This is a genomic window from Armatimonadota bacterium (assembly GCA_013359125.1).
Classification (GTDB): Bacteria; Armatimonadota; Fimbriimonadia; order Fimbriimonadales; family GBS-DC; genus JABWCR01.
The window spans coordinates 170485-226577 of sequence record JABWCR010000001.1; the positions used below are offsets into that span (position 1 = coordinate 170485).

Annotated in this window: 57 protein-coding genes, 1 tRNA gene, 1 other RNA gene and 2 pseudogenes (2 of these 61 only partly in view); 38 read left to right on the forward strand and 23 right to left on the reverse strand. The window is 58.6% G+C overall.

What is annotated here, in order from left to right:
* A protein-coding gene (locus HUU60_00850; protein ID NUL81255.1) for an ABC transporter ATP-binding protein crosses the window boundary here: on the forward strand, positions 1-879 show its 3' portion. It extends 849 nt beyond the left edge of the window; 879 of the gene's 1728 nt are visible here — the last part of the coding sequence; the start codon falls outside the window, past its left edge; the stop codon is at positions 877-879.
* Between the two features lie 2 nt (positions 880-881).
* Here the strand turns inward: HUU60_00850 and HUU60_00855 are convergent.
* A tRNA-Arg gene (locus HUU60_00855) sits at positions 882-956 on the reverse strand.
* Between the two features lie 28 nt (positions 957-984).
* Here HUU60_00855 and ruvC point away from each other — a divergent pair.
* Positions 985-1467 carry a crossover junction endodeoxyribonuclease RuvC gene (gene ruvC, locus HUU60_00860; GenBank protein ID NUL81256.1) on the forward strand — a complete coding sequence of 161 codons (483 nt, stop codon included), beginning with the start codon at positions 985-987 and terminating at the stop codon, positions 1465-1467.
* A gap of 331 nt (positions 1468-1798) precedes the next feature.
* Here ruvC and HUU60_00865 read toward each other — a convergent pair whose 3' ends face one another.
* Positions 1799-2614 (reverse strand): TatD family hydrolase, encoded by an 816-nt coding sequence (locus HUU60_00865; protein NUL81257.1) that lies wholly within the window; start codon positions 2612-2614, stop codon positions 1799-1801.
* Between the two features lie 103 nt (positions 2615-2717).
* Here HUU60_00865 and HUU60_00870 point away from each other — a divergent pair, with 103 nt between their 5' ends.
* From HUU60_00870 to HUU60_00880, 3 genes are all read left to right on the forward strand, one after another.
* Complete coding sequence (locus tag HUU60_00870) at positions 2718-3332, forward strand: sigma-70 family RNA polymerase sigma factor (protein NUL81258.1); 615 nt, start codon at positions 2718-2720, stop codon at positions 3330-3332.
* Entirely contained in the window at positions 3329-3835 is a 507-nt protein-coding gene (locus HUU60_00875; GenBank protein ID NUL81259.1) for a zf-HC2 domain-containing protein, read from the forward strand. The genes HUU60_00870 and HUU60_00875 overlap by 4 nt, the downstream gene beginning before the upstream one ends.
* A 112-nt stretch (positions 3836-3947) precedes the next feature.
* Positions 3948-5456 (forward strand): trypsin-like peptidase domain-containing protein, encoded by a 1509-nt coding sequence (locus HUU60_00880; protein ID NUL81260.1) that lies wholly within the window; start codon positions 3948-3950, stop codon positions 5454-5456.
* Positions 5457-5492: 36 nt separating this feature from the next.
* Here the strand turns inward: HUU60_00880 and HUU60_00885 are convergent, their stop codons facing one another.
* The 3 genes from HUU60_00885 to HUU60_00895 are packed head-to-tail and all read right to left on the reverse strand — an operon-like array spanning position 5493 to position 8820.
* Complete coding sequence (locus HUU60_00885) at positions 5493-6299, reverse strand: ABC transporter permease (protein ID NUL81261.1); 807 nt, start codon at positions 6297-6299, stop codon at positions 5493-5495.
* Positions 6296-7228 (reverse strand): ABC transporter permease, encoded by a 933-nt coding sequence (locus HUU60_00890; protein NUL81262.1) that lies wholly within the window; start codon positions 7226-7228, stop codon positions 6296-6298. The genes HUU60_00885 and HUU60_00890 overlap by 4 nt, the downstream gene beginning before the upstream one ends.
* A complete protein-coding gene (locus HUU60_00895; GenBank protein ID NUL81263.1) occupies positions 7228-8820 on the reverse strand; it encodes a peptide ABC transporter substrate-binding protein in 1593 nt (530 codons plus the stop codon). Before HUU60_00895 ends, HUU60_00890 begins: the two co-directional genes overlap by 1 nt.
* 59 nt (positions 8821-8879) lie before the next feature.
* Between HUU60_00895 and ispH the strand changes: the two genes are divergently transcribed.
* The 4 genes from ispH to HUU60_00915 are packed head-to-tail and all read left to right on the forward strand — an operon-like array spanning position 8880 to position 13423.
* Positions 8880-9815: a 4-hydroxy-3-methylbut-2-enyl diphosphate reductase gene (gene ispH, locus HUU60_00900; GenBank protein NUL81264.1), complete on the forward strand. Its 936-nt coding sequence runs from the start codon at positions 8880-8882 to the stop codon at positions 9813-9815.
* The gene (locus HUU60_00905; GenBank protein ID NUL81265.1) at positions 9787-11499 is read left to right on the forward strand and encodes a family 10 glycosylhydrolase; all 1713 of its coding nucleotides are present in this window, start codon (positions 9787-9789) and stop codon (positions 11497-11499) included. Before ispH ends, HUU60_00905 begins: the two co-directional genes overlap by 29 nt.
* The gene (aroF, locus tag HUU60_00910; protein ID NUL81266.1) at positions 11496-12527 is read left to right on the forward strand and encodes a 3-deoxy-7-phosphoheptulonate synthase; all 1032 of its coding nucleotides are present in this window, start codon (positions 11496-11498) and stop codon (positions 12525-12527) included. The genes HUU60_00905 and aroF overlap by 4 nt, the downstream gene beginning before the upstream one ends.
* Complete coding sequence (locus HUU60_00915; protein ID NUL81267.1) at positions 12527-13423, forward strand: TIGR01777 family protein; 897 nt, start codon at positions 12527-12529, stop codon at positions 13421-13423. Before aroF ends, HUU60_00915 begins: the two co-directional genes overlap by 1 nt.
* Here HUU60_00915 and HUU60_00920 read toward each other — a convergent pair.
* Complete coding sequence (locus HUU60_00920; GenBank protein NUL81268.1) at positions 13398-14522, reverse strand: TIM barrel protein; 1125 nt, start codon at positions 14520-14522, stop codon at positions 13398-13400. The genes HUU60_00915 and HUU60_00920 overlap by 26 nt on opposite strands.
* A complete protein-coding gene (locus HUU60_00925) occupies positions 14509-15117 on the reverse strand; it encodes a riboflavin synthase (GenBank protein NUL81269.1) in 609 nt (202 codons plus the stop codon). Before HUU60_00925 ends, HUU60_00920 begins: the two co-directional genes overlap by 14 nt.
* A gap of 95 nt (positions 15118-15212) precedes the next feature.
* On the opposite strand from HUU60_00925, the gene HUU60_00930 reads away from it, so the two are divergent.
* Positions 15213-16811: a hypothetical protein gene (locus tag HUU60_00930; GenBank protein ID NUL81270.1), complete on the forward strand. Its 1599-nt coding sequence runs from the start codon at positions 15213-15215 to the stop codon at positions 16809-16811.
* Positions 16812-16829: 18 nt separating this feature from the next.
* On the opposite strand, the gene alaS is transcribed toward HUU60_00930, so the two are convergent.
* Positions 16830-19484: an alanine--tRNA ligase gene (alaS, locus tag HUU60_00935; GenBank protein NUL81271.1), complete on the reverse strand. Its 2655-nt coding sequence runs from the start codon at positions 19482-19484 to the stop codon at positions 16830-16832.
* Positions 19485-19589: 105 nt separating this feature from the next.
* On the opposite strand from alaS, the gene HUU60_00940 reads away from it, so the two are divergent.
* From HUU60_00940 to HUU60_00965, 6 genes are read left to right on the forward strand one after another with little or no spacing between them, the layout of a single operon-like run.
* Positions 19590-20576, forward strand: coding sequence for a DNA-directed RNA polymerase subunit alpha (locus HUU60_00940; protein ID NUL81272.1), 987 nt, complete (start codon positions 19590-19592; stop codon positions 20574-20576).
* Entirely contained in the window at positions 20573-20926 is a 354-nt protein-coding gene (gene rplQ, locus HUU60_00945; protein NUL81273.1) for a 50S ribosomal protein L17, read from the forward strand. Before HUU60_00940 ends, rplQ begins: the two co-directional genes overlap by 4 nt.
* Before the next feature lie 12 nt (positions 20927-20938).
* Positions 20939-21667, forward strand: coding sequence for a tRNA pseudouridine(38-40) synthase TruA (gene truA, locus HUU60_00950; protein NUL81274.1), 729 nt, complete (start codon positions 20939-20941; stop codon positions 21665-21667).
* Positions 21668-21681: 14 nt separating this feature from the next.
* Entirely contained in the window at positions 21682-22119 is a 438-nt protein-coding gene (gene rplM / locus HUU60_00955; GenBank protein NUL81275.1) for a 50S ribosomal protein L13, read from the forward strand.
* 13 nt (positions 22120-22132) lie between these two features.
* Complete coding sequence (rpsI, locus tag HUU60_00960) at positions 22133-22525, forward strand: 30S ribosomal protein S9 (protein NUL81276.1); 393 nt, start codon at positions 22133-22135, stop codon at positions 22523-22525.
* A gap of 9 nt (positions 22526-22534) precedes the next feature.
* Positions 22535-23359: a carbohydrate ABC transporter permease gene (locus HUU60_00965; GenBank protein ID NUL81277.1), complete on the forward strand. Its 825-nt coding sequence runs from the start codon at positions 22535-22537 to the stop codon at positions 23357-23359.
* On the opposite strand, the gene HUU60_00970 is transcribed toward HUU60_00965, so the two are convergent.
* The 3 genes and pseudogenes from HUU60_00970 to HUU60_00980 form a co-directional block, all read right to left on the reverse strand.
* A complete protein-coding gene (locus tag HUU60_00970; protein NUL81278.1) occupies positions 23360-24670 on the reverse strand; it encodes a DUF58 domain-containing protein in 1311 nt (436 codons plus the stop codon).
* 781 nt (positions 24671-25451) lie between these two features.
* Positions 25452-25604, reverse strand: a pseudogene (locus tag HUU60_00975) (prepilin-type N-terminal cleavage/methylation domain-containing protein).
* Between the two features lie 96 nt (positions 25605-25700).
* Positions 25701-26504 carry a hypothetical protein gene (locus HUU60_00980; protein ID NUL81279.1) on the reverse strand — a complete coding sequence of 268 codons (804 nt, stop codon included), beginning with the start codon at positions 26502-26504 and terminating at the stop codon, positions 25701-25703.
* A gap of 112 nt (positions 26505-26616) precedes the next feature.
* On the opposite strand from HUU60_00980, the gene HUU60_00985 reads away from it, so the two are divergent.
* The 3 genes and pseudogenes from HUU60_00985 to HUU60_00995 all read left to right on the forward strand — a co-directional run bounded on the left by HUU60_00985 (position 26617) and on the right by HUU60_00995 (position 28420).
* Entirely contained in the window at positions 26617-27081 is a 465-nt protein-coding gene (locus HUU60_00985) for an N-acetyltransferase (protein ID NUL81280.1), read from the forward strand.
* Complete coding sequence (gene kynU, locus HUU60_00990) at positions 27078-28235, forward strand: kynureninase (protein NUL81281.1); 1158 nt, start codon at positions 27078-27080, stop codon at positions 28233-28235. The genes HUU60_00985 and kynU overlap by 4 nt, the downstream gene beginning before the upstream one ends.
* Positions 28232-28420, forward strand: a pseudogene (locus HUU60_00995) (prepilin-type N-terminal cleavage/methylation domain-containing protein). Before kynU ends, HUU60_00995 begins: the two are co-directional and overlap by 4 nt.
* Before the next feature lie 584 nt (positions 28421-29004).
* Here the strand turns inward: HUU60_00995 and HUU60_01000 are convergent.
* Positions 29005-29946, reverse strand: coding sequence for a transketolase family protein (locus tag HUU60_01000; GenBank protein ID NUL81282.1), 942 nt, complete (start codon positions 29944-29946; stop codon positions 29005-29007).
* A 50-nt stretch (positions 29947-29996) separates the two neighbouring features.
* Between HUU60_01000 and HUU60_01005 the strand changes: the two genes are divergently transcribed.
* Complete coding sequence (locus HUU60_01005; protein ID NUL81283.1) at positions 29997-30404, forward strand: DUF2752 domain-containing protein; 408 nt, start codon at positions 29997-29999, stop codon at positions 30402-30404.
* Here HUU60_01005 and HUU60_01010 read toward each other — a convergent pair.
* Complete coding sequence (locus tag HUU60_01010; protein ID NUL81284.1) at positions 30401-30883, reverse strand: hypothetical protein; 483 nt, start codon at positions 30881-30883, stop codon at positions 30401-30403. The two genes, HUU60_01005 and HUU60_01010, sit on opposite strands and share 4 nt — an antisense overlap.
* A gap of 68 nt (positions 30884-30951) precedes the next feature.
* On the opposite strand from HUU60_01010, the gene HUU60_01015 reads away from it, so the two are divergent.
* Complete coding sequence (locus HUU60_01015; GenBank protein NUL81285.1) at positions 30952-31668, forward strand: HAD-IA family hydrolase; 717 nt, start codon at positions 30952-30954, stop codon at positions 31666-31668.
* On the forward strand, positions 31669-32394 hold the full coding sequence (locus tag HUU60_01020) for a class I SAM-dependent methyltransferase (protein NUL81286.1): 726 nt from the start codon (positions 31669-31671) through the stop codon (positions 32392-32394).
* On the opposite strand, the gene HUU60_01025 is transcribed toward HUU60_01020, so the two are convergent.
* The gene (locus HUU60_01025) at positions 32391-33647 is read right to left on the reverse strand and encodes a dihydroorotase (protein NUL81287.1); all 1257 of its coding nucleotides are present in this window, start codon (positions 33645-33647) and stop codon (positions 32391-32393) included. The genes HUU60_01020 and HUU60_01025 overlap by 4 nt on opposite strands.
* Before the next feature lie 44 nt (positions 33648-33691).
* Here HUU60_01025 and prpB point away from each other — a divergent pair, with 44 nt between their 5' ends.
* The 3 genes from prpB (at position 33692) to HUU60_01040 (ending at position 35382) form a co-directional block, all read left to right on the forward strand.
* The gene (prpB, locus tag HUU60_01030) at positions 33692-34591 is read left to right on the forward strand and encodes a methylisocitrate lyase (protein ID NUL81288.1); all 900 of its coding nucleotides are present in this window, start codon (positions 33692-33694) and stop codon (positions 34589-34591) included.
* A 142-nt stretch (positions 34592-34733) separates the two neighbouring features.
* Positions 34734-35144, forward strand: a complete 411-nt coding sequence (locus HUU60_01035) for a hypothetical protein (GenBank protein ID NUL81289.1) — start codon at positions 34734-34736, stop codon at positions 35142-35144.
* Positions 35128-35382 carry a hypothetical protein gene (locus tag HUU60_01040; protein ID NUL81290.1) on the forward strand — a complete coding sequence of 85 codons (255 nt, stop codon included), beginning with the start codon at positions 35128-35130 and terminating at the stop codon, positions 35380-35382. Before HUU60_01035 ends, HUU60_01040 begins: the two co-directional genes overlap by 17 nt.
* Here HUU60_01040 and HUU60_01045 read toward each other — a convergent pair.
* From HUU60_01045 to HUU60_01060, 4 genes are all read right to left on the reverse strand, one after another.
* Positions 35379-36080, reverse strand: a complete 702-nt coding sequence (locus tag HUU60_01045) for a DNA adenine methylase (protein NUL81291.1) — start codon at positions 36078-36080, stop codon at positions 35379-35381. The genes HUU60_01040 and HUU60_01045 overlap by 4 nt on opposite strands.
* 198 nt (positions 36081-36278) lie before the next feature.
* Complete coding sequence (gene rpiB, locus HUU60_01050) at positions 36279-36710, reverse strand: ribose 5-phosphate isomerase B (GenBank protein NUL81292.1); 432 nt, start codon at positions 36708-36710, stop codon at positions 36279-36281.
* 3 nt (positions 36711-36713) lie between these two features.
* Entirely contained in the window at positions 36714-38003 is a 1290-nt protein-coding gene (locus HUU60_01055) for a S41 family peptidase (GenBank protein NUL81293.1), read from the reverse strand.
* Positions 38004-38007: 4 nt separating this feature from the next.
* A complete protein-coding gene (locus tag HUU60_01060) occupies positions 38008-39399 on the reverse strand; it encodes a hypothetical protein (GenBank protein NUL81294.1) in 1392 nt (463 codons plus the stop codon).
* Between the two features lie 81 nt (positions 39400-39480).
* Between HUU60_01060 and alr the strand changes: the two genes are divergently transcribed.
* From alr to HUU60_01090, 6 genes are all read left to right on the forward strand, one after another.
* A complete protein-coding gene (gene alr, locus HUU60_01065; protein NUL81295.1) occupies positions 39481-40545 on the forward strand; it encodes an alanine racemase in 1065 nt (354 codons plus the stop codon).
* 23 nt (positions 40546-40568) lie between these two features.
* Positions 40569-41390: a flagellar hook-length control protein FliK gene (locus HUU60_01070; protein ID NUL81296.1), complete on the forward strand. Its 822-nt coding sequence runs from the start codon at positions 40569-40571 to the stop codon at positions 41388-41390.
* A 74-nt stretch (positions 41391-41464) separates the two neighbouring features.
* Entirely contained in the window at positions 41465-41839 is a 375-nt protein-coding gene (locus HUU60_01075; protein NUL81297.1) for a hypothetical protein, read from the forward strand.
* 25 nt (positions 41840-41864) lie between these two features.
* Positions 41865-43139: a flagellar hook protein FlgE gene (locus tag HUU60_01080; protein NUL81298.1), complete on the forward strand. Its 1275-nt coding sequence runs from the start codon at positions 41865-41867 to the stop codon at positions 43137-43139.
* 131 nt (positions 43140-43270) lie between these two features.
* Positions 43271-44125: a prepilin-type N-terminal cleavage/methylation domain-containing protein gene (locus tag HUU60_01085; GenBank protein NUL81299.1), complete on the forward strand. Its 855-nt coding sequence runs from the start codon at positions 43271-43273 to the stop codon at positions 44123-44125.
* Positions 44126-44129: 4 nt separating this feature from the next.
* A complete protein-coding gene (locus HUU60_01090; protein ID NUL81300.1) occupies positions 44130-44276 on the forward strand; it encodes a hypothetical protein in 147 nt (48 codons plus the stop codon).
* A gap of 1 nt (position 44277) precedes the next feature.
* Here the strand turns inward: HUU60_01090 and rnpB are convergent.
* An RNA gene (rnpB, locus tag HUU60_01095) (RNase P RNA component class A) lies at positions 44278-44625 on the reverse strand.
* A gap of 89 nt (positions 44626-44714) precedes the next feature.
* Here rnpB and HUU60_01100 point away from each other — a divergent pair.
* The gene (locus tag HUU60_01100; protein NUL81301.1) at positions 44715-45047 is read left to right on the forward strand and encodes a hypothetical protein; all 333 of its coding nucleotides are present in this window, start codon (positions 44715-44717) and stop codon (positions 45045-45047) included.
* A gap of 93 nt (positions 45048-45140) precedes the next feature.
* On the forward strand, positions 45141-45611 hold the full coding sequence (greA, locus tag HUU60_01105) for a transcription elongation factor GreA (protein NUL81302.1): 471 nt from the start codon (positions 45141-45143) through the stop codon (positions 45609-45611).
* Here the strand turns inward: greA and HUU60_01110 are convergent.
* Positions 45608-47929: an HD domain-containing protein gene (locus HUU60_01110; protein NUL81303.1), complete on the reverse strand. Its 2322-nt coding sequence runs from the start codon at positions 47927-47929 to the stop codon at positions 45608-45610. The genes greA and HUU60_01110 overlap by 4 nt on opposite strands.
* An 85-nt stretch (positions 47930-48014) precedes the next feature.
* The gene (locus HUU60_01115; GenBank protein ID NUL81304.1) at positions 48015-48980 is read right to left on the reverse strand and encodes a substrate-binding domain-containing protein; all 966 of its coding nucleotides are present in this window, start codon (positions 48978-48980) and stop codon (positions 48015-48017) included.
* Positions 48981-49074: 94 nt separating this feature from the next.
* Here HUU60_01115 and ilvE point away from each other — a divergent pair, with 94 nt between their 5' ends.
* Genes ilvE through HUU60_01135 form a run of 4 tightly spaced genes read left to right on the forward strand, consistent with a single transcriptional unit; the run spans position 49075 to position 52107 of the window.
* Complete coding sequence (gene ilvE, locus HUU60_01120) at positions 49075-49956, forward strand: branched-chain-amino-acid transaminase (GenBank protein NUL81305.1); 882 nt, start codon at positions 49075-49077, stop codon at positions 49954-49956.
* Positions 49953-50198 (forward strand): hypothetical protein, encoded by a 246-nt coding sequence (locus tag HUU60_01125; GenBank protein NUL81306.1) that lies wholly within the window; start codon positions 49953-49955, stop codon positions 50196-50198. The genes ilvE and HUU60_01125 overlap by 4 nt, the downstream gene beginning before the upstream one ends.
* Positions 50195-51085, forward strand: a complete 891-nt coding sequence (locus tag HUU60_01130; GenBank protein NUL81307.1) for a D-cysteine desulfhydrase family protein — start codon at positions 50195-50197, stop codon at positions 51083-51085. Before HUU60_01125 ends, HUU60_01130 begins: the two co-directional genes overlap by 4 nt.
* Positions 51082-52107, forward strand: coding sequence for a M20/M25/M40 family metallo-hydrolase (locus HUU60_01135; GenBank protein ID NUL81308.1), 1026 nt, complete (start codon positions 51082-51084; stop codon positions 52105-52107). Before HUU60_01130 ends, HUU60_01135 begins: the two co-directional genes overlap by 4 nt.
* On the opposite strand, the gene HUU60_01140 is transcribed toward HUU60_01135, so the two are convergent.
* Positions 52093-54351, reverse strand: coding sequence for a hypothetical protein (locus HUU60_01140; protein NUL81309.1), 2259 nt, complete (start codon positions 54349-54351; stop codon positions 52093-52095). The genes HUU60_01135 and HUU60_01140 overlap by 15 nt on opposite strands.
* 39 nt (positions 54352-54390) lie before the next feature.
* Between HUU60_01140 and HUU60_01145 the strand changes: the two genes are divergently transcribed.
* Positions 54391-55176, forward strand: coding sequence for a ribonuclease H-like domain-containing protein (locus tag HUU60_01145; GenBank protein NUL81310.1), 786 nt, complete (start codon positions 54391-54393; stop codon positions 55174-55176).
* On the opposite strand, the gene HUU60_01150 is transcribed toward HUU60_01145, so the two are convergent.
* A protein-coding gene (locus HUU60_01150) for a diguanylate cyclase (protein NUL81311.1) crosses the window boundary here: on the reverse strand, positions 55130-56093 show its 3' portion. Its footprint extends 380 nt past the window's final position; the window shows 964 of its 1344 coding nt (coding positions 381-1344); its start codon lies beyond the right edge, outside the window — the gene reads right to left on this strand; its stop codon occupies positions 55130-55132. The two genes, HUU60_01145 and HUU60_01150, sit on opposite strands and share 47 nt — an antisense overlap.

Genomic DNA, 56093 nt, shown 5'->3' on the forward strand with positions numbered 1-56093 from the left:
GTGGCGCAAGCGGCCAACGGCATAGGCAACATCCATGTAACGCGAAAGCAGGCGCTGTCGGCTGCCGAGCGGATTTTTCGAGAGGCTTTGGACGCGCCGCTCGAAAGGGCGCATCGCGGCGGACTCAAAGTGGACGACCTGCAAGGCCGGATCGAGTTTCAAAACGTCTCTTTCGCTTATCCGGACGGCTCGCTGGCGCTGGACGACGTTTCGTTTGTGGTCGAACCGGGCGAGATTATAGGATTGGTCGGGCGCAGCGGATCGGGCAAAAGCACGCTGGTCGATCTGCTTTTGGGTTTTTACGAGCCGACCGCCGGGCGCATCCTGATCGACGGCAAAGATTTGAAAGAGATCGACATCGAGAGCCTGAGGAGCCGGGCGGGAGTGGCGCCGCAGCACACCGTGCTGTTCGTCGCCTCGGTAGCGGACAACATCGCCTATGGCAAGCCGGGCGCCTCGCGAGAGGAGATCGAAGCCGCCGCCCGCGCCGCCCACGCCCACGAGTTTATCGAAAGATTGCCCGACTCCTATGATTCGCTGCTCGGCGACAAGGGCGCGAGGCTTTCGGGCGGCGAGAATCAGCGCATCGCGATCGCCCGGGCGCTGCTTCGCGACCCCAAGATTTTGATTTTGGACGAGGCGACCTCGGCGCTGGACAGCGTCTCGGAACGGTTGATCCAGCAGGCGATTTTGGAGGGCAAAGGGCGGCGCACTACTATCGTGATCGCGCATCGGCTGTCTACGGTGCAATCGGCAGATCGGCTGCTGGCGCTGGACAGGGGGCGGTTGGTAGAGACGGGCGCGCACGCCGATCTGTTGGCCAAGGAGGGCTACTATGCGCGGCTCTATCGGTCGTCGCTGGTGGAACAGGCCATATAGCATGGCGTCCCCGGCGGGAATCGAACCCACGCGCCTGGCTCCGGAGGCCAGCGCTCTATCCGCTGAGCTACGGGGACGCTTTAAGGCCATTTTACCCAAACGCAGATGATCATTTTAGGCATCGATCCGGGCACGGCGACGGTTGGATTCGGCCTCGTTCGCAAGGAATTGGGTCGGCTCGAGTTGGTCGATTTTGGGGTTGTGCGGACGCCTTCGACGCTATCGGACGAGCGGCGGTTGCAGAGCATTTACGAGGAAGTCGTCGGGCTGATCGAGAAGCATCGGCCCGAGCACATGGCAACCGAGAAACTTCTGTTCGGCGCGAACCGCAAGACGGCCATTCAGGTGGCGCGCTCGATTGGGGTCGTCATGCTGGCCGCCGCGCAGCATCATTTGGAGTGGTTCGAGTACTCGCCCGCCGAGGTGAAGCAGGCAGTAACCGGGTATGGGCAGGCAGAGAAGCATCAGGTGCAGTATATGGTGGCGAAGCTCTTGCGGCTGGACGCGTCGCCGAAGCCTGACGACGCCGCCGATGCTTTGGCAATCTGCCTGTGTCACGAGCGCCTGGCGCGTCTGCCTATCCGTTAGGGGGCGCGTTTCTTGCTCAAAGTTGTGCTACATTTTCGAAGATTCCCGTTCGCGCGAGAAGTTCGGGAGGGCGAGCGTCCCCGCGAGCCGAAGCCGCCAAACGGGAGGGCGAGCGTCCCCGCGAGCCAAAGCCGCCAAACGGGAGGGCGAGCGTCCTCGCGAGCCGAAATCGTCCCTCACGAACGGGATTTTTTCGAAATGTAGCACAATTTTGAGCACGAATCAAGCCAGGAGGGCGATCGTCCCCGTTTCTTCTGCCAGGCAGAAGCCTGGCGTTCCGTTTTAGCGGGAACCTACAGAAATGTAGCACAAATCTGAGTACGAATTGGGGCTATTGGGCGGCGAATCGAGGGAAGCAGGCATGGGCGTTGCGGGTCGTTTGGGCGGCGATGTCGGCCAGGGAAACGTCGCGCTCATGGGCAATTCGGGCGGCGATAATAGGGATGTATTCGGGGCGGTTGGTCTTGCCCCGGTAGGGCACGGGCGCAAGATAGGGCGCGTCCGTCTCCAGCAGAAGTCTATCCGCGGGCGCCCATCGAACGATCTCGCGCAGCTCTTCGGCTTTGGGGAATGTTACAACCCCGCCGATGCCGAGATAGAATCCCGCCGCTATGCCTCGTTGTGCGTGCATTAGGCTGCCCGAGAAGCAGTGCAGCACGCCCGAAAGACCGGGCAGGCGCTCGATCTCGTCCAGCATTTCGTCCCATGCGTCGCGGCAGTGCACGATGATGGGCAAACCCAGGTCGATGGCGAGGGCAGCCTGCGAGCGAAAAGCCGAGAACTGGTCTTCTGCGGGCGATAGGTTGCGATAGAAGTCGAGGCCGATTTCGCCCACCGCAACGACCTTTGTAGACCGGCAAAGACGCTCGATGTCTGCTTTGGAGGCATCGTTCCAAGAATGCGCGTCGTGCGGATGGATGCCGACGGCGGCAAATATCGGGTCAAATCGCTCGGCCAGTTCGACGGCGCGCTCGCTGCTGGCCAGGTCGAATCCAACGACGATGATCTTTTGGACGCCTGCGTTCTGCGCTTTCTGGATGCAGGTCTGGGCGTCATGGTAGAACTCGTCGTGGTTCAGGTGGCAGTGGGTGTCGATCAGCACGACTTTGATTATGGCGAATAGGCGACATGTACGCGCTTTGAACATATCGGCAAAACGTGTACACGATTCGCCCGAATCGCGTACATATCGGGAAATCCTCAAGTCCGGGAACTTCTTTGACGGAATCGGCGTAAAATGGATAGAGGCCATGAAAACAGCCATGGAATTAGAAAGGAGCGCGGCGAGCGCCACAACCTCCCGACAGGCCGAGTTCGAGGAGTTGGTCAGCCGATATTATCGGCAGGCCTACAATCTTGCCTATCGCCTGACGGGCAATGCCGCCGACGCAGAGGATTTGACGCAGGACGCGTTTGTCAAGGCGTATCGATTCTTAGATCGGTACGACCGTTCTTTGCCATTCATGAATTGGTTCAACCGCCTTCTGACCAATCTGTTCATCGACGATTATCGCAAGAAGTCCAAGGCTCGCTATCGATCGTTGGACGAGCCGTTGCGGACCGAAGAATCGCCGGAAGGAGTGTCGATGGAACTGACCGACCCGTCTCCCGGGCCGGAGGAGGCCGCGATTGCCCGTCAGTACGACGCGGTCATTCAAGAAGGATTGGCTCAGTTGCCGGCAGAATTTAGGACCGCCGTGGCCCTGGCGGATTTGGAGGGCTATTCTTACGAAGAGATCGCAGAGATCATGCGATGCTCGATCGGTACCGTGCGCTCTCGAATACATCGAGGTCGAAAGCAGTTGCGCTCATTCCTGGAGCGGCGGTGCCCCGAGCTTAGTGTAGAGCGAGGTGCAACGCAATGAATTGTCGTTTCGTTCAATCTCACCTTTCTGCCTATGTCGATGCGGAGTTGACCGGCGCGCACCAGATGGTCGTGCGCAGGCACCTTCACGATTGTCCCGATTGCCGATCCGAGTACGAGCAGCTTCGAAAGATCAAGCTTGTGTTGGCCGCTTTGTCGCCTGTGGTTCCCGGGCCTGGCGCGCAAGCGAGGTGCCTTCAGCGAGCGCTCAACTCCCCCATTGCGCCGACGGCTCCTGCTATTCGCATTGTATGGCCCGAGACGTTTTGGGGCAAAGTAGCGATGGCAGCGGCAGTCGCCTTTTTGGTGTTCGCATTGGCGCCCAGAGAATCGCGAACGTTGTCGGCGGGCGCGCAGCCTTCGACTGGATATAGCGGAGCGACCCAGGTTTGGCCCAATCAGCCGTCCTCCTGGGGAGCCAACCCTATGCCGTTTAGTAATCCACATGCTCACGATGTCCGATATCAATATCAGGTGCCGATCGCGCCGACTTTCGGATTCTGAGCCTGTTCAGCGAACCGACGCCGTATCTTCTGCGTATGTAGAGTACTTCAGGTAGAGCCGACCTTTCGGCTCGACCCCAAAATGCCAACAAGTGTGATTGAGGAGGTAACTCATGAACAAAAAACTAATCATGGCTCTGGTCGGACTGGGAGCCGCATTGGGCTTCGGCCTGGCCAAGTGGAGCGCTTTGCCTCCGCTCTCGTCCGTATTTGCTCAGGACGCTCGGACGATCAACTTCAGCCCGGAGGAGAAAGCGACGCTTTCGTCCATGGAGTCGGCGTTGACGCGAGTGGCCGATGCCGTGCTGCCGTCCGTCGTGCACCTGCGAGTTGAAAAGCGAACCGGCCGTGCGCCCACTATCGAGGACGATGGCGGCAACTCGGAGATTCCACAGGAGTTTCAGCGGTTCTTCCGCAATGTGCCTCAAATAGTTGAGGGGCAAGGCTCTGGAGTGATCATACGGTCGGACGGATACATTTTGACCAACGATCATGTGGTGAGCGGCGCCGACAGCGTTCGCGTTATCTTTCACGATGGCAGTTCGACCACGGGCAAAGTGCTTCGCGATCCCACGGGCGATCTGGCCATCGTTAAGGTGGAACGAAAAGGTCTTCCAGCAGCATCGTTGGGGGATAGCGGCACGGTCAAGCCGGGGCAGTTCGTATTCGCCATTGGCAGTCCGTTCGGCATATCTCAATCGTTCACGATGGGCATCGTTAGCGGCATAGGGCGCGAGCAGATGATCGGCGACAGCGGCGGTTCTGCTAGGCTCTATCCCAATTTGATCCAGACCGACGCGGCTATCAACCAGGGCAATTCTGGCGGGCCGCTTGTCAATTCTCGAGGCGAGGTCGTCGGTATCAACACGGCTATCGTCGGCAATCGATTCGGCGGAAGCGTCGGCGTTGGGTTTGCCATTCCGATCAACATGGCTAAGTTCTCGACCGCCCAGTTGATCGAGAAGGGCAAGGTGGAGCGAGGCTATCTGGGAATCACTCCAGAGGATGTAACGCCGGACGATGAGGACACCTATGGCGTGCCGAGGGGCGCGCTGGTGCGATCTGTGCAGAACGGATCGCCGGGCGCCAAGGCTGGTTTGCAGCCGGGCGACGTGGTGGCTGAGATCAATGGCAAGCCGATCCGAGGCGAAGGCGACCTGCGGGAGACCATTGCGATGCTGGCGCCCGAAAGCAAGGCCGCTTTGAAGGTCTTTCGAGACAAGAAGCCGACGATGTTGACGGTAACGTTGGGAGCGCGACCGGAGGACCCCGCATTGTCGAACAGAGGTCGAGCCGACGCTGAGCGACCCACCTCGACGACGAGCAACCTTGGCATCTCGGTTGCGCCTGTCAATGCCGAAGCGCGCTCTAAACTGGAAATGAGCGATAGCGATCCGGGCGTAGTCGTGCGATCGGTCTCTCAGAACAGCGAGGCCTCTCGCGCGGGGCTGATGCCGGGCGACGTGATCCGATCGGTAAACGGCAGGACGGTCCGAACGCCTGAGGAGTTTAAGGCCGAAACGGACAAGATTCGCTCGGGCAGCCAGGTTCGTTTGGTCTGCGTGAGGGCAATGGGCGACGGCGCCGTGATGCAGGTGCTGTTGTCGTTCCCGGCTCCTTAAAGCCTCATGACCTCTTCCCCGACGCCGGGGAAGAGGTCATCTCTTCATTTTCTGTTGCAGCCATTCTCCCACGAACGTAAAACTCATTACAACGAGGCTTAGCGACACGCACGGATAGATAAGCAGGCCAGGATTAGATCGCATCTGCTCTCGCGCTTGGCTGATCATCGATCCCCAAGACGGATAGGGCGGTTGCACTCCCAAGCCGATGAAGCTGAGCGCCGATTCGGCCAAGATCAGGCCTGCGATTTCGACCGTTGCGGCGGCCAGCGCCGCCCGGGTCAGGTGCGGGAGGATGTGGCCTCGCAGAATGGCCAGCTCTGAGACGCCGATCGACTTTGCGGCGATCACGAACTCGCGCTCGCGCAAAGTGAGCGTCATGCCTCTCAAGAGTCGGGTCATACTGGGCCAGCCGACAACGATCAGGGCAACAAAGACGCCCTTGATGCCCGGCCCGCTGATTCCGATGATCAGGATGGCCAGGAGGATGTCGGGAAAGGCGAACATGGCGTCGGTCGCGCGCATGGCAACGGTGTCCCATCGGCCTCTAAAGTAGCCTGCGGTCGTGCCGATCAAGAAGGCAATAAACAGGGCAACGGCCTCTACGCCTAAGCCAACGCCCGCCGACACTCTTGCGCCGTAGATGAGGCGGCTCAGCACGTCGCGGCCCAGTTCGTCAGTGCCCAGCCAGTGCAAGGAGCTGGGCGGGTCTAAGGGCCGATCTCGATTCTGCATGTCGTAGGGGTAGGGCGCGATATAGGGCGCAAAGAGCGCGCAAGCGAGAAATAGGCCCAAGATGACGAAGCTAAAGGCCACCACCCAATCGATCTTGCCGCGTTTCAACTCTTCTCGCCCCCTTGGCGAATGCGCGGGTCGAGCCAGTGATAGAGCAAGTCGACCGTTAGATTGACCAGCACGAACAGGGTCGCAAAGAGCAGAGTGGTCGCTTGGATGACCGGAAAATCGCGCTGCTGGATGGCCTGCACACCCTTGTAGCCCAGTCCTGGCACGCCAAACGCAGTCTCAACGATAAACGAGCCGGTCAACAGGAAGCCGAAACTGTTGCCGATGCCGGTTAGGGTAACGACCATCGAGTTGCGGAGCGCGTGCCGCCAGATTACTTCGCGGGCTGTCAGGCCTTTGGCATAGGCGGTGCGAATGTAGTCTTGCGAGAGAGCGTCCGTCATCGCGGTCCGCGCCAGCCGAGCGATCATCGCCATAGGTCGTGCGGCCAGAACGATGGCGGGCAGAACAAAGTACTCGGCGCCGTCCCATCCGGCTACCGGCAGCCATCCAAGTCTGACCGAGAAAATCAGGGCGAGCAACGGTGCGAGCACGAAGTTGGGCACAGTAACGCCCAGCAGGGCGACGGCCACGGCGATGCGATCAAGGGGCTTTTCTTTGTAGTAGGCGGCCGCCGAGCCCAGGGAAATGCCCAAGAGCGACGCGATCAGGATCGCGATCAGCGCCAGAGTCATGGTCGGGCCGAATCCTTGGACGATCACTTCGGAGACAGGTCTCTTGGAGTAGAACGAGAGGCCGAAATCGAACCGGACGGCGTTCTGGACAAAGTCGATGTACTGGATGTGGAGCGGCTTATCAAGGCCGTACTGGCTTCGCAATCGTTCGATCGTCTCGGGCGTCGCCTTTTCGCCCGCCATCAGCATGATGGGGTCGCCCGGGGCGAGTTGAGCCATCAAAAATGTAACGAGCGAGATGAACAGCAACGTCGGAATCAGCGCGAGCAGCCGTCGCCCGACGTATTTGGCCATTACTTCTTGTCGCGAACGATTTCGGTCGTTGTATGCGGCAAGTGCCCCATTAGGCTGTCCCGTATGCCCTGCACATAGGGTTTGATCAGCTCGATATCGCGTTGATAGTAGGTCGTGATCCAAGGGGCGTCGTCGATTGCGATCCGTTCGGCTTGGCGGTACATCGACATGCGCTTGTCGTGGTCGCGCTCTTTATCGGCCATATCGCAGATGCGATCGAACTCAGGGTTGCTATATCCGAGGGTGTTTTCCGGCGTGTCGGTGTGGAGCATGAGAGACAGAAAGTTCTGCGGATCGATGTAGTCTGCCGACCAACGGAGGTGATAGAAGGCCATCGTGCCCTTGTTGCGGGCTTCGAGGAACGCGCCCCATTCCATCTCTTGAAGTTGGACAGAGATGTTTAGATTCTTCTTCCACATGTCGGCGGCTACTTCGCTCACCTTGCGCAGGTCGGGCGTCTTTTCTCGGAAGGTCAGCGTCAGCTTGGGCAGACCTTGTCCATTTGGATAACCAGCGTCTGCCAAGAGTTTTCTCGCGCGCTCGGGATCGTACGGCCAGCCGGGGAAATCGGGGTCGTAGCCGGGAATGCCAGGCGGCAGGATGCCGTTCGCGGGTTTGTTGACATCCAAAAGAGCCACACGAGCGGCCTCTTTGCGGTCGAACGCGAGCGCCAGCGCCTGCCGAACTCGCTTGTCCTTGAACGGCTCGTAGGCCTGTTGATTGAGCGCAAAGTAGAAGACGGCGGCACGGTCAAAGAATTGAAGCTGTTTGCTGAGTACGGGGTCGCGCTGGTCGGCCTGGAGGTCTCCCTTCTGCACATCGACCAGATCGACTTCGCCTCGCTCGAACATTTGGTGGCGGATGGTAGCGTCTAAAACGATCGGCCTTTCGATACCGTCTAAAGTAGGCCGTCCGTCGTGATAGTCTTCGTTGGCTGCAAGGATCACCTTTGAGTTCTTTCGGTATTCCTTGAGCTTAAACGGGCCTGTGCCGACCATGTTTTCGGCCGTGATCTTGCCGCCGCCCTTCTCGACCTCTTCTTTGCACAAGGCATACCAAGTCGGATAGGTCAGTTTGGCCAAGAAGTAGGCTTTGGGCGCGTCGATCTCGATTTCGAGCGTGTAATCGTCGATGGCGCGTATGCCTCTCGTTGTGTCTGCTTGGCCGTTCATTCGCTCTTTGGCCCCGACCAGGTCGTTCAGGTACGTTCCGGCAGTGGGCGATAAGGTGTCCGGATCGAGGCATCGATCGACGCTATAGACAAAGTCCTCGGCTTTCAACTCGCGCCCGTTGTGGAACTTTACGCCCTGCTTGAGTTTGAAGGTGTAAGTTCGGCCATCTTCGCTGATCTCCCAGCTTTCGGCGATGTTCGGCATCAACTCGCTGCCGACTTCCCATCGGACTAACCCTTCGAAAACTTGGAACAGCATGTCGATGGTTGGGCCGTCCTCGACCAATGCGGGATCGAAGGTAGTCGGTTCTGTGGTAAGCGGATAGCGGAGCACGTTGCCAGCGGGCAACGAGGCGTCGCGCTTGCTGCAACCGGATATGAGCAGGGCGGCCAATCCGACCGCGATGACAAGCGATTTCATGGGGCTGCAGTTCGACGCAGGGCGCGGCCTTCCTACCTATCGGGTAGAATAACGGACCGATGGCAACGCAATCCATTGAGGCTAAGCCAAAGATGAAGGTCGTATTGGCCGAGGTTTTTGGCTACTGCTGGGGCGTCAGGCGCGCCGTCGACATGGTCGAGCAGGCGCGCCAAGCGTTAGACGGCGAAATCACCACGCTGGGCCCCATCATTCACAACCCTCAGGTGATCGAGAAGCACAAGACCATGGGCATCGGTTTTCGGCCCAATCTTGACGAGATTGGGGGCGGAACGGTAGTCTTGTCGGCGCACGGCGTCTCTCCAAGGGTTTCGGAGTTAGCGCGAGACAAGGGTCTGAACGTGATCGACGCGACTTGTCCTTATGTTACCAAGGTGCACCGGGCTGCCAAGAAAATGGCGCAGGAAGGGTATCAGATCGTCCTGGTGGGCGATCATGGTCATACCGAGGTCAAGGGCGTTCTGGGCGCGATCGAGCAGGTGGGCGGCGAGATTTACGTCGTTTCGAAGCCGGAAGAAGTGGCCGAACTGCCTTTAGGGCGAAAGGTGGGCGTGGTTACCCAGACGACGCAGACCGCTGCAAACTTTGGCGCGGTGTTGGCGGAAGTGGCCAAGCGAGCCTACGAGGTGCGGGCCTACAACACCATATGCGGAGCGACGGACGAACTGCAGGCCGCGGCGGAGAAGCTGGCCAGCGAAGTCGAGGTCGTCATTGTCATTGGCGGACGCCCTAGCGCCAACACGCGGCGCCTGCGCGACATCTGCGAAAAAGAGGGCGTGCCCGCTTACCATATTGAAACGAAGGAAGAGATTCAGAGCGAGTGGCTGCAGGGGAAGAGCGTTGTGGGCGTTACGGCGGGCGCTTCCACTCCGGATTGGCTTGTGGACGACGTGATACGCTACCTCTCCGATGGGGAGCAGCGCCTGCCCGAACGGCGGTTGTTGGCGGATGACGAGGTTCAGTCTGCCTACCATTAGAGCGGCGCTGGCCGTTCTAATCTCAGTTTCATGCGCCATGGCCGGCCAACCCGAGTTCCGAGGCTTCTGGGTCGATGGATTTAACGAAGGCTTTCGCAATCCTCAAGAGACAGACAACTTAATCCGGCGCGTCCGCGCGGCCAACTGCAACGCTGTTATCGTGCAGATGCGCAAGCGGGGCGACGCGCACTATTTTTCTCTGCTCGAGCCATGGGCGGCCAATCATCAAGAGGGCTACGATGCGTTGACGGATCTTATCGCCAAGTGCAGAGCCGCTGAGCCGCGGATTCAGGTGCACGTTTGGACGAACTGCCATCCCATCTGGCCAGCAGCCAGTTGGCCGCCCGATCCCAAACACGCATTAAACCGAATGCCGGAGATTCAGACCGAGGATGTTGACGGCAACCGTCGGACGGAAGTTGGCTATGGGTTGGATTGGGGTCATCCACAGGCGTCGGATTGGCTTTATCGGGTCTATATGGACATTGCCCGTCGGTTCGATGTGGACGGGTTGCATTTTGACTACATTCGCTATACCGGCGAGCAGTGGGGCTATAACCCGGTCAGCGTCGAGCGATTCAATCGAGCTCATGGACGGTCGGGCATTCCTGCCAAGGACGATCCGGCGTGGAAGCAGTGGCGGCGGGATCAGGTAACCCAATTGGTGCGCAAGATCTATGTGGGCGCCGCGGCCGTCAGGCCCTCGATCGTCGTCAGCGCGGCCCTGATTACTTGGAACAACGGCCCCGTTCGGGATGAGGAGTGGACGAACAGCGCGGCCTATCGAGCGGTCTTTCAAGATTGGCGCGGCTGGATGGAAGAGGGCATCTTGGATTTGGCCATTCCAATGGTTTATTACGCTCGGAGCAACGAACGGTACCGCGGCTGGTACGAGAACTGGGTGCGTTTTATCCTGCGACATCAGTATGGCCGTCGGGCTGTCATCGGGGTTGGCAATTACTTAAACTCGATCGAGGATACGATTTACCAGATTGGGTTTGCGCGAGAGGGCGGGAAGGCGCTGGGCGTCAACTTCTTCTCTTATGCGGCGACACGGCGAGAGGGAACGGAGTACGCCATGCACGACGAGGGTTTCTATAAGGCGATGGGCGATTACTTTGGTCCGCCAGTACCTGCCCCAGAACTTCCGTGGAAAGTCGAGCGGACGGTCGGCCATCTGCGCGGCGCGATCGTCAATGGCGACTTGGAACCGTTAGATTGGGTCGAAGTACGGCTTACAGATCGAGACAGCAGGGTCCGGACGACGCGCACGGACGGATGCGGCGCTTATGCGTTTGCCAACTTGCCGCCCGGTCGATACCGTCTTCAAGTGGGAGAGATCGACAGCGTTTTCTTGGTTTCCGAAGGATTAGTCTCGACCGTCAATCTCTTGACGGACAGAGAGAAGTTAGTGAGCAACATCGACGACTTGCCGGGTGTGAAGAAGGGCTCGGACGTTGTGCTGATGGACAAGCGGGTGGTCTTTGCCGACGTGGAGTTGGGGCAGATCATCGTCGAAGATCTCATGGGGAGCAAGCGGCTCACCGTCGGTGCTCGCACCAAGATACCGCTAACGCAGGGCGATCTCGTCGCGTTATCTTTCAAGGCGGGCGATTCGGCTGCAAAGGTACAATTCCTGACGGCAGATAGGCCCGCCAATGCAGCGCAGGGGGGCGGACGATGATAATCGCAATGGGACACGGGGCGACGGAAGATCAGATCAGGGCGGTGCTTGAGCGCATTCACGACGAAGGGCTCAAGACCGTAACGCTGCCGGGCGGGGATCGGATCGCCATCGGCATCCCCAGCGCGATCGAACCGGACGTACGGGCGCGTTTGGACGAGGCTCTGAGCGCGATGGACGGCGTCGATCATGTCGCGCACGTCTCTCGCCCGTACAAATTGGCCGGCAGAGAGTTTCATCCGCAGATGAGCATCGTGCGCATCAATGGCGTAGAGATCGGGGGCGATCGTGCCGTTGTGATGGCCGGGCCGTGCGCGGTCGAGTCGCACGAACAACTGTTGGAGGCCGCGCGCGCGGTGAAGCAGGCCGGAGCCAGTATCTTGAGGGCGGGAGCGTATAAGCCGCGCACGTCGCCCTACTCCTTTCAGGGTCTGCACGACAAGGGTCTGAAAATTCTGCAGGAGGTCGCCAAGGATGTCGGACTTTTGTCCGTTACCGAGGTGATGGGGCCGGGCGATGTGGAACTCGTTGCCGAACATGCCGACATCCTACAGATCGGCGCGCGCAACATGCAGAACTATCCTCTGTTGATTGCGGCTGGCAAGACGCAGAAGCCGTTGCTGCTCAAGCGGTCTCCCAGCGCGACGATCGACGAATGGCTAGGCTCGGCCGAGTATCTTCTGGCTCAAGGCAACGAGCGAGTGATGCTGTGCGAGCGGGGAATTGTTGCGATCGATCGCACCTACGCCCGAAACACGCTGGATTTGAACGCGGTGCCAGTGATCAAGCAGCACTCGCATTTGCCGATTATCGTCGATCCCAGCCATGGCACGGGGCATAGTCGATATGTGGCTGCGATGGCTTTGGCGGGATTGGCGGCGGGCGCGGACGGTCTGATGATCGAGATGCATCCCCATCCCGAGAAGGCGCTTTCGGACGGCGCGCAATCGCTGACGCCAACGGCCTTTGCCGAATTGATGGCGCAAGCCTCGCAGCTGTGCCAGACGCTAGGCCGCACGCTTGGTTGATGCGGGCGATCATTCTGGGCGGCTCGGGATTTATCGGTCGAGGTCTAGAGAACGGGTTCGACGAGCGGGGATGGGAGACTTTCATCTTAACTCGGCGCGAGCCGAAACGCCCAAACGAAATCCAGTGGGACGGGGTATCGGGCGCCGCTTGGGCTGACTTGGTCGACGAATCGACCGTCCTTGTCAACTTGGCAGGTGCGTCCGTCGCGCAACGGTGGACGCCCGTTGTGCGGCAGTTGCTGAAGGACAGCCGCGTCTTGCCGTCCAAGGCGATGGTGGAGGCTTGTGCGGATCGGCGTCCTGCGATGGTCGTACAGGCGTCGGCCATTGGGATCTATGGCCCGTCGGGAGACGAGGCGACGGAGGATACTCCGCCGAGCGACGACTTTCTAGGTCGGTTGGCAGTCGAGTGGGAGGAGGCTTCTGCTCCATTCGACCAGATGGGCGTGCCACGGGCGATTGCGCGGATCGGCATCGTGTTAGAGAAGGACGGCGGAATGCTGGGGAAGATGGCGCCGCCGTTTAGATTCTTCGTCGGGGGGCCGTTGGGCAACGGACGGCAGTGCATTCCGTGGGTGCACCGCGAAGATTTGGTTCAAGCGTTGCTCCTCATGATCGATAGACGGCTCGCCGGGCCTTACAACATTGTCGCGCCCAATCCGGTCAGTATGGACGAGTTTGCCCGAACATTGGGCAAAATATTGGGGCGTCCTGCACTTTTTCGAGCGCCTGCGTTCGTTCTGCGGGCGATGTTTGGCGAGATGGCGGACTACACGATCCTAGCCGGTCGGCCTGTCAGCGGACAGAAGTTGACGGATGCCGGTTTTCAGTACCGATACGAACGGCTTGAGGAAGCATTGAGGGCGATCTTTAGCCGTTCATCAGAGGCCGCTTGACCGTATCGATAACGACGGTTGCGTCTCCCGTCGCTCGCGCCGTTGCCAATCGAGCGCGGTCGCGATAGATCAGGAGCGCTTTTTTCATCGTGTTGGCAAAGAGTTCTCGGCTGAGCGCCATAGACTTGACCGGGTCGGTGCGATAGGTGAACTGGTCCTCGCCGAACCAGCCGTCGTAGCCCGTGTCGATGGCCGCGTAGCAGAACTCGGCCAGTCGCCACAGGTCGTCTGTGCCGGTAATGCGATCCTCGTCGTTCGAGTTGTACTTGGCCGCATTGATGTGAAAGTTGTTGATAGGCACTCCGATGCGTCTTAGCAGGTAGAGGCTGTCTGCAGGAGTGTTGCCGACCATCTGTTCATGGCCATAGTCAATCACAACGCCCATCGCGTTTGCGCCAAGCCCTTGGTTGACCAGATGCGCCGCCCAGGCCGCTTTGGCAGTCGTGTTCAGGATCATATTGCCCTCGCGCGGCTCCTTTTGCTTGGCTTCGACGCTGAACTTGAGGCCCTTTTCGCTCGCAGCCTTAGCGATTTGGGAGCAACCTTCCAAAAACCAGTCGAACTGCCTGCCGTAATCGACCTCGAAACAGTAGTCCCAGCCGTCCGATCCGGGCCACAGTTGCACCATCGGGCATCCCATTCGCTCGGCGAGGCCAACGACCTCTAGACAATATTGGATTGCTTCATAGCGTCGCGTGGGATCGGGATGGGTGATGCCCCCAACGCGCCACTTTGCATGAGTCCAGACATTGATGTTCATGTTGGTGGCGATCACGTTTTGGGTTTCAAGAACGTGTTTGGCCGCTTCTTCCAGCTCTCTATCGAACGTCAAATCTTTGCGTCGAAAGAGCGTGTCGCTCAGTTCGATGCCCTCGACGCCCGCTTCAGAAACGCGACGGATGTCGTGCAGAACCCCGTGCTGGAACTCAGGATCCTCGGTATAGGATTTGCAGAACCGGTCGGAGAAATCGCCCGCGCACCAATGGCCGGCAGAGAATCGAATGTCGAAGGTCTTCAAGAGTTCGGTTACCCGGTCGCCTTCTAGGTAGCCGGAAAAGTCGGTCTCCAATCGTGCCAGGTTGCTTTCAGTCGTCTGCATCGGTCGCCTCCTTGTTCAGCAGCCTTTCAGCATACCGCGCCAGCACGTCGGCTTCAAAGTTCAGGGTGTCGCCTTGTCTGCGGTCGCTTAGATTGGTAACGTCCCAAGTAGTCGGCACGACCCAAACCGAAAAATTTGCCTCACAGACCTCTGCGACGGTCAGACTGATGCCGTCCAATGCGACCGATCCTTTTCTCGCGACATATTTGGCAAGGCTTGGGTCTTGCAGGCGCATTTTCAATTCGCGCCCGTTTCCGTGTTCATCGATAGCGATCAGCTCAGCTAAGCCATCGACGTGCCCCATGACGAAGTGGCCGCCGAGTCGCGAGGTCGGGGTAAGGGATCGCTCAAGGTTGACCCGAGCGCCGATGTCGATCGTGCCGAGGTTGGTCAAGCGCAAGGTCTCATGAACGGCGTCGAAAACAAGCGTTTCCGAGTTACAGGCCACAACCGTCAGACAGACGCCGTTCACGCAGACGCTGTCCCCTTTGTCGCACGGATAATCGGGGGCCGCGATTGCCAGCCGAGCCCCGCCGCCTTCGTTTGCAGCTCTCTCGATGAGCCTGCCCGTTCTTTCAACAATTCCGGTGAACATTCGGAAAATATTCTGACATACCGTGCTATAATCTGAGTTAGGTCGGCATTAACAGATTCGGCATCAAAATCTATCGCTCAGGAGGGCGAACAATCATGCGGTGGCATAAAAGTTTCATCGCTTCGATGCTGTTGTCGGCCGCGGTCTGCGCGGCCATCGCCCAGCCGTTCATCAACGGGACAGGCTTCGAGCCTCCCGCCTACCTTGGAACGCAGTCGGGACAGATTTTGACCAACCAGGATGGTTGGTTTTTGCCCGCTGGCAGCATGGACTTCTCCGTCTATCGTTACGCTGGAAATGGGCTCAGCCTGGCTAACAACCCGCAAGGTCAGCTTCAGTTTATCGCAGCGCAGAACCAGGGCAACGGCCTTTTTCCCAGGGCGCAACGCTTCTTCAACTTCTCCCAAGGCGACGTGTGGACCCTTTCGTTCCATACCGCAGCGCACTACCTAGGGCCGATAGGCTTCAACGCGAACAACCTTTCCAGTTTTTCGTTACAGCCATTGCCAAATCCAGCAAGTCCAACGACCAAGGCGTTCATTGGACTGAACGTTTGGGCGGCGCCGAACTCGGACGAGAACGCTGGGTGGTATGCGGCCATCTTGGCCTACAACGCGGCCGGGGGCCAATACGACGCGGACCCAGGGACGCCAGAGCTTGATCTCCCTGCGATTGGCCCTTTAGCGATCAATCGCTGGCACCGCCATTCCTACTCGTTCAGCCTTTCGACGAATCGGTTCCTTCACATGTCGATCACCGACTTAGACACGAGGGCCGTTGTCGTGATGCGGCCGACCGACATCTATTTAGGCGGCGGAGCGGCCTCGACCTTGCCCAATCCCGACCAGTTCCGTTTCTTTGTAGGCGGCGGCACCGGTACATCGCCCGGAAATATCATGGCGTGGGACAACGCGGTCTTTGTTCAAGGCCCGGCCATTCTGCCTGGCGACGATCACCTTCGCACCGTTGCAGGCAGCACTGCGGACATCCCCGGAATCGGCACAGTCGAGTTCAGGGGGATTCCCGACCTCGTGACGTTCGGCAATGCTGACACGTTAGTGAGGCGTCTAGATGCAGCGTACTTGGCAGGGGCCGGCACCGAGGATGTTGTGCCGATCGAGTTTGTCCAGTTGCACCTTCAGAGCGTCAATCCGGTTCCGTTCAACGGCACGCTGTACGACGTGTTTGTGAAGTTGGATCCGGATCAGCGATCGTTGGGCACGGCGACGATTCATCAAAACGCTGCCAACGACAACGGAGCCGCGCCGGAGGGCACGATTCACGTCGAGTTCCACCTCAACACCGATGTGCTGTTCCGCGCGGTCGATAATCCGAACAACCAGTTCAGCATGAACATCGACAATCAGCGGTTCCATAGCGAGGTTCCGTCCGATTGGAGCTACGATCCCCATCCGCCCTTTCCCGGCTCGTCTAAGTTTGGTTTGGTCGGCCCGGTCGAAGAGAAGCACTTCGAGATGGAGTGGTATCACAAGGTCAGGCAGGCTCAATTGACGGGCGCTGGCGATGCGAACGGCAACGGCTGTGTGGACGACACCGATCTGGCTATTGTCCTCGAGGCTTTTGGCAAGAGTTGTCCGTTAGGCTACCGTTGCATCGGCGATGTAAACCAGAACGGCATCGTGGACGACGTTGACCTGGCTATCGTGCTAGAAACTTTTGGACAAGGGTGTTAGTCGGGAACTGGCCGGGGATCACTCCCCGGCCAGTTCGCTTAGTATGGGTCCGATTGAGTTTAGGGCAGTCTCAATCTTGCTCGTGTCGCGGCCGCCAGCTTGAGCAAAGTCGGGTCGCCCGCCTCCTCCTCCGCCCGTCATCTCGGCTAATCTCTTAACGATGTCGCCCGCCTTCAGCCCCTTGGCGATCGCGTCCGGTTTGCATTTGACCACCCAGAGCGCCTTGCCGTCCGCGTTCGATACGCCGATCGCGACGCTGGCTCCTTGGTCGGCCAGGGCATCGACCGCGGCGCCTAGGCTCTTGGAGTCGGCGCCGCCCAACTCAATTTGAGCGACTTGCAGTCCTGCGACGGCGATTGTCGTCGCTTCGCGGCTCTTGCCGACCGTTTGAGAGGCTCGCAGGCGCTGAACCTCCCGTTGTTCTTCCTTTATCCGATCTTTCAGCCGTTCGATCGCTTTGGGCAGTTCAGCTACTGTAGTCGATGCCAGATGGCTTGCCTCTTCAAGGGTCGCTTCGCGTTCTGACAGCCAATTCAAGAGCGCTTCGCCGGTCAGCGCTTCGATTCGCCTTACGCCGGACGCCACGCTGCCTTCGTGCACGATCTTGAAGAGCCCAGCTTGGATGGCGTTGCCAAGATGCGTGCCGCCGCACAGTTCGAGCGAAAAACCCGGAATCTCCACCATCCGCACCGAATCGCCATACTTCTCCCCAAAAAGCGCCATTGCGCCGCGCTCTCGGGCTTCGGAGAGGGGCACGTTCTCGTGGATTATAACGGGGCTTTCGGCCAATATCTGCTCGTTCACCATTCGCTCGACTTTGGCGATTTCGTCCTTTGTCATCGGCGCGCCGTGGGTAAAGTCGAAGCGCAGGCGGTCTGGCGCGACGAGCGACCCGGCCTGGCTGACATGCTTTCCCAGGACATTGCGCAGAGCCGCATGAAGCAGATGGGTCGTCGTATGGTGGCGCATGATGCGTCGGCGACGCTCAAAGTCGATCGCCGCTCGCACAGCTTGGCCTCTGCTTGCTGTGCCTGTAACGATCTCGGCATGATGAAGGTGGAAGCCGTCTCGCTTCTTGGTGTCCAAAACTCGAACGATCAGGCCGTTGGTGGAAATCTCGCCCGTGTCTCCCACCTGCCCGCCCGATTCGGCATAAAAGGGCGTCTGGTCTAAGACGATCTCAACCGTTTGGCCCTGTTGCGCCGAATCAATCAAACTACCGTTCAGAACGATGCCGACGATCGTGGCTTCGGAGACTTTATCGGTATAGCCGACGAAGTGCGTTTCGCCGTGCGCCTTGGCCAATTCGGCCAACGCTGTGCCCGCATCTACGAAGAGCTGGCTGCTCATACCGCCCGCTTCTCTCGCGCGTTGGCGCTGCGCTTCCATAGAAGTCTCAAAGCCTTGTTCATCGACCGTAGCGCCTCTTTCGGCGGCCACTTCGCGGGTCAGTTCCAATGGAAATCCGTAGGTATCGTAGAGCATGAAGGCCGTTTCGCCCGATAGTTGGCCGCCTTCCTCTACCTCTGCCAGGGCTTCTTCTAACCGAGCCAGTCCGGCGGCGACCGTGTGCAGGAATCGCTCTTCCTCTGTTTGCAAAGTCGTGGAGATCAGTTCTTTTCGCTGCTCTAGTTCGGGATATTGATCGCCCAACGCCTCAATGACGCCTGGCAACAGATCGGCTAGAAAGGGCCTCTTTAGGCCTAAAGCCCTTTGCCCGCGCAGCGCTGCGCGGCGAATGATGCGCCGTAGAACATAGCCGCGTCCCTCGTTTTGGGGAAGCACGCCGTCGGCGATGCAAAAGACCGCTGCTCGCGTATGGTCGGCGATCAGTCGAAAGGCCGCGTCGCTCGCTTCGCTCTGGCCGTATCGATGTCCGGACAGTTGCTCAGTCAGACGGATAATCGGCATGAAAACGTCGGTCTCAAAGACCGATGGAAAGCCGGAAAGCACACAGGCTGTGCGCTCGACGCCCATGCCGGTATCGATGTTTTGTTTAGGCAGCGGCGTTAGGACGGGTTCGCCGTTCTTTTCCGTGCGTTCGTATTGGATAAAGACGAGGTTCCAGATTTCTAACCATCGGCCGCATTCGCAGGCAGGACCGCACTGGGGATTGCCGCACTCTTGGCCGGGGGCGGTGTCGTAGAATATCTCAGAACAGGGGCCGCACGGGCCGTTCGGTCCCTCGCTGATGACGTTGGCCGGCCAATAGTTCGCATCCTCGTCCAGCCGCCAGATGCGCTCTTTTGGGATACCGATCCCGTTGTTCCAAAGGTCGAAAGCCTCGTCGTCGTCCTTAAAGACGGTGAACTGGAGCCGATTCGGATCGAGCTTTAAGCGCTCGGTAAGGAACTCCCACGCCCAAAAGATTGCTTCGCGCTTGAAGTAATCGCCAAAGCTAAAATTGCCCAGCATCTCGAAGAAGGTGCAGTGCGAAGCGTCGCCGACCGATTCGATATCCGTCGTTCGAAAACACTTTTGAGCGGTAGCCGCCCGGGGGTGCGGGGGTTGCGCCGTGCCCAAAAAGTAGGGTTTGAACTGCACCATTCCGGCGCTGGTAAACAGCAAAGAAGGATCCTGCGGAACCAAGCTGTCCGAGGGCATCAACCGGTGGTCCTTCTCTTGAAAGAACTCAAGAAAGGCCTTGCGCAAAGAGCGGGCGTTCCAGGTCATTTGAGCAGGAGAGTTTACCCGACGCGCGCCCTTGACATCGATGGGGTAGAATATACGTCCTGTGTCTGGCGCGAGCGTCTTGCGCCGTCCAGAGGTGATAATCGGATGATAACAAACATTGATCGACCCATGGTAACTTGCTTAGCGAGCGAGCCGACCTATGGAAAGTTCGAAGTACTGCCGTTAGAGCGCGGGTATGGCGCCACGCTGGGCAATGCCATGCGCCGCGTTCTGCTTTCGTCCATCCCGGGCGCGAGCGTAACGGCCATCAAGATCGAAGGCATTTTGCACGAGTTTGCCCCTATTCCCGGCGTTAAGGAAGACGTCGTGCGGCTGTTGATGAATCTGAAGAATCTGTCGCTGGTCGTTCATCGGCGCGACGCTTCGGACGATGAGCCGAGAGTTTTGAAGCTGGACGTTAAGGGCGCCGGACGCGTAACTGCGGCCGATTTGCGCGCTCCAGCCGACGTCGAGATCTGCAACCCGGAACTCTACCTGTGCACGATGAGCGACAAGAAGGCTAGGCTTTCACTCGAAGTCTATGTCGAGGTTGGTCGCGGCTATGTAACGTCGGATCAGATGGACACTTTTCGCGGTCGCATCGGCGTGATTCAGGTGAGCGCGCTCTTCTCTCCGGTTCGCCGAGTGAACTACTTTGTCGAATCGACCCGCGTCGGCGAGCGGACCGACTATGACCGTTTGGTGCTCGAGGTTTGGACCAACGGCGCTGTCAAGCCCGCCGATGCGATCTCGCAGGCTGCCCGACAGCTCCAACAGCAGGTCGCCATCTTTACCGGCTTCGAAGATTATTCGGCCGAGGCCGCCGTTATGGTGGAACCGCCTGCCGAAGCGCCCGAATCTTTGGTGCCCGACATCAAGATCGACGAGATGAACTTCACTCAGCGGCCCTATAATCGCTTGAAAAGCGCGAACATCAACACGCTCCGCGATCTGGTGTTGTGGAGCCCGAGCGAACTGATGAACATTCGCAACTTTGGCGAGGCCGCTCTAAAGGAAGTGCGGGAGAAGGTCGAGGCTATGGGCTTCAATCTGAAGAACGACAATTCGACGAGCGAGGATGATGAATTATGAATCACGGCATTTCTCAGCGAAAGTTAGGTCGTCCGGGCGATCAGCGCAAAGCGCTGCTGAGGGGCTTGGTGCGTTCGCTCTTCATCCATAGCACGATCGTGACTTCGGTTACTCGCGCAAAGGAAGCGCGAAAGATCGCCGAGAAGCTGATCACCACCGCCAAGACGGATACGCTACAGGCGCGGCGAGAGGCCAGGAAGTTTCTGGTGGACGAGGATCTGGTGAAGTTGTTGTTTGACAACATCGTCAAGCGTTACGAAACGCGCAATGGAGGCTATACCCGCATCGTTCGGATAGGGCCTCGGCGCGGAGACGCCGTAGAACAAGCGGCGCTGAGCCTGTTAGATTGACAATTTGTCGCCATGCGCAGGCTGGCGATGGCTGTAGAATACGACGGAACCGATTTTCACGGTTTTGCCGCACAGCCTGATCTGCGCACTGTGCAAGGGACATTGACCGATGCGCTCGAGCGGTTGCTCGGTTGCTCGGTCGAGGTAACCGGCGCCGGACGCACGGACGCAGGAGTGCACGCCAAGGGGCAAGTGGTCGATTTTGCAACCGAGGCGAGCATTCCCGCAAAGCGGGTCGCCCGAGCGATCAATCGGCTACTGCCGGTCGATCTGCAGGCGATCAAGGCTTGGGAGGTTGCTGAAGATTTCAGCGCGCGCTTCTCGGCCAAGAGCCGGATCTACCGGTATCGCCTCTACACGGGGAGGCGGGCGTCCGTTTGGAAAGCGCGGTATGCGTGCTGGTTTCCTTACGAGGTGGACGCAGCGATGGCGCAGACGGCGGCAGAGATGTTGGTGGGGGAGAAAGATTTTCGCGCGTTTTGCGCGGATTGGTCGGAACGAGAGAACTTTGTGCGAGAAATCTATCGCGCAGAGGTTAGACGAAAGGGCTCGTTCATCGATCTGGAGTTGGAAGGCACGGCCTTTATGAAGGGCATGGTGCGGCTGATCGCAGGCGCAGTCTTTCTGGTAGGGCGAGGGTCGAGATCGCTCGATTGGATGGGCGAGCTGGTGGCGAATTCGCGGCGAGCCAGCCTCATGATGCCGCCGCAGGGTCTGTGTTTGATGAAGGTGCGGTACTAAGTTGGAGGAACGAGATGCATCGGACATATGTGGCTAAACCGGATGAGATAAACAGGACTTGGTGGGTAGTGGACGCGGAGGGCATACCCGCGGGCCGTCTGGCGGTCGATATCGCACGGCTGCTTCAGGGAAAGCACAAGACCACGTTTACACCCCACATGGACACCGGCGATTGTGTGATCGTGATCAACGCCGACAAACTGGCGCTGACGGGCAACAACAAGCGGGGCGAGGAACTGTTCCGGCATTCGCAATACCCGGGCGGTCTGAAATCGATCACTCGGGGCGACCTGATGGCAAAGCGGCCCGACAAAATGTTGCAGCGCATTGTGAGCGGCATGCTGCCCAAGACGCGATTGCGACCGCGCATGATGAAGCGATTTAAGATCTATTCGGGCGACGCCCATCCGCATTCGGCGCAAAACCCGCAACCGATCAGTTTCAACAAGTAACGGAGAACAAAGCATGAGTCAAACTTATCCATATGGCACTGGGCGACGAAAGTCGGCCATCGCGCGCGTCTGGATCATGCCCGGACAGGGCAAGATCACGATAAACGGGCGCGAATCGGCCGAGTATCTGCGGCGAGCGGTGTTAGAAAAGGTCATCGACCAGCCCTTCCGAGTCTTGGGCGTTGAGGGCCAGTACGACGTGAAGTGCACGGTGAAAGGCGGCGGTACCACCGGTCAGGCCGGCGCCATTCGTTTGGGCATTGCTCGAGCGCTTCAGGTTTCCAATCCCGACTTCCGCGCTGTGCTGAAGGAGAGCGGGCTGCTGACGCGAGACGCCCGAGAGAAGGAGCGAAAGAAGTACGGTCGCCACGGGGCGCGCCGTGGCTTCCAGTTTGTAAAGCGGTAAGATTCTTGTATGAAACGAGCGCTGCGCTCGACCCTTATCTATCTAGCGATGGGGCTGTGCGCCGCGCTCTTTCTAGTTCCTCTGGCTTTTATGGTCTCCACATCGCTCAAGCCCGATGGGGAACTGTTCACCGAGACCTTCGCTTGGATCCCCGATCGCTTGGCATGGGAGAACTACTCCAAGGCGATCGAGGTGTTTCCGTTCTGGCTCTATCTGAAGAACACGCTTATCATCTGCGTCTTCACGGTGTTTGGCACGGTCGTTTCGTCGCTCTGCGCCTCGTATGCCTTTGCCAAACTGCGCTGGCGCGGATCGGGATTCTGGTTCGCGGCGATGCTGGCGACGATGATGCTGCCTCCTCAGGTAACGTTGCTTCCCGTCTTCCTGATTTTCCGAAAGTTGGGCTGGATCGACACTTTTCTGCCTTTGATCGTGCCGACGTTCTTTGGCAGCGCGTTTTCGATTTTCCTTCTGAGGCAGTTTATGTTGACCTTGCCCAAGGAGCTGTCCGACGCCGCACGGCTGGACGGTTGTAGCGATTGGCAGATTCTTTGGCGGATCGTGGCGCCGCTCAGCCGCCCCGCGATCGTAACGGTCGGCCTCTTTGCGTTTGTATGGAGCTGGACCGATTTTATGGGGCCTCTCATCTACCTCAACGACGCTGAGAAGTTCACATTGGCAGTCGGCTTGCAGTTCTTTTTGGGGCGGCACGGCGAGCAGTGGAACTTGCTGATGGCAGCGGCCGTGATGGCAACCCTGCCCGTTGCCGTGCTTTTCTTTTTTGCGCAAAAGAAGTTTGTGCAAGGCGTGGCGACGACCGGCCTGCGCGGATAGTTAGATCAGGCCCTTTGCTTTGGCGGAAGCATAGGCGGCGACCAATTCCTGCGGCGCTCGCTCTGGCTCTGCGTCTACGACCCATGCGCCCAGTCGTCGCAGGGCCGCCGCGACCGTGTGTCTGTCCTCTACGATCTGTGCGGCGACGGCTCGTTCGTACAGTTTAGCTTCGCTATCGGGAGATTGTCGGGCAATTTCGTCTATGTGCGGATCGGCGATGGCGACGCACAGCACGAAGTGTCTTCGCTGAAGCGCGGCTACCGCCGCCAAAAGCCGCCTTGAGGATTCGACATCGGCATAATCCGTGAAGAGCGCGATCAGCGAGCGTTTTTTCCAACGCTGGCCCAAGTAGCCTGCCAGCATCGCATAATCGGCTTCGGCAGGGCGAGGCTGCAAGGCTCTGGCCGCCTCCGCTATAATGCCCATTGCTCGTCGGGATCGACCCGGCATGACAAAGCGCTCGATTTCGGTCGAAAAGGCGACGAATCCGACCTGGTCGCCCGCTTCGATGGCAGCCGTGGAGAGCATGATGGCCGAATCGAGCGCAGCATCAAACTTCCTCATGCCTTGCGATTCGCCCATCATGTTTCGTCCGCAGTCCATGGCCAATAGAACGTTCTGATTACGCTCGATTCGGTATTGCCGGACGATCGGTTTGCCTCTGCGAGCGGTGGCGCGCCAGTCGATGTTGCGAAACGGGTCGTCCTGCTGATACTCGCGCAACGATTCGAACTCCGAGCCTTGCCCACGGCTGCGCAAAGGACGCGAGCCGGCCAGACGCTGCAGTCCGCGCCGAGAGAAGGGCGCCATCTGCCGCACCGCCCGCAGGCTGGGAAAGACCCGCGCAGTCTGCCGGAGGGGAACTCGATAGGCGCCTGCGACCAATTTCCATGCGCCTTCAACTCGTAAGAAAACATCTTCGAACCCATGATCGCCTCTTGTCTGAGGCGTTACAGAATAGGCAATTTCGGCCCGACCGCGTTCTGGCAGTTCGATCCGGAACTCTCTCTGGCCGAAGCGAAAGTCCAAAGGCGGTTCGTCTCTGAGCCGAATCTTAAGTGGTCGATCGACGCTCGATGCGATGGTGAGCGAGACAGGATGTTCGTCGAGACAGCCCATAGGGTCGTCGATAATCCGTTCAATTCGGATCGAATCCGCGCCGGGCAGGCGCAACCAATCGACAAGAATGGCGCACAGAAAGAAAAAGTCGAGCAAACCGACCAGAGCCAGCAACGGTTTGAGCCAAAAGGCAAGCAGGATGAGCAGGACGCAAAAAGCCAGCAGCGCCCAGGCTCTAGGAAGAAAGATCACCCGAGTGGAAGGGGAGGGTGGCTCCCTCCCCTATGCCGTTCGCCTACCAGCCTAAGCGAAGCTTCTTGAAGCAAGGGCCCCATTGGTCTTCGTCCATGATGCCCTCGATCTGCATGCGGCATTGCCAGACCGTTTGTTCGCCGCAGAGCCTTCTGTAAGGACCTTGCTCCAAGCACCACGGCGTGCGGGGCGACGATTGGATCGGGTTGTGATTGGTGATCATGGCGTAGCAACCTTCGTACTGGGCGCCGTACGCCGTCGCCTTTTTACCTTTGATCGCCTTGGAGTGGCCGTCTGCCAAATTGGCGTTCAAAAACTCATTGTGTCTGGCTTGCAAAGGAATGCCATAAACGCCGCTCTGTCTATCCATGCCGATGCCGGTCGCTCGCACGGAGCCGCAGTTGCCGGCAACTACGGCCAAGTCGCCTTCCAGATTCAGGTAAGTCTCGGCCGGATAGGGGATAAGCGCAAGGCTGACCGCTGGATAGCCGTTGCTGATGGGGGCGGCGGCGCCAGGGGGAAAGATGTCGAAGTTGAACATGTAGCCAACGTTCTTGAACTGGCCGCACTCGCCCGCCTGCCAACTGATGGGCGGCACTCGGAACGTCGAATCGATGTTGATGCCCAGACTGTTCGAAGGACACTCGTAGATCGCCGTGTTCTTAATGTAAGGCGTTACGGCCGATACCAAGGAAAAACCGCAGACCTGGCCGGCTGGATTGGTCATTCGGTAGACGGCCATAGGCAGATGTTCGTCCCAATCGGTGCTGTAGGACAGCGTGGCCGTGGCTATCTGTCGAAGGTTGCTCAAGCACTGGGTCATGCGGGCTTTTTCTCGAGCTTGAGCGAACACGGGGAACAGGATGGCGGCCAATATGGCTATGATCGCAATGACCACCAGCAATTCGATGAGTGTAAAAGCAGAGCGTTTCATTTTTCTTTGCTCCCTCCCATTGGCGCAAGATCGGGCGCCAAACGTTTAGTGATTCGACCGCTCGACGCCCCTATCCTGCAGGACTTGCCGGCAATTTTAGCAGCCCGACATGCCAAAGTTCGTTAGGACGATGGCCAGGTCGGTGTCGTCGACGAGACCGCTGCCGTCAACATCGGCGTTCGCGTCGTCAGTGCCAAAGGCCTCGAGCACGATGGCTAGGTCGGTGTCGTCGATCACGCAGTCTCCGTTGACATTGCCCATTGTCTTTGGCACGCTGCCGCCGTACGCGACGAGTTGCATATTGGTCAGTTCGACTTGCGATAGAAATCCCGTGTTGCGCTGACAAAGCAGATAGCCGACGCCGTACAGTTTGTTGTCCGCATCGCCTCCGACTTGAACTCCGGATAGTGATTGGCCGCCAGACAACCGCTCTAACGGATCAGCCGCGCATTCGCGGGACGACAACATCAGGTGATAACGGGTAGTCAGGCTGTCCACTTCAAACGGCACCGGGTTTCCCTCGACTACTACTGTAATACAGAACCCGGGAGCCGGATTGAAGTTCATGTTCCACTTGACTTCGTCATCGTCAACAATCGTTGCCAAGAACGTAACTAAAGTTTCGGAGCCAGGACCCTGGATTGCGCTGATCAATTCGTTCAACGTTACGCGAAAGTCCAAGCCAGTGCCTGAGCCGAGCTCCTGGAATGTGACGGCGATAGGGTTGCTGCTGGTCGTACCGCTACCATTGTAGGCACCGGTAAACAGGTAGTTGCAGTTGGTCAGGCGGAACGACATTCTTCCTCCCGCTCGAAGACAATCGACCAGATCGGCCGACGCGATTGACAAAAGAAACGAGCTCGCGATGAGCAACGACGAAAGCTTCTTGATGCAAGACATCTTCTTTGTTCCCTCCTTCGGGCAAATGGCGCTGACAGATTGTAACCCGGCTTTATGGTAATTGCACCGGGTTTTGCAGAAAACATTCGACGCCGGTATACTCAATTCCTCTATGGACTTTAAGATTAGGCGCGCAATTCTCTCAGATGTGCCCGCTATCCAGCAACTGGTGAACGCTTACGCCGACCAAGGCAAGATGCTCCACCGATCGCTGGACGAGCTTTGTTCGAACATTCGCGACTATACCGTGGCCGATCGGGACGGAGTTTTGCTGGGTTGCGCGGCGACCGAGATCTTTGGCGAAAACTTGGCCGAGGTCAAATCGATCGCTGTGTCGCCCACAGCGCAAAGGATGGGCGTTGGAAGGGCGCTGGTAGAGAAGTGCGCAGAAGATGCCAGGGCGCTGGGCATCGGCAGGCTCTTTTGTCTGACTTTTCAGCCAGAGTTCTTTGAAGCGGCTGGGTTCAAGAGGGTCGAAAGGGAAGCGCTGCCCAAGCGGATTTGGGCAGAGTGCGTCTGCTGTCCGGGCTATCCGGATTGCGGCGAACTGGCCATGGTGATGGAGTTGGGCGAATGAAGATAGATTGGGACGCATACAAAGCACGGTTTATAGCGCCGAGGGACACGATCTATTTGTTGGGCAATTCGCTGGGGCTTTACTCGCCCGAGGCCGAGGCTGGCCTTCTCAAAGCGATCTCGCACTGGCGCGAACATGGGATCAACGGATTTATGGCCGAGGGCGCAGAGTGGTTCGCATGGGCCGAACGGATCGGAGAGTTGTTGGCGCCTTTGGTCGGCGCTAGCGCTCAAGAGTGCGTTCCGGCCAATTCCACAACGGTCAACCTTCATCAACTCTTGGCAACTTTGTACGAACCGATTGGGGATAAGAAGAGGATATTGATCGACCGGTCGGCCTTTCCATCGGACTCTTATGCGGTTCAGAGTTTTCTCGCAGTCCGCGGCTGTCCCGAGGCGCTGAAAGTAGTCGAGCCGGCGGGGCGATTGTTGGACGCCGATCAGATCGTCGAGGCATTGACGGAGGAGGTCGCGCTTGTGCTGCTGCCTGCCGTTGTCTACACAACAGGCCAGCTATTGCCGGTTGAGCGCATTGCGAGGGCCTGCCAAGATCGAGGGGCAACGTTTTTGTTGGACTGCTCGCATTCGATCGGCGCGGTTCCTCATCGCCTGCACGATTGGGGCGTGGACGGCGCGTTTTGGTGTTCCTATAAGTATCTAAATGCTGGACCGGGGTCGCCCGGCGGCCTCTTCTTGCACAGCAAACACTTTGGGCGCCGTCCGGGTTTGGCGGGCTGGTTCGGGTCGGACAAATCTCGCCAGATGGAGATGACCTTTGAGATGATCCCTGCCATGGGCGCAGGCGCGATGCAGATCGGTTCGCCGCCCGTCCTGGCATTTGGAGCGCTGGAGGCCTCTCTCAAGATGATCGACGAGGTTGGCATAGAGAACATCCGCGCGCGCTCGTTAGAGTTGACCGAGCGAATGATCGCGCTTTGCCCGTTGCCCATCGCAACGCCAAGGCTGGCCGATCAGCGCGGCGGGCATGTTTCTATCGTTCACCCGCAGGCGGCAGGAATCCAGGAAGAGTTGCAAAAAAGAGGGGTAATGACCGACTTTCGCAACCCCGATATTGTGCGGATGGCGCCAAATCCGATGTACAATAGTATGGACGAGGTTGAGAGGGCCATGACAATCTTGGCCGGGATTGTATGAAAAGAGCGGGATTTACCTTGATCGAGCTTTTGGTCGTGATCGCTATCATCGCGATTTTGGCCGCCATTCTGTTTCCGGTGTTCGCCGCCGCGCGAGAGAAGGCTCGACAGACGCAGTGCCAAAGCAACATTCGCCAATTGGCCATCGCGAACTTAATGTACGGCAGCGATTGGGATGGCTACTTCGCGCCTGCCGCACAAGACCATTTTGAGCAAGATCGTCGTCGCTGGTTCGGCGCCCGCCAGGCCAATGGGCGCTTCTCGCCGACCGACGGCCCTCTATCGTCTTACTTAAAGGACGGCGGGCGCGTTCGAGATTGCCCGTCTTTCCAGCCAAAGGCCAGCTTTGACGCCGGGACGGGCGGATACGGCTACAACGCGATCGGAATCGGGTCGCGAGTGTGGAAGGTGGGTTACGTCGCGGAGGCGTTTCACGGCTCTTTGGCAGACGCGGAACTGCCCGAGCCGTCTGACGTTGCGATGTTCAGCGACACTGCTTTGGACGTTGGGACCGGCTTGGCGGAGTATGGCTTCTTAGTCGCTCCCGAGGCTGTGATGCGTCGTATCCCGGGCGCAATGCCGAATCTCGATCCGTCTGTGCACTTTCGGCATCAAGGCAACGCGCTGGTAGCTTTTGCCGACAGCCATGTGGAACCGATGAAGATGGCCGGGTCGGTGCAGAGCAGCGGCGTCTATCCGGGCGCCAATCCGCGGCAGAATCAGATCGGCTGGTTCGGCCCCGTCGAAGGCAAAACGCCCTACAGCCCGGGTTAGTCGCGCTTAAACAACTCGATCGCCGTCTTTTCGATGGCGGGCGCGGTCATTCCGTACTTTTCCAGCACGGCTCTCGGCGCGCCCGATTCGGCATATTGACGCAGACCATGAAAGGCGATCTTACAAGGCTTTCGCTCGGCGGCCGACATGGCGACTTGAGCGCCCAGACCCGTCCAAACCAAGTGCTCTTCGACCACCAGAATGCGACCCGTCTCGCGGGCGGCCTGCTCCACAGCATCGTGATCTAACGGCCTTACCGTGTGCATGTCGAGCACTCGCGCTTCGATTCCCTTCTGGCTCAAACTTTCTGCGGCGATGAGGGATTCGCTCACTTGAAGACCGTTGGTTATTATCGTCAGGTCGCGTCCATCTCTGAGTTGAATCGAGCGACCGACATGAAAGTCGCAGCCCTCTTTGTAGACAATGGGCGCTTTGGGGCGTCCGACTCGAATGTAAAAGGGGCCCTCTGTTTCTGCCGCCGCCCGGACGGCCTTTCTTGCAGAGGGCTCGTCGCACGGCAAGATGACGGTGAAGCTGGGCAGCGAGAGAGCAAGGCCTAAGTCTTCGTGCCCCATCTGCGAAACGCCATCCTCGCCGATGGAGATGCCTCCGTGCGATCCGACAATCTTCACGTTGGCGCCCGAATAGTCGACTGCCAGGCGAAGTTGATCGAACCCCTTGCACATGACAAAACAGGCGAAGCTGGATGCAAAAACAACGTTGCCCGCGGCAGCGATTCCGGCGGCCATTCCGACCATGTTCGCCTCGGAGATGCCGACGTTGAAGAATCGATCGGGGAACGCCTTGCCAAAGTGGTGCGTCATGGTGGACTTGCTGAGGTCGGCGTCCAGCACGTAAAGATTGGGCATCTCGCTTCCCAATTCGACCAACGTTTGGCCGTACGCTTCGCGGGTGGCCGGCCCCAATTCAAACTCCATTCGCTCCTCCCGGGTGAGCGTCGATTCTACCCATCTGGTACCCTTGAATCGTGAAGCGGGTTCTATTGGACGGTCGGTTATGGTCGTTGGCGATTAGCGGCGCCATCGTCGCAATAGGGCTGGCTCTGACGCCGTCGCAATCAGGATTCGGCACGCATCGCGAGTTAGGATTTGCTCCTTGTTCCGTACTGTCCGCGACGGGCCGTCCCTGTCCGACTTGCGGTATGACGACCAGCGTATCGGCGACGTTGCGAGGCGATTTTGCTTTGGCCTTTCGGGCTCATCCTTTGGGGATCGCGCTGGCGCTCGGATCGATCGCCGCATTCTTGATGAGCGCATGGGCGCTGGCGCTTTCGCGCCCTATGCCTTTGGCGCCCAGAACGCGCTTAGCGATACTGTTCTTGTTTGCACTGAGCGCTCTGATTTACGGCGGGATCCGGTTCTTTGCGAACGATTAGACGCAAACGCGCTCGACCGTCGCGCTATACTGTTCGATAAAGTCGTCAAGATCCATTTCGGGAATAGAACCTTCTTCGATCAGTTCTTCGAGGCAGTATTCGAGAATGTCGGCTTCCTCATCCATAGAATCGACTTGGCCGATCCAAAGAAGCGGCTTGTCCGCTTTTGGCGGCAAAAAGGCGACGCTTGCCACGCAAACTTCGAGATCATTCATGGTTGGTTGCTGTCCTGCGCTTATCGACTTAGGAATCCATGCGCCCGGGAAGATGCTATAGCCTGCGTGCGAAACATCCCGAACGACCGACTCGAACTCCCGCTCATCAACCACGAGGGTCATCAGCACGTACCCGAGTTGCGGCATGCCTACAGTCAGAATCCATTGGTCGCCATGGGACTGCTCGTAAACGGGCGGTTTTTCCGATCCAAAATGGCGTTTCAGGGCCGACAAGAACTCCTCTGGCGGTACGATCAGTTCCATAATATTCCCTCCGCCTGTGGTTTTCGCCGGTGTTTAGGTCTATCCTGTCGGCGGGTAAACTCCCGTCAGTGATTCCTGACAATGTTACCGCTGTTCTCTTCGATTTGGACGACACGCTGTGCGTCTACGTGGCGGCTGCGATCAGAGCCAGAAGAGAGGCCTTGGCCGATCTGGCTGTGCCCAAGTTTCACCTGCCCCTGGAAACCATCGACAAAGCCTACATGAATCGTTTCAAAGAGGTTCGCAAACTCAAGGACGTTGAGCCGTGGCTGAGCAAATACCTCAAAAGCGGCGAGCCGACGCGAACGGAGACTTTTCGCCTTGCCTTCTCTGACTTGGGATTGGAAGATGCGGCCTTTGCGCGACAGGTCGGCGATCGTTATCTCGAACTGAGAGAGCGCTACATCGAACTCTATCCCGACGCTTTGCCAGTCTTGCAGGCTTTGACGCCTCAGTACAGACTGGGCATCATTACCAACGGGCCGGCCGATACGCAGCGCGAGGAGATTCGGAGACTGAGTATAGAAGGCTGGTTCCAGACCATCTTGATCGAAGGCGAGTACGGCGTTGGAAAACCGGATGCCTCCATCTTTCTTGAAGCATGCCGGCAGATGGAAGCACGACCTCGCGATGCGCTATTCGTAGGCAATTCTTGGGAGCACGACGCGATGGGCGCTGTTGGCGCGGGGCTTTGCGCGGTTTGGCTGAATCGCACAGGAGAAGAGCGGGAAAGGGACGACCGCGTTGTAGAAATCCGATCGTTGCTAGAACTGATACCCGGGTAGATGGAGCTTCGAGAATATGATCGGATGTTCCAGAACGAATCCAGCTACTGGTGGTTCGTCGCCCGGCGCGAGTTGGTTCTGTCGCTGCTCGAACCTTATGCGCCAAATGGCTGGTCGATTCTCGATGCGGGTTGCGGCACCGGCGCAATGGCCGTCGAGCTTCAAAAATGGGGCGATGTTACAGGCGCCGACAGCGAGGAGAGGGCTTTAGAATACTGCCGGCAGCGCGGATTGCGAAACTTGGCGCTATGCTCGGTGGAATCGATGCCCTTTGGCGACGAGCAGTTTGATTTGATCACGGCTTTGGATTTGATCGAGCATGTTGGGGACGACCGGGCGGCGCTCAGCGAGATGGCGCGATGCCTGAAGCCGGGAGGGATTTTGGCGCTTTCGGTTCCGGCTTATCGATTCATGTGGAGCGGGCACGATCTTGCGCTGATGCATAAGCGACGGTATCGGGCAAGCGAGCTCCGAGCCAAGATCGAGGAAACCGGGCTGAAAGTAGAGAAGATTTCCTACGCGCTGATGCTGCTCTTCTTGCCCATTCTTATCGTGCGGCTCTTGGATCGCTGGTTCCGGCGTGGAGAACCGGCGGCCACGGTGCTGCCCGTGCCTATATGGGTAAACCGAATCTTGATATGGCTTCAGCGAATGGAGGCCAAACTGATTCGCAATGTGAATCTGCCCTTTGGCGTCAGCATCGTGGCAATTGCTAGAAAGAACTAACGAGCGTCGTGCACGATTCGGCCGCCCAAGATCGTCATGACCGGCCAGCCTCTCAATATCCAGCCCCCAAAGGGCGTGTTCTTGCTCTTGGACTTAAGGTCTTGAGGCTTGACCATTCGCTCTCGGTCGGGATCGATGACGACGATGTCGGCTGGCTGGCCCGGCGATAGACTGCCCGCGTTCAGCCCAAAGACTCGGGCAGGGGCGGTGGACATGAGTTCGATTAAACGCATCGGCGAGAGCGGATCGCCGTGGCGACGGTTCCATTCGAGCATCAAAGGCAGCGCGGTTTCCAGTCCTACGATCCCAAAGGGCGCTTGGCCCAGCGGCTGCGTTTTCTCTTCGGCAGTGTGGGGCGCATGGTCGGTCGCGATGTGATCGATCTCGCCTTGTATCAGCGCTTGGCTGAGGGCGTCAGCGTCCTTTTGAGTTCGCAACGGCGGGTTCATTTTGGCCATCGTGCCTTCGGCCAGCACGGCTTTGTCGGTCAACAACAGATGGTGCGGGGCGACTTCGCAAGTAATCTTCGCGCCTAATTGGCGGAAATAGCGAATCAGGTCGATTCCGAGGGCAGTCGAGAGGTGTTGGACATGAAGGTGAGCGCCTGTTTCGAGCGCGAGCAAAGCGTTTCGCGCGATATGAATCTCTTCGGCGACGCTCGGCATTCCGGGGACGCCCAGCCTCTCGGCGACTTCACCTTCATGAATGGCGCCGGGCACAGTCAGGCTTTTGTCCTCGCAATGGGTTACGACGGGCAAGCCGACCCGAGCGGCCAAGCGCATGCCTTCGCGCATCATTCGGGCGCTTTGTAACGGGTAGGCATCGTCGCTGACCGCTATGGCGCCAGCCTCTTTGAGCGCCGCATAGTCGGTCAGGCGCTCGCCCGCCATGCCTTCGGTCATTGCCGCGACGACATAGAGCCGGACGTTCTTGGCTCGTTCCATCAGTTGCCGCACAAGTTCGGGGTTGTCAATTGAGGGCGACGTGTTGGGCATACAGGCGACCGAGGCGTACCCGCCCGCTGCAGCCGACATGGAGCCGGTATCGATGTCCTCTTTGTGCGTTTGACCGGGCTCGCGAAAGTGAACGTGCGGGTCGATCAGGCCAGGGCAGACCCATAGGCCGCCGCAATCGATGACCTCGGCGCCGCCAGAAGCGACAATTAAGCCATCATCGACATGCAGGTCGGCCGTCTCGTCGCGCGAGTTCGCCGGATCGATTACGCGCCCGCCGCGCAACAAGAGGCTGCTCATTGCGCTCATTCTACCTTCGATGCCAAAGGTATAATCCCGCCGCCATGTTCCCCTTTGAACCCGACCGAAATCTTCCATCGCCTGGACGACGCTTGCGAAATCTGTGGGCCAGCCAGGAGATTGTCGTCATGCCGGGCGTCTACAACGCGATTTTGGCGCGATTGGTAGAGCGCGCCGGTTTTCCGGCGGTCTATGTCTCGGGCGCGGGCGTAACGAACAGTCTGTTAGGCATGCCGGACACGGCGTTTGTAACGCTGACCGAGATGGCCGAAACGTGCGGCCACATCTGCCGCGCGACCAGCCTGCCTGTGGTCGCCGATGCCGACACAGGCTACGGAGAGGCGTTGCAAGCGGCGCGCGCGGTGCAAGTCTTGTCGGCTTCGGGCTTGGCCGGCATCCATCTGGAAGACCAGGCCATGCCCAAGCGATGCGGGCACTTGGACGGAAAAGAGGTCGTGCCCGCCGAGCAGATGGCCTCAAAGATTCGGGCTGCAGTCAGCGCAAGGCCCGATCCTGATTTTATTATTATCGCGCGAACGGACGCCAAGGCGATCGAGGGGATCGAATCGGCCATCGAGAGGGCTAAGCGGTATCTGGATGCAGGGGCGGACGCTATCTTTCCCGAAGCCCTGACCTCTCGCGGAGAGTTCGAGCAGTTCGCCCAGGCTGTGAAGGCGCCTCTGATGGCGAACATGACCGAGTTTGGCAAGACGCCTCTTTTTACCGCCAAAGAGTTTGCCGAGATGGGCTACAAGATGGCGATCTTTCCCCAAACTCTCTTTAGGGTTATGATGAAGTCGGCGGAAACGGCTTTAGCGGCGCTATCGCGCGATGGGGGACAGGCTTCGCTGATCGATCAGATGCAGACGAGGGCGGAGTTGTATGATCTTTTGTCGTATGCAGAGTACGAGGCGTTTGACAAGAGGATGGGGGAGAGCGAGTAGCCGAAGATGGCGATCAGACAGCGGTTTGGCATTGGCGAATGGTACGGCAGACCCATTCAATTTCTTTCGAACGAGCAACGCGGCGCCAATGCTGCCAATGTGAGCAAAAGCCAGCCATGCCCGTTCAAGACTCTGGGCGCCAATAGAACGTGTACCAAAGCGGGAGGGGTTTGCACTTTACAGAAGTTCTCTCCGATTCGAAGAAGACTGGCGAATATTTGCATGGATCGGAAGGGAACTGTTGGGACACGAAGAGCCGCAAGTGGCAGGTGAAATTGGCTTCCTCGAAGGCGAACGGTCTGATGTCGGTCGAATTGACAACATCTTGGCCGTCGTTCGCGAGGGACGACTTGAATGGTGCGCTCTCGAGATACAAGCCGTCTATTTTTCGGGTCGATCGATGAGTTCTGATTTCATGGCTTGGTCCGAGCATCGATACAGGTATTCGCAGGCCCGATTTTCGCAGCAGCGGACCAAAGAGGCTCATGCCGCAGCTGCAGATAAAGGTTCCTACGCTGCGAAGATGGGGCAAGAAGATGGCCGTAGTGGTTGACGAGCCGTTCTATCGGTCGTTGTCCCCTATGCAGTCTGAATCCGATCCATCCAACGCAGACATCGGCTGGTTTGTGGTCAATTATAAGGCTATTGAGGAGCGGTTCGAACTTGCGCCGAGATTTGTCGTGTACACTACCTTGGAACGCGCTGTTGAGGGGCTTACAGCGGGAAAGCCAGTTTCATTGGAGACGTTCGAGCAAAGGATAAGAAGCAAACTCAGACCGGCAGACAGCTAAGCGATGTTAGCGAGCCATTCAAAGTCTCGACTGATCATTAGCTCGAATTTGACCTCGTGGTGGCTGCTCTTCATCGGCGCTCGCTCCAGTGCCAGCCCATTTCGTGCAGCCAATCGTTCGATTTCGGGCGATTGGTCGTAAGTCATCAATAGCCTCCATTCGCCACCCTTACAGAGTTCAAATAGCTTTGCGTGGTCAACGTGGTTGAAGCGATAGAGTCTTCGCCCAGCCACGGTGTATGGCGGATCGACGAACATGGCGGTCGATGGGTTGTCTGGAGCGCTGGCGATCGACGCCAATCCGTCGCCCTGAATGAACCTTATCTTGTCCCGCATTGCATGTATGGCCATGATTCGATTGGCCAAAGTCGTTGGATACCATCTCGAAGCCAAGCCGCGTCCGTTCTCGCCGCTCTTGATGCGACCCGCGCCCGGCGCCAAGATACCGCTCCTATTGACCCTGTTCAGCAAGATAGCGCGAAAGGCGCGATCAAGGTCGTTCTGACACTCAAAGTGGAGCCACTCGGCCACCGAGTCATGCGACAACTCGAAAGAGACGATTCTCTTGGCTAGGTGCTCTGCATCATGGCTTAGAACGACGCTCCAGACCGCCGCTATGTCGGGGTCGATCTCGGTCAGAACGGCTCTCTCGACCAGACCCTCTGCTACCGCAGTGAGCGACGCAATGCCGCCCCACAAAATGGCTCATAAAATTCACTTATGAGAGCAGGGCCGCTCCTGAGCCATGCACGCACATAAGGCACCATCCAGGTCTTGCCCCCGGGATAGCGGAACACGCTCCGCTGCGGCACTTTGGAGACATTAATGACTGGGACCGTTGGCTTTAAGTCGAAGAGCCGTTGCTGGGGGCTCACTGTAGACGAAAGTATACCCCGCCTACCCCTCAATCTTTCCGACCCTGCGATTGTGCCGCTCGGCATCGGAGAAGGGCGTTTCGATAAAGGCCTTCAAGATGGCGACCGCCATCTCGAAGCCGAGCAGATCTGCGCCCATACACAGCACGTTCGCATCGTTATGATCGCGCGCCATGATTGCTGACAGCGGCTCGTCCACCCGCGCTGCGCGAATGCCCCGAATCCGATTCGCCGCAATGCTCATGCCGATGCCCGTGCCGCAGATGAGGACGCCAAAGCGAGCCTCGCCGCTCGCAACCGCGTTCGCAACCGGCCTGGCAAAGTCGGGGTAGTCGCTCGACTCGCACGAATGGCCCCCCAGGTCGAGCGGCTCCCAGCCCCATTCGCGCAAGACCTCGATCAGTCTCTGTTTGAGCGCAAATCCGCGATGGTCGGCGCCCAGCGCGATCTTCATAGTTTAGCGGTTCGCCTTCTCGACGCGCTCTCTCAGAATCTCAAGCGCTCTCTTCAATTGAGGGTCGTCTTCGCGCTCGGTTCCGTCGTAATCCTCGGGCATCTTAACTTCGATATCCGGTTTGATGCCGCCGCCCACGCGCTCGTTGTTCTCCAACTTGGGATTGATGTCGGTACCGTTCGGCGTCAGATACTTGGCAGTGGTGATCGCAACGGCAGTGTTCTGCAAAGAAATGACGGTTTGCACAAGACCCTTGCCGAATGTAGTCTCGCCGATGATGGGCGCCTTGCCATGATCTTGGATCGCGCCGGTCAGGATTTCCGAGGCGCTGGCGCTGCCGCCGTTGACTAACACGACGAAGGGAACTCGCGCTTTGAACCGACCTGGAATCACGGCTTTCTTTTCTTGGGCGCCGTTCTTGCCTTGCACGATCACGACCGTGCCCTTCTCTAAGAATCGCGACGTAACCTCGACCGCCGAGTCGAGCAGGCCGCCCGGATCGTATCGCAAGTCGAGGATGAATCCTTTCATGCCCTTCTGTTCCGCTTCGCTCATGGCGCGATCGAGCAAGTTAGCGGCCTTTTCGTTGAAGTTCTGAAGATGAATCGTGAAGAGTTTGTTTTCGGGATCGTCCTCATAGAGATCAACCGTAGGGCTAACGATCACGTTCCGAACAATCTCGAAAGTGAGGGGCGCCGGCTCGCCATCGCGCTTGATCGTCAGCACGACTTTGGTGTTGCGTTGACCGCGAATCTGCCTCACGATGTCGTCGAGCGCAGTGTTGTCCAACTTTTTGCCGTCGACTGCGACGATCACATCGCCCTTTTTGATGCCAGCGGCCAATGCCGGGCTATTGGGCAGCGGTCGCTGTACTTTGGCGCCTTCGGGAGCGTCGCGCAACTCGGCTCCTATGCCGACAAAGTCGCCTCGCGTGTCTTCCATCATCCGGCTGAACTCTTTGGGGTCCATAAACCGAGTGTAGGGGTCCTTCAGCACGGCGAGCATGCCTCGAATAGCCGAATAGGTCAACTCTTCCGAAGCGGGCGGTTCTTTATAAGCATGTTTTTGAACCGTTGCCAGAGCGTCTTCAAAGGCGCGCAGCGGCGAGAGTTCTGCCTGGGCAGGCTTTGTAAAACCGCCCTTGATCTTCTCGCCCAGTTCGTTCAGTGCGACGTTGGCCGACAGCGCATCGCCCCGGCTCAGGTCGGTCGCGATGAAGCCGATCAAAAATGCGCAGATGGCGGCGGGAGCGACCAGCAGCGCCTTAATCAAAGCGTATCCACGATTGTTCATGCGATTAACCTCCCACCTTGGCCGTTAAAGTCGAAATAGCTTGCTTGAGCGCCGGGTCGGCAGCCGGATCGCCCATCTTGGTCGGCTTTTCGGCGACCTTTACTTGAGGCTGCACCCCAGTCCCATGAAACTCGGTACCGTCAGGGTTCAGATACCGTCCAAGGGTCAGCGTAAATCCAGAGTTGTCCGAAAGTTTGAAAAGCGCGATTTCCGACGCATCGCCGAACGTGGCCTCGCCGATGAGCGCGGACTTGGCCTGATTCTTGAGCGCAGAGGCCACAAACTCGGCAACGTTGTAGGTACCCTTGTTGACGAGCACGACCATCGGAATCTTGTACGGCTTTGGAGCCGCAACTAGCGAGATCGGGCGCGTTTTGTACGCCTTGTCCGCTCTAAATCGTGCTTGGCCCAGCGCGGTGCCCGGGACGAATCGGCTCAGGAGCTGCTTGGCAGGCTCTATCTGACCACCGGGCGCGTTTCGCAGGTCGAGCACGATGCCCTTTATGTTCGGTCGAAGTTCGTCGATCGCCTTTTCGACAGCCTTGGGAGTGGCGGCGCCCAAAAAGTTCACGCGAACGTAGCCCAGCTTCCCAATCGCTTTATGGCCGACGGGTGCTACGGTCAGTCGCGTAATGGGCGCTTCCAATTTGACGGGCTTGCCCTCACGTATCACCGTCATCGAGACGTTCGTGCTGCCCTTTGCGGCGTCGAACGAGGTCAGTCGGTTAACGGCGTCGCTCAATGTGAGACTGTTCTTAAGCCGCGCGCGCGCCCGTTGATCGGCCTCGCGCAGTTTCTTGAACTCGGCATGTTGCTTTCGCAAAGTCTCGATCTCGTGAAACGGATCGTGCGAGATCACCCATTTGCCGTCCACCTCGTCGATATAGTCGCCCGGCAACAGCCCTGCGCGCTCGGCAGGAGAATTGGGAAAGGGAGCGACCACTTTGAGCATCGTCTTCTCTAAGTCGCCCTCTTTCGCCTGTACAAGTGTGAGCGAAGCGCCGATACCTTCTAGCTTGCCGTTCGCTGCGGCTTCTAATCGAGCCGTCTCGTCCGGTTTGAAGAAGAGACTGTGCGGATCGTTGAGAGAAGCCAGCATCGATTCGAGCGATCCGTGCGCCATTTCGGTCGTGTTGGTCTTCTCGACATACTCTTGCCGAACGAGGAAAAGCACGTTGGCAAAAAGTCGCAGCAGGTTCGCGTTGCTGCCGTCAGCGCTCGATTCAAGATTGCGCAGTTCGGCAAAATGGGCTGCCATCTCTTGCGCGGCCACCACCTCGCGTTCGCGAGGCTGGCTGTCCATCCCGTTGCGCACAAAGAGGCCCGCGCTGAATGCGGCGATCACCGCGCAGCCTGCGGCTATGGCCAAAAATCGAGTCTTCTTATTGTTCGGCATGGCAACTCCTCCGCGCTTCGGGCGCGGCTATCGACCCTATATTCTATCCCAACATGCTCTCGATTGGGTATACCCTACATTATGACCCGCGCCTGGGCCGAAATTGACGCCAACGCACTTCGACACAATTTGGAACGAATTGCCGAGCACGTCGGTTCAAATTGCGGCGTTATGGCGGTTGTCAAAGCAAACGCCTATGGCCACGGCGTCGAATTGGTGGCAAAGGCGCTCGAAGGCAGCCGGGCACGCATGTTCGGGGTGGCGACGCTCGAAGAGGGCGCCTTGCTCAGGCGTCGAGGCATCAGAAAGCCCATTCTTCTGTTCGCGCCGTTGCAAGGCGAAGAATGGGAGGCGGCGGCCGAGTTGGGTCTGATGGCAACCGTCGAAGATCCACGAACAGTTCCAAAACTGCGCAAAACCCTCAAAGTCCATCTGAAGGTGGATACCGGCATGAGTCGCCTTGGTGCGCCGTGCGGCAGGCCTATTGTCTGGCCCAACGACAGGCCGGACTTGGAATTGGAAGGGGCCTACACCCACTTTGCTTTAGCCGAGATCGAACAAGAGTTCGCAAAGCAGCAGTTGGCGCTGTTCCACCAAGCGACCTCTCAATTGCCTTTGGGATTGCGCCACGCCGCCAACAGCCCTGCGACCGTGAATCTGCCCGAGAGTTGGCTGGACATAGTTCGCCCAGGCCTCATGCTCTATGGCATCAAGCCGTTCTCGGTTCCCATTCCAATCGACCTGAGGCCCGTGATGACGCTCAAGGCGAGGGTCATTTCTATCCGTACAGTCCAACGGGGCCAAGGCGTCAGCTATGGTCATCGTTTCAAATCAACAAGAGAAACCCGGATCGCCACAGTTGGAATCGGGTACGCGGATGGGATTCCGCGCCGCCTCAGCGACATGGGGAGCGTCCTCATTCGCGGTAGACGCACGCCCATTGCCGGGACGATCTGCATGGACATGACCATGATCGACGCGACAGAGATCGAAGGCGCGCAGATAGGGGATATTGCAACGCTGATAGGGCGAGACGGCGAAGAGCAAATCACGGTCGAAGAGATAGCCGAGACGATTGGCAGCTCCCGCCATGAGATTGTAACCTGCATCGGGCCGCGGCCGCAACGAATTCTGGTCAACGGCTAAGATATCGAGAACCCCGGCCAATAATGGCCTTGGACATGATCGCCGCTTCGCTTATCAATCTGGAAACTCTGCCGCCGACCGATGTCGTCGCGATGCCAGAGATGCCTCAAGATTCGCTCTTTATGGCGATGCTGGCCTCCCAACTGATGCCGATGGGCTTTCAGGTTGCCGAGCAGCCGGTGGTCGTCAACGACGCAGCGCCATTGACGTTATCGACAGTCGAGCTGCCAGTCATCGCTCCTACGATAGAGCCCGCGGCGTTCCCACTGGAGCCGATGGCCATCGACAGCGAGCTGGCTGAGACCGCTCTGCCAAAGCCCGAGTTCGAGCAACCCAAGTTCGATCGACCGGAACCGAAGGAAGACGTTCAGACCAATCTGCCGGTCGCGCCTCCTCAGCCAAGCACGGCGCAGCCAATTGGGCCGACCAGTCATACGGTCGAAGTTCGCATCGATCCTGTTCAGCGAAGCCACTTGGTCGAACAGGCCGCGATTCGCATCGAGACGATGGTTCGGACCGGCGAGTCCGATCAAGCCCGAATTCAACTGAGCCCGCCCGAACTGGGAACAATCTCGATTTCGCTGACCGTAACGGGGGGAGAAGTCCATGCCCGACTGGCGGCCGATCAGGAGCAGACCCGACAGATGTTGGAACAGGCCGCCGAGCATTTGAGGTCGGCGCTCGATCAGAAGGGTCTCTCGCTCAAGGAATTCTCTGTGGCGGATCAAGGAGCGCAACAGTCGCAGGCGCAGGGCGAAACGGCGCAGAGTTCCCAGATGCAACAGTCTGCTGAATGGCAGATCGGCGCCATCAACTTAGACGGCGTTTTCACCACAATAGTATAGGTAAGTTTTGCGCCAAGGCTGGCAAAATCAACCTCACGGACGATGGGGCCGACGGGGCCCTCCCGAGGTGCAACATGACGATCAACAGCATTGGCGCCGCGCAGACGTCTTCTGACGCTGCCTCTCGCGCTAACTTAGATACTCAGCAGTTTCTTAAGCTTCTCATAACGGAACTCACTAGCCAGAATCCGCTCGATCCGATGAAGGATCGCGAGTTTATGGCCCAATTGGCCGCTATGAACACCGCCCAGAGCGCCGAAAAGATGGGCAAGGCCGTAACCGCTTCCATCGCTGCGTCGCTGGTTGGTCGAAACGTTCAGGCCAGTCTGCCGGACGGCTCCGCCAACATCGAGGGCAAGGTCGAGTGGGTGGAGTTTGCGAACGGTACGGCGCGAGTAAGGGTTGGCGAGCACACCATTCCGTTCGAGTCGGTCTACAAGGTCTACTAATCGCAGGTTTAGGAGGATAACGCCTATGTGGCAAGCCATGTTTGCTGGCGTCGCCAGTCTTCGCGCTCATCAGACGCGGATGAACGTGATCGGTAACAACATATCGAACGTCAACACGACCGCTTTCAAAGGCGGGCGCGCGCAGTTTCAGGACCTCATGTCCCAGACGATTCGCCCAGCATCCAGGCCGGACGGCGCGAGGGGCGGCGTCAACCCGATGCAGGTCGGATTGGGCGTCAAGGTATCGAGCATCGATTCGCTTCCTAATCAAGGCAGCTTGCAATTGACCGGGCGCGAGACGGACTTGGCCATCCAAGGCCAGGGTTACTTCATGTTCACTGACGGATCTTCGACCCTCTATACGCGCGACGGCAGTTTGGATATCGACAGCGGGGGGTATCTTGTCCACCGCGCAACCGGTATGAAGGCGCTTGGATGGACGAGCGATTTGAGCGGCGCCATCGACACGACCGCGCCTATCGATGCCCAGAGCACGATCTCGACGCCGATTGGCGGCATGACCGCAGTCAGACAGACGACCAGAGTTGTCTATGGCGGCAACCTGGACGCTCGCGCCGCGCCCGATCAAGCCTGGACGGCCACCTTGAACGTTTACGACAGCTTGGGCTCGGCGCATCCGATAACGGTTACCTTCCGCAATCAGGCGGCGCCGGCCAACGGCCCAGCGCCGACCGGTTCGGTCGCATCTTGGGACTGGATCGCAGAGGAAGGCGGCGTGCCGGTCGGTTCTCACAGCACTGGCAACAATGGGCGACTGCACTTTGACGGGAACGGGACGTTGATCGGCGGTCAGACTCAGAGCATTACGGTATCGCCGACCAATGGAGCGACACCTTTCCAAGTTCAACTGGACTTTGGCGCCATCTCGCGATTGGCGACGGACAGCGAGGTTCGACCTTCTTCTCAGGACGGTTTTCCGCCCGGCAGTTTGGAGCAGATGGGCATTGGCATCGACGGCACGATCACAGGAGTGTTCACCAACGGACTGACCCGAGCGATCGGACGCATGTCGGTGGCGACGTTTGCTAATCCGGCGGGTCTAGAACGAGCAGGCAGCAGCCTGTGGCGCGCGACCGATAACTCGGGCATTGGGGTTGCCGGCACAGCCACGCAGGGCGGTCGAGGAGAGATCAACAGCGGCTATCTGGAACAGTCCAACGTCGATCTGGGCGCCGAGTTCTCCGATCTGATCCTGACTCAGCGCGGATTCCAGGCGAATACGCGCATTGTAACCGTCGTGGACGAGTTGCTCCAAGAGGTTGTGAACCTCAAGCGATAAGCCGAACAGGGCGGGCCGCAAGGCCTGCCCTGATGCAAAAACCCAGCGCTTTTCTTAACCCCGCGTTAACCCCTCAATGTGCTATCCTTTAGGGGTATGAAATCAGACCAAGAGGGGGGTCCAAACCACTAATGAAGCGACGAGGCTTTACCCTGATCGAGTTGCTGGTCGTCATTGCGATTATTGCGATTTTGGCGGCCATTTTGTTCCCCGTTTTTGCTCAAGCGAGAGAGAAAGCCCGACAAACCCAATGTCTGTCCAATGCGCGACAGATCGGCACCGGAATCATGATGTACACGACCGACTGGAACGATATGTTTCCGCGCATGGACGACTGTCTGAACACTCGATTGCCCTATTCGGCAGCGGTTGGTTGCAACGGCCCCTACGGCCAGCGCATCAACCATTACAAGTGGCAATATTGGATTTGGCCCTACGTCAAAAACATTCAGATTTTCTTCTGCCCTTCGCGCGAGTACGATCGCGCGATGTGGAACGACAGCGCAGAGATCTTCAACGGCGGCTACGCCCTCAATCTCGCATTGACCGGATCGACCAATACTTACAATGGACAGAACCAGACGGGCGCTTATCGCAATTCGTGGCGCGGCGGCGGGCTGCACGGGATCGGCGATGCGGCCTCGACGATGTTTATCATGGAGCACTGGTTCCCGGGCGTTTGGGGCTATGTAACGCCGGGCGGCGCCGTCCAGCAGACCGTCTATCCGATGGCCACGCGAGAAGTCTGGCGAAACGCTTTCAATCGGGGCGAGAAGCTGGCGAATCCACATAATAACGGCATGGTGGTCATCTACTGCGACGGCCATGCGGGCTATGTCCCGCGCGAGAAGTTCCTGGCGATGTCGCCTCCCAATGCCGATTATCGCGTTTCGAGCGTGCCGAACCCGTTTCCTAGCGGAATGGTTTGGACCGTCAGCGCTCCTCCCATCGTGAACGGGACCTGGCCTTTCTGGGGTCTGGAGTAGTTTAATGAGGCAGCTGTTGCTTTCGTTGCTGCTTCTTCTTGGTTTGGCGGGCCTGACTGCGTGCAACGACAGTCAGGTCTCCTCCGAGAAGGGCAAGGAGCTTCGCGAGGCCGGCCAGCGCGATCCGAACGATCCTTCTGGCGGGCGATAAAGGGATCGGCCAGCCTATAAGCCGGGTTCTGTGTTCGGCGACGATCTCTCTGCGATCCGGCTTGCGCTCGGACCTGTAGCGGCCAACCCGAGAGGCGCGCGGGCCGCGCGATCCCTCTCCTATTTGGCCTTGCTCCCGGCGGGGCTTGCCCAATCGACCATTGCTGGCCGACCGGCGCGATCTTATCTGCGCCTTTTCACCCTTACCCGATTGGCTACGGGCGGTTTCCTTTCTGTTGCGCTTTCCGTACGAGCCTTCGCTCGCCCCGGGCGTTACCCGGCGCCGCGCCCAATGGAGCCCGGACTTTCCTCCCTGCGAAGAATCGCAGGGCCGCCGCCCAGCTGGCCGATCCCAAAAAGATATACCCGATAAGAGCGATAGATGCTATAATTCGGCCTGGCATGATGCCAAATCAACCTGATTGAGGTGAAGAAAACGATGGGTACCAATTGGCTGCGCTACATCTGGGCCGCGCTGATCGTAACAGCGCTCTTCGCGCTCGGCGCTTGCAGCAAGGACGAGAAGACCGAGACCGCTCCCAACACGGACAGCGGCATAACCGCCGACAAGGATGCCGGCTCCGGTATGGGCGAGACAAAGACCACCGAAGGCGAGACGTCGACCACCGAAGGCGGGACTTCGACCACCGAAGGCGGGACTTCGACCACCGAAGGCGAGAAGAAGGAAGGCGAATCCACCGAAGGCGAGAAGAAGGAAGGCGATCATACGCACACCGAAGGCGAGAAGAAAGAAGCCGGTTCTGGCCACTAGTTCTTCTGAACGCATCCGGGCGCGCGAGAGGTTGGTTTGCGCGCCCGGCGTCTCTTGACTTCTGCTCTATCAATCCTTCAGAATTATCCGCCTATGGCCAAAGAGATATTGCTTACTCCCGAAGGGCACAAGATGTTGCTGAAGGAGTTGGACGAACTCAAGACCGTCAAGCGGCGAGAAGTCGCCGAGCAGCTTCGACAGGCTCGAGCCCACGGAGACCTTCGGGAGAACTTTGCCTATGACGATGCCAAGCGCCACCAAGCGCTGATCGAAGGTCGCATAAGGGACCTGCAATACGTGATCGAGCGCTGCAAGGTGGTCGAGCGACCGGATGGGGTTACCGACTACATCCATCTAGGCAGCGAGATCGAACTGACCAACGTCGAAAGCGGCGAAAAAGCAAGCCTCACCTTGGTCGGAGTCTACGAGGCCGACCCTATGCAAGACAAGGTCTCGGTGCTGAGTCCAGTCGGAGAAGCGCTGATCGGTCGCGGCGTAGGCGAGATAGTAGATGTGGTAACGCCTAAAGGCGACATCCAATACCGCATCGACTCCGTTCGCTAAGCGCGAGCCTTTTTCAGAAACCTTTCTAAGTCCGCCTCGCTTACTTTGCGCCCGTGCACATCGGTTACATAGAAGCTGGTTACAGCGCGCCCCGCCCACGATCCGACCCGCGCGCTATGGATGTTCCAACGCTGCCGCGCCATGGCGGAGGCGCCCTGATAGAGCGCGTCCAAACCTATAGGATAGTGAAGCTCGATAAACGTCAACCCCCGTTCGTTTCGGCCTTCCGCTTTGATGATCTGAGGCTGTGCGTTCATTTCGCGCCGATGTCTCTTCAGCACAGAAGCCAGTTCAGTTTGGCCCAAGAGAACCGAGGTCAATTCCCTTTGAACCATTTCGCATCGCTGGACAGATAGCGGCTTGTCTCGATAGTCGATCCAAAGCGTATCGATGGCGATGCCGGGCTTTCGAGTGAAGACCCTTGCCGAGTGGACACCTACGTCGCACGCATAGAGCACGCCGGCGATCTTGGCCAATAGGCCAGGCTGCGGGTCGTCCTGAGCGCAAATCGTGAGTTCTGTCCAGGCGCCGTTTTCCGAAACTTTCCAATCGAACTGCGGTTCGCCTTTCATCGCGCGCTCAACATAGACGATATGGAGCGAGATCTGCTCGGGCGTGTGGCTCAGCAGGTAGGAGGCCGGCATGCGCTTGGCGTGTTCGTCGATCTGCCTTTGCGGAATGGGTCGCTTAGACAATTCTCTCAGCAGCCGCCGTCTCGCCAAATCCTCGTCGGGCGTTCCGCTGTCTCCCTCCAATCGGTTCATCGCACGAATGTAGAGCTCGCGCAGGAACTCTGCAAAGACGGGCGTCCAGACCCCGGGGCCAACGCTCGAAGTGTCCGCACACGTCAACAGGTAGAGCATCCGGAGCCTTTCTGGCGTCTTGGCCAAACGACAGAACTGAGCGATCGTGCTGGGAAGGGACAGATCGTGCTGGCGCGCCGTGCGCGCCATTTCGAGGTGATTTCTAATCAGGAAGACAACGTCCTTCGCCTGGTCCTTGGGCCATTGCCAAGCCTTGGTCGCTCTTTGGGCGATTTTCGCGCCGCTGATCGAATGAGGCGCGGAGTAGTCCAACTTTCCAACATCGTGCAATGCCGCCGCCAGATAGAGCGTCTCCGGGCTTTCGATCTCTTGCAACGCGTTGCGAAAAGGGCTGTCGTCCGAGTTCCAGTACTCGTCCAGCCGTTCGACAGTTCTCAGCGTGTGCTCGCCGACGGTAAACTCGTGCGACGGGTCGGGCGGTACAAAAGAGAGGCAGCGATCGAGATTAGGCAGCATGAAACGAAGCAGATCGAAGCGAACGGCGGTCCGAAGCGCCAGCCCGACCTTGCCTCGCTCGGCCAAGATCTTAGCCATCGCCCGCCCGATGGCCGCTTGGGTCAAGCGCAGAGGGCCTTCAGGTCGCACACAGTTGATCGGATACCTTTGGGTCAATGACAACGCTTCGAGCGAGCGATTGCCTGGAATCTGAAGGATTGTGCCGCGTTCGACTTCGAATCCCTCGACCGTCAACCTGCCGTTGATAGCACGGTCGATCGCCTCCTCAGAAATGTTCTGGACTGTCCGCATCGCGCCTAGCAGCGCGCTCATTAGCTCGGCGACGTCAGGTTTCCCCTCTTGAACAACGCCCATAGCCACGGCCAGATCTTCTTGTCGAGACCGAGGCAGGTCGTCTTTGCCGTCTCTTCGCATTCGATGGAGCGCCCAGCGGTATCGATAGAGCACGGCTTCGCCCGCCGCCAATCGGCCGCTATCTTCCGTAGCGATCAGAGGGTTTCCGACCAGCGTCGATACCCAGCGGACCGTATGCGCGTCCCGCAGACCGCCGGGCGACAGTTTCAGGTCGGGTTCGACTCGCATCGATCCGCCGACAAACCTCGCGCGCCGCGACATGAACTCGTCGTATCGCTCATAGACCATCCGACCTCGATCCGCGCGTTCCCAAAACTCTGTCAAAAATCGATCGAACAGTCGTGAGTCGCCAGCGACGCACCGGGCATCGATCAGGCCGCATCTTGTCTTGGCGTCCAACTCTTCCAGGGACTCCAGATCGTTCAGGGATCGGAAGCTATAGCCTATCTGAAGCCCGGCCGTCTGCTGAAGGCCGACAATCAGGCGACTGTAAAAGGTCTTCGCTCGCCGGTCGAGCGCAGGGTCGTCCTCTGCTGCCAATAGAAGCGATAGATCCACATCGGACCCAGGCGACAGTTGGCGACGCCCATAACCGCCCGTAGCCGCGACGCAAAGTCCTTCGGGCGGGTCGTCTTCCAACAGTTGGCCGATCGCACGGTCGACCGCCGTTGCCAACCGATTCATTGGCTCAAGAGGATCGCTCTCCCCCTTGAAGGCGGCTATTATCCGCTTGCGATGCGCCGCCAAGCGCTGTCCAACGGCTTCTGCGCTACTTTCCAGGATAGAGCAGCGCCCTCGCTTCCGGCGTTTCCATGTTCTCTCGCGTTACGACCGTAACGCCGGTGTCGATTCGTTTCTCCAACGGTTCCTTTTTCAGGGCTTTGATCGCCGCGCCGACTCCGTCATATCCCATTCTAAAGGGACTTTGGACGATCAGCGCGTCAACCGTGCCCGACTTCAGTCCCTCAATTTCGGCTTCCGAAGCGTCAAATCCGATCAGCTTCACTTTGCCGACGAGCTTTCGCTGTTCGATCACGCGCTTGGCTCCCACGACGCCCGGCTCGTTGGCGGCAAAGATGCCGGCCATGTCGGGGTGCTTGGTCAACATATCTTCCGCCGCCTTCATCGCTTCAGAAATCGCGCTTTGAGAGTAGAGCGTCGCGGCAAGCACGATATTCGGATACTCCGCAATGCCTTCCCGAAAGCCTCTCTCGCGCTCTTCGCTCGATCGCGCGCCTTTGATGAAGGGGATCAAACCGACTTTGCCCTTATCGCCGATGAGTTTAGCCAACTCGCGAGCGGCTATGCGCCCGCCCTCTACATTGTCCGTTGCGACGTACGAGAGCGGCAGATCGCTATCGACGCCCGAATCGATGGTAACGACCGGAATGCCGGCATCCATAGCCTTTTGAACAGTTCCCACCAGCGCCTTGGCATCGCAGGCCGCCATCACGATCGCATCCACCTTGCTGTTGATGAAGTCTTCTATGATCGCGATCTGGCCTTGAGTGTCCTTTTCGTCCGAAGGCCCTTTCCACAGAATCTGCGCGCCGTGCTCTTTTCCGGCTTTCTCGGCGCCCGCCAACACCGTCTGCCAAAAACTGTGCGCCGTGCCTTTTGGAACGACCGCAATTCTATGAGTCTTTTCCTTCGATTGCGGGGCTTCGGCCTTCTCGCTTGTAGAGCACCCGGTCAAAATGAGCATTAGAGGCAGGAAAGCGATCCAACGTTTCATAGTAACCGATTCGGCGGCTCGGCGGTCATTCCTGGCGGCCCGATTTGCGGGTATAGTTTATGAGAAGGACCCTATACTCTCGGAGGTCTCATCGATGTCCAAAATTGTCTACTTTAACGGCGTTATCACGCCCGTCGAAAAAGCAACGATTCCCGCTTTCGATCACGCCTATCTCTATGGGGACGGCCTCTTCGAAGGAATCCGGATTTACAATAAGCGCATTTTCAAACTGGACGAACACCTAAAGCGGCTTTACAACGGAGTTCGCCATCTGGACATTCGCGAGCCGATGCCAATGGGCGAAATGCGGAACGCTATTCTCGAAACGGTCGAGGCCTCTGGAGAAGAATCGGGCTACATTCGAGTCAACGTATCTCGCGGCACCGGGATTGGCCTTAATCCGGCCAACATCGATCTAACGCCCAATCTGATGATCGCGATCACAACCCTGGCGCTCTTTAAGCCGGAACTCTATCAGAGGGGCGCCAAGAGCGTAACCCTCACCAATCGCGTTATCGCGCCCGACGCGCTCGATCCTCGCGTCAAGGCCATTGGTCGGTACGTCAGCAACATTCAGGCCCGGCTCGAAGCGAACAGACAGGGCGCCGACGAAGGCGTGATGCTGACGGCGCAGGGCTATGTGGCCGAAGGCACGGGCGACAATCTGTTCGTCATCAAAGATGAGGTACTAATCACGCCTCCAGCCTGGTGCGGCATTTTGGAAGGAATCACCCGCAACACAATACTCGATATGGCGGTCGAGATGGGGCATCGGACGCGCGAGGACGTGTTGACGATCCACGACGTCTACTCTGCGGACGAGGCCTTTTTGACCGGCACGGCGGCCGAGGTGATGCCCATGGTCTCGCTGGATGGACGACCGATCAGCGACGGCCAGCCCGGCCCGATCACCAAGAAGCTGATGAAGGCCTTTCACGAGGCGGCAATGGAGGCAGGCGTCCTGGTCTCGGGATGAACTGCGACCTGTGCGGCGAATCGGCCTCTTTGAGAGTTCATCAAGCGGAACTGTGCGAAGCCTGCGCTAAGCAATGGAGTCGGCGCGAGTTCGGCAACGATTTAGTTATGCTCCCAACTTACGCGCGCGCTCCCAAAAAGCGCCTGGAATCTTGTCCGTTCTGCCAGGCCAAGTGGAGCGAGATCGTCCATACCGGGCTGTTCGGCTGTCCTCGCTGCTACGCCTTCTTTGAGGTTCAATGAAACTCTGCCTGCCCACTCCGCTACATCGGCTGGATAGGGCATTCCCCAACCACGACGTCTGGATCAAGCGCGACGACCTGACCGGCTTTGCGCTGGGCGGCAACAAGACCCGCAAGGCGGCCAAACTGCTGGAGGATGCAGAGGGGTCGGACGTTCTGCTGACCGTTGGCGATACGCAATCCAACCACGCCAGGGTGATCGCTGCTTGCGCCGCTCAAAAGGGTATCGAATGCGAACTGTTCCTAACCGGCCCGAATCCCGGAAGGGCAACCTCAAACCTCTTGCTCGATCGGTTGGCGGGCGCGTCTGTTCGCTTTGTTGACGACCCGGATCAGCGAGAAGCTGCCATGAACCAGCGAGCCTCCGAACTGCGAATAGCGGGTAAAAAGCCCTATGCGATTCCATTGGGCGGTTCCAATGCGATCGGCGCTAGCGCCTTTGTCGAGGCGGCCAAGGAGATCGATGCGACCGATCCGGCGACCGTCGTCCTGGCCTCATCGTCGGGCGGAACCTATGCCGGTCTGATGAAGGGCTTTGAGGGCGCCCCAATCAAACTGATCGGCATTCGAGTAGATCGCGACCCAGACCCCGAAAAGCGTATCTGCGAGATTGTAGAAGGCTTTGACCCGAGCGATGTGAACCTGAACAGCGATTTTGTCGGGGAAGATTACGCCGTGCCGACGCGGGAAGGCATGGCCGCGATCCGCCTGCTGTGGCAGAAAGAGGGCGTTCTGCTCGACCCCGTTTATACGGGCAAGGCCATGGCCGGTCTCATTTCTCTTTTGGAACGGGGCGAACTGAGCGGCCGTATCATCTTCTGGCACACGGGCGGCACGCCCTCTATCTTCAGATATTCTGCTACGGACCTGGGGGTTGACGACCTATGACGGAGCGATTTTTGGAGTTGCTCAAAGCATTGATCGCTATCCCCGCGCCGCCCGGTCAAGAAGAGGAACTGACCGCCTATCTGAAAGGCCTGTTGACCGATACTCCTCATGTCGTCGATCCGAGGGGCAATTTGTTGGTAGGCGATTGGGAAAGGCCAAAGCTCGTGGTTACCGCGCACATGGACGAGATCGCGCTGATGGTGAGCGATGCGAGCGAGGATTTCTGGGTTAGGTTAGCGCCGATGGGCGGATTGATGCCTTGGAAATGGGGCGAGCAGCCGATTGAGATCTTGACGAGCAAGGGCGCCGTGCCCGCTTGGATCTCCTTTGGTTCGATCCATACGACGGATCCATCCAGCCCCGTTCAACAGGCGCGCACCGGCCCGCTAACGTGGGCGTTGGGGCGCGCTTTTACCGGCCTCAGCGCTCAGGAGATGTCGCGGCAGGGTGTTCGTACCGGTTCGCGCGCCGTGCTTGCTCGAACTCGGCGAGAAGCAAGCGAGATCGGCCCGTACATTGGTTCCTACTTCATCGACGACCGGGCATTGGTCGCATTGTTGCTCTTTGCTATCGAGCGGTTTGACCCGCTTCCGCCAGGCGTTTGTTTTGCCGCTACCACAGCCGAAGAGGGCGGGGCGGAAGGCGCGGCCTACCTGATGAATAAGCTTCTGCCCGACCGATGCATCGCGCTCGAAATCAGCCCATCGACTCCCGAAACGACCTTCGTGCCAGACCCTGTGCCGACCATTTGGGCTAAAGACGGCCACTCGGCTCCTCCGGCGCGAGATATGTTCTGGATCGAAAAGGCGGCAGAACGCGCCGGCTGCCATCTGCGTTGGCAGTTTCTCTCTCGCGCAGGCTCCGATGCTTCGATCGCCCAAGAGTTGGGTTCAACGGCCTCCGGCGTTACTATCGGCATCCCGGTCGAGAGCTCGCACGGTTTCGAGTTCATGCATAAAGACGCGCCCGAAGAATTGCTAAAGCTTCTGGTCGCAATGATCGAAACGCTACCAGCGGATTAGGCGGTACTCCATCGGTTTCAACGTATGGCGGCCATGATCAACGAGCGCCGACTTGAGATCGACCTCGATCGTCTCTTGCGTTAAGTTGATCACAAACGAGACGTTCTGCGCGGTCTGGCACACAACGCCCCATGCAAATTCGCCGTTGGTTCGGAATGCCTGCAGTCCCGGCGGGCGCGCATCGGTCTGTCGGATCAGCTTGAGCAGCTCGGCCGTCGTCTCCATCGCATTCAGGTTGGGCAATCGGTAGAGCGTTTCGCCGACAAATCGCTGGGTTCGCGCCCGCCCGTAGAGGTCTTGATCTAACACTGCGCCCTCAGGCACCAAGGCTTTGGCTCCGTTGGCCAGCGCAGTATTCAGGCGCACCAGCGCCTCGTCCGAAAGTCGGCGCGCGCCGGGAATAGCGATGACTGTCTCGGCTGGGGGCGTTACGCCCTCTTCCAAAGCGCGTTCGGTCAATATGCCCACTCGGAATCCCGCCGTTATCAGGGCTAAGTACCAGCGCTCAAAGTCGGCCTCGTGGCGTTCTGGATCGTGCGCCGCATCGACCGGCGAATAGAGCAGATAAGCATCCGGCGGAGCGCTGCCGAGCGTGCGAACGTCCGATCGAAGTCGGCCCAGTTCCGAAACGGCCCTTGATACGGCCAGCGTCCCAAGCGGATTGACTGCGCCTGACGAAAAACGGATGCCTGCTCCGTTGGCGCCCAGCACGGCAAGGAACATCAAGAGCCCTTCTGCTTGGTCCCCGATCTTCGCCGGCAGGTCGAGAGGATCGATGAGTATGTGCCGAGCGCCGCACGCTTTGGCCATGGCAAGCTGCTTGGCCAACTTTGACCAACCGACCGCCCAGGTTGCTCCCCGATCGTTGGGCATAGAGACCATGCCCTCGATCGCGGCTAAGCCAGATTTGATGTAGCGCGGCTCCGTCAATCGAATTCGGCCAGAGTCGTCTGCCTCCATTCTATACAAAGTCGAGTCGGTCAAGTGAGGCTCTTTGGCGGCCTGCTCGAAACTTTCGTGCTTTGTGCCCCAGCGCAAGTTGAGCGTTGCGAGGCTCTTGTGCCGCGCTTCAAGCCACTTCTCAAGGCTCAACGACTGTTTGGGCTCGGTGATTGTTACGGTCGGCTTCGGCAGAAGCCCTAAAGCATCCCGTTCGCCTTTTGTCAATTCGGGATCGCTGATCCAAACCACGCCTCTTTCGCCTGTTGCGGCGGCATGGCCCTTCATTTGCAGCGCAAAGGGCAACAAGAGTAGCGCGTCCTCCTCTTTGGCCTGGCGGGCGAACAGAGCGAACGCTCCGTCGCTCGTATCGCCGGCTGGAGCGCGCATCTTGATAAACTCCTTGACTTGCGAGCCTGTATAGAAGCGAACTGTCCGCTCCAACGCTAGAGCCTCGCCGCCGATGATAATGGACAGTTCGAGCCTCTGCTTCTTCTCCAAGTCCTTAAACTGATCCGCGGTTCCGCCAAAGGTCAGCTTGCTGACGCCTGCAGGAATGTTCGGACGGATCGCCAGTTCGCCCTCTTCGCTGCCGGCGCGAATCACGGCGCCTTTGACCGCTTCGGTCGCCGCGATAATCGCCTCAGCCGACCAACTTCCGTCGGGCGCGAAGACGACTGACGGCATCGCCCATTCAACGCTCAGCCTGCCGCCTTGTCCGGCGCTTGGGGCGCCTTCGAACACCTGCAGTCCGTCCACGCACAGTCCATCCGTGGCCGAATCGATCTGAAACTGAAGAGGCAAAGACGTCTGCTGGTCGTCCGTCGTGTACTCGATGCTCTTGCGAACCCATTGGCCCTGGGTGTGCTCGAACGGCGACCGAAAACGTCCGCCGATCCCGTCGGTCAGCGAACCTTGATAAAAGCCGTCCGTTTTAAGCCAGAAGACGATCGAATAGGTCGTCTTGGGCTTCACGGTCAGCGGGCTATCCAGCGTCAAATGGGCGATAGCGCGAACGCCGGTCGAACGGTCGTTTGCGAACTTTAAGGCTCGCTGGCCGTGCACCGGAGAGGCCGTTTCCCACTCAATTCGAACGCCTGATCCGCGCGCGCTGAATGTCCATCCTTCGGGAGCCTCGTCGCCAATCTCGAAACTGCCGTTTGTCAATAGACTTGGCTTTGCGCTCATCGCCTGAGGCTCGATTTTGACAAAGCGCACAGGCAACGGAGCGCCGCGCATGGTGTGAGCAGGGGGTTGGCCTTGCCCAATGAAAACCGAAACGCACAAAAGCCAGACAAACCGCATGGCCGAAAGTCTACCCCCTAAAGGGTAGACTTCTGTATCATGCTCAGAAGCACCTTTCTCCATGCTGTTGGGGCCGATGCTCGTCTGGAGCGGAATCTCTGGCGTCAGGGCGCGCTAACCTGGGAAGAGTTTCTTCGGGGTCCATATGACGTGCCGGACGAGGCCGCGATCAAAAGCGAGATCGAAGGCTCTATCGCGGCATTGGATGAAAAAGATCGGACCTTCTTTTCGCGCCGCCTGCCTTCTGCCTATCGATGGAGAGCGTTCGACGAGTTTGGCGAGAAGACCGCTTATCTCGACATCGAGACAGACGGGAGGACGTTGATCACCGTGATCGGGGTGTTCGACGGCTTCGAAATGCATCAGTACGTTTTGGGAGACAATCTGAACGACTTTCGCCGCGATATCGAGCAGTACGACCTGATTGTAACCTACTTTGGCGAGAACTTCGACCTGCCCATGATTCAGCGCAACTTTCCGTCGGTTTTCTTCGATCAGGTTCACATCGACCTTTGTCCCGTACTAAGGCGGCTGGGCTACAAGGGCGGGCTGAAGAAGGTGGAACGGCTGATGGGCATTTATCGCGATGGCGATGTGGACGGCTTGGACGGTCGGGCCGCCATCCGGCTCTGGCAAGACCACATCGACGGCAAGCGCGGCGCCTTGGACCTGCTGCTAAAGTACAACTATGACGACTGTGCGAATCTGGCCGTACTCATGAAAAAAGCCTACAAGAAGCTGAGAGCCGATACCGGCTATGACGCGATCGCTCGGCGGGTTAAGGCCGATGCGGCGGTATCAGATTCGCGCTCAGCGGCCGATTGATCGCGTCCAAGGCGGCCATCGCCACGGCTCGGTAGCGGTCTTCGGTCGCCAGCGCCGCACCCACCAGCTCTTTTTGAGCGTCCGGCCCCTGCCAATGGATCACCACGTTAGCCAGCGCTCGACCGGTACCCATCTCGCTGACGGCGACTTCGTTGAGGGTGAGCGTATGGCCCTGGGGCAACAGCTTGCTCAAGGCGTTCAAAGTCGCTTCGGCCACTAGCTCCATCGGATCGCGAGTGCCTTCCGCGGCGCCATAGGCTGTCTCGTCCGCCGCCCCCAGCCGAACCTGTACTTTGGCGGAATGTCCGTCTCGAACAAAGTTCAGGCCTTGAAGACGGACCCTCTGTTCGGCCATCGACGGATCCTGCAAGGGCAGAGCCATCTGCGGGCCGGTCGATTGTAGGCCCTTGGCTTCCAGGCAGTGTCGAGAGGCCAGGTTGATCAGGTTGTCGACGGTTGCGGCATAGTGGACGTGCTCTCTCTCGCGGGTGCGCTTGCCGCCGTGATAGCCATAAGTGATCGAGATGGGCATGTCGACTTCGGGCAGTCGGATCGCCGAGATTAGGCGCACGATCTGATGAGCCAATAGCCCCGCTTCTTCGCTTCGCCTAAGCGTGGCCATTGCGAACTCGTCGCCGCCATAGCGGCACAGGAGTTCGATCTTTTGATCGACTTCGGCCTGGATCACGTTCGCCACGATTCGCAATACCTCGTCGCCCACTACATGGCCGTATCGCTTGTTAAAGGCTCCAAACTGGTCCATGTCGAAGAAGATGACGGTAACCTCGTCCCCCATCGCCAGGCGCTCGATGCACCATTCTCTCAAAGTGTCCGACCAGGGGCAACCCGTCATCGGGTCATAGCTTCGGCCAATCTCGGGCAACAGGTCGAAGACGCTGATCATGCCCTGAAGCCCG

Bases quoted from the DNA above. Each gene is read 5' to 3' on its own strand.
- HUU60_00980 (NUL81279.1), bottom strand. From the start codon at position 26,504: ATGTCTTGCATCAAGAAGCTTTCGTCGTTGCTCATCGCGAGCTCGTTT.
- HUU60_01010 (NUL81284.1), bottom strand. From the start codon at position 30,883: ATGGAACTGATCGTACCGCCAGAGGAGTTCTTGTCGGCCCTGAAACGC.
- HUU60_01060 (NUL81294.1), bottom strand. From the start codon at position 39,399: ATGCCGAACAATAAGAAGACTCGATTTTTGGCCATAGCCGCAGGCTGC.
- rplQ (NUL81273.1), top strand. From the start codon at position 20,573: ATGAATCACGGCATTTCTCAGCGAAAGTTAGGTCGTCCGGGCGATCAG.
- HUU60_01020 (NUL81286.1), top strand. From the start codon at position 31,669: ATGGAGCTTCGAGAATATGATCGGATGTTCCAGAACGAATCCAGCTAC.
- HUU60_01055 (NUL81293.1), bottom strand. From the start codon at position 38,003: ATGAACAATCGTGGATACGCTTTGATTAAGGCGCTGCTGGTCGCTCCC.
- rplM (NUL81275.1), top strand. From the start codon at position 21,682: ATGCATCGGACATATGTGGCTAAACCGGATGAGATAAACAGGACTTGG.
- HUU60_00905 (NUL81265.1), top strand. From the start codon at position 9,787: ATGACGAGGTTCAGTCTGCCTACCATTAGAGCGGCGCTGGCCGTTCTA.
- HUU60_01025 (NUL81287.1), bottom strand. From the start codon at position 33,647: ATGAGCAGCCTCTTGTTGCGCGGCGGGCGCGTAATCGATCCGGCGAAC.
- truA (NUL81274.1), top strand. From the start codon at position 20,939: ATGCGCAGGCTGGCGATGGCTGTAGAATACGACGGAACCGATTTTCAC.
- HUU60_01075 (NUL81297.1), top strand. From the start codon at position 41,465: ATGACGATCAACAGCATTGGCGCCGCGCAGACGTCTTCTGACGCTGCC.
- HUU60_00985 (NUL81280.1), top strand. From the start codon at position 26,617: ATGGACTTTAAGATTAGGCGCGCAATTCTCTCAGATGTGCCCGCTATC.
- HUU60_00880 (NUL81260.1), top strand. From the start codon at position 3,948: ATGAACAAAAAACTAATCATGGCTCTGGTCGGACTGGGAGCCGCATTG.
- HUU60_00875 (NUL81259.1), top strand. From the start codon at position 3,329: ATGAATTGTCGTTTCGTTCAATCTCACCTTTCTGCCTATGTCGATGCG.
- HUU60_01090 (NUL81300.1), top strand. From the start codon at position 44,130: ATGAGGCAGCTGTTGCTTTCGTTGCTGCTTCTTCTTGGTTTGGCGGGC.
- HUU60_01130 (NUL81307.1), top strand. From the start codon at position 50,195: ATGAAACTCTGCCTGCCCACTCCGCTACATCGGCTGGATAGGGCATTC.
- alr (NUL81295.1), top strand. From the start codon at position 39,481: ATGACCCGCGCCTGGGCCGAAATTGACGCCAACGCACTTCGACACAAT.
- rpiB (NUL81292.1), bottom strand. From the start codon at position 36,710: ATGAAGATCGCGCTGGGCGCCGACCATCGCGGATTTGCGCTCAAACAG.
- ruvC (NUL81256.1), top strand. From the start codon at position 985: ATGATCATTTTAGGCATCGATCCGGGCACGGCGACGGTTGGATTCGGC.
- HUU60_00915 (NUL81267.1), top strand. From the start codon at position 12,527: ATGCGGGCGATCATTCTGGGCGGCTCGGGATTTATCGGTCGAGGTCTA.
- HUU60_01040 (NUL81290.1), top strand. From the start codon at position 35,128: ATGGCCGTAGTGGTTGACGAGCCGTTCTATCGGTCGTTGTCCCCTATG.
- HUU60_01125 (NUL81306.1), top strand. From the start codon at position 49,953: ATGAACTGCGACCTGTGCGGCGAATCGGCCTCTTTGAGAGTTCATCAA.
- HUU60_00890 (NUL81262.1), bottom strand. From the start codon at position 7,228: ATGGCCAAATACGTCGGGCGACGGCTGCTCGCGCTGATTCCGACGTTG.
- HUU60_01085 (NUL81299.1), top strand. From the start codon at position 43,271: ATGAAGCGACGAGGCTTTACCCTGATCGAGTTGCTGGTCGTCATTGCG.
- HUU60_00865 (NUL81257.1), bottom strand. From the start codon at position 2,614: ATGTTCAAAGCGCGTACATGTCGCCTATTCGCCATAATCAAAGTCGTG.
- ilvE (NUL81305.1), top strand. From the start codon at position 49,075: ATGTCCAAAATTGTCTACTTTAACGGCGTTATCACGCCCGTCGAAAAA.
- HUU60_00895 (NUL81263.1), bottom strand. From the start codon at position 8,820: ATGAAATCGCTTGTCATCGCGGTCGGATTGGCCGCCCTGCTCATATCC.
- greA (NUL81302.1), top strand. From the start codon at position 45,141: ATGGCCAAAGAGATATTGCTTACTCCCGAAGGGCACAAGATGTTGCTG.
- HUU60_00870 (NUL81258.1), top strand. From the start codon at position 2,718: ATGAAAACAGCCATGGAATTAGAAAGGAGCGCGGCGAGCGCCACAACC.
- HUU60_00925 (NUL81269.1), bottom strand. From the start codon at position 15,117: ATGTTCACCGGAATTGTTGAAAGAACGGGCAGGCTCATCGAGAGAGCT.
- prpB (NUL81288.1), top strand. From the start codon at position 33,692: ATGTTCCCCTTTGAACCCGACCGAAATCTTCCATCGCCTGGACGACGC.
- HUU60_01080 (NUL81298.1), top strand. From the start codon at position 41,865: ATGTGGCAAGCCATGTTTGCTGGCGTCGCCAGTCTTCGCGCTCATCAG.
- HUU60_01135 (NUL81308.1), top strand. From the start codon at position 51,082: ATGACGGAGCGATTTTTGGAGTTGCTCAAAGCATTGATCGCTATCCCC.
- HUU60_01115 (NUL81304.1), bottom strand. From the start codon at position 48,980: ATGAAACGTTGGATCGCTTTCCTGCCTCTAATGCTCATTTTGACCGGG.
- HUU60_00930 (NUL81270.1), top strand. From the start codon at position 15,213: ATGCGGTGGCATAAAAGTTTCATCGCTTCGATGCTGTTGTCGGCCGCG.
- kynU (NUL81281.1), top strand. From the start codon at position 27,078: ATGAAGATAGATTGGGACGCATACAAAGCACGGTTTATAGCGCCGAGG.
- rpsI (NUL81276.1), top strand. From the start codon at position 22,133: ATGAGTCAAACTTATCCATATGGCACTGGGCGACGAAAGTCGGCCATC.
- ispH (NUL81264.1), top strand. From the start codon at position 8,880: ATGGCAACGCAATCCATTGAGGCTAAGCCAAAGATGAAGGTCGTATTG.
- HUU60_01110 (NUL81303.1), bottom strand. From the start codon at position 47,929: ATGAATCGGTTGGCAACGGCGGTCGACCGTGCGATCGGCCAACTGTTG.
- HUU60_00965 (NUL81277.1), top strand. From the start codon at position 22,535: ATGAAACGAGCGCTGCGCTCGACCCTTATCTATCTAGCGATGGGGCTG.
- HUU60_01140 (NUL81309.1), bottom strand. From the start codon at position 54,351: ATGCGGTTTGTCTGGCTTTTGTGCGTTTCGGTTTTCATTGGGCAAGGC.
- HUU60_00920 (NUL81268.1), bottom strand. From the start codon at position 14,522: ATGCAGACGACTGAAAGCAACCTGGCACGATTGGAGACCGACTTTTCC.
- HUU60_01070 (NUL81296.1), top strand. From the start codon at position 40,569: ATGGCCTTGGACATGATCGCCGCTTCGCTTATCAATCTGGAAACTCTG.
- HUU60_00940 (NUL81272.1), top strand. From the start codon at position 19,590: ATGATAACAAACATTGATCGACCCATGGTAACTTGCTTAGCGAGCGAG.
- alaS (NUL81271.1), bottom strand. From the start codon at position 19,484: ATGACCTGGAACGCCCGCTCTTTGCGCAAGGCCTTTCTTGAGTTCTTT.
- HUU60_01145 (NUL81310.1), top strand. From the start codon at position 54,391: ATGCTCAGAAGCACCTTTCTCCATGCTGTTGGGGCCGATGCTCGTCTG.
- HUU60_01000 (NUL81282.1), bottom strand. From the start codon at position 29,946: ATGGAGTTTGAATTGGGGCCGGCCACCCGCGAAGCGTACGGCCAAACG.
- aroF (NUL81266.1), top strand. From the start codon at position 11,496: ATGATAATCGCAATGGGACACGGGGCGACGGAAGATCAGATCAGGGCG.
- HUU60_01100 (NUL81301.1), top strand. From the start codon at position 44,715: ATGGGTACCAATTGGCTGCGCTACATCTGGGCCGCGCTGATCGTAACA.